Genomic DNA, 55,888 nt, shown 5'->3' on the forward strand with positions numbered 1-55,888 from the left:
GTCGCCGTTCGCCAGCGGATCGCGCTGCTCGTCGGCGCGATCCGCGGCGTCGTCGTCGTGGGCGAAGCGGAAGACGGCCAGGACGCGTGGACGCATATCCGCAGCAGTCGCGCGGACGTGGTGATCGTCGACGTGCGGCTCGCGGACGGCAGCGGCCTCGACCTGATCGGGATGCTGTCGAAGGCCACGCCGCGCATCGTCACGATCGTGCTGACGAATCACTCGGCGCCGGCATTCAGGGAGGCATGCGCGACGGCGGGAGCCGACTATTTCTTCGACAAGACGGTCGAATTCGACGCCGCGTGCCGTGTCATCGAATCCCTGGTGCACGCTCGCGTGCACCGCCCCTGACGAGCCGGAGCGACTCATGTCCACCGCCACCGCCTGCGCCGCCGACGTGTCCGTCGTATCCCGGCCCACGATTGCCCTGCGCCCGGCCGCACGCGCCGACGCCATCAAGCATCCGGCCGCCCGCTGCTCGGCGTGCGCGATGCGCTCGATGTGCCTGCCGCCGCACCTGACGGCCGCCGAATACGGCCGCCTCGACGCGATCATCTGCACGACGCGACAGGTTCGCCAGGGCGACGCGCTGTTTCGCACCGACGATCCGTTCCAGAGCATCTATGCGGTGCGCGCGGGTTCGTTCAAGACGGTGATGATGCATCGCGACGGCCGCGAGCACGTGACGGGCTTCCAGATCGCCGGCGAAACGCTCGGGATGGACGGCATCGGCGGCGGCCAGCACTGCTGCGACGCGATCGCATTGGAAGACAGCGTGGTGTGCATCATTCCGTTCGGCGCGCTCGAAGCCGCGTGCCGCGAAATGAAGCCGATGCAGCACTTCCTCTACCAGATGCTGAGCAGCGAAATCGTCCGCGAATCGAGCCAGATGCTGCTGCTCGGCACGATGTCGGCCGAGCAGCGCGTCGCGCATTTCCTGCTGAACCTGTCGTCGCGGTTCGAGGCGCGCGGCTATTCGGCGACGGAATTCAACCTGCGGATGACGCGCGAGGAAATCGGCTGCTATCTCGGGATGAAGCTCGAAACCGTCAGCCGGATGTTCTCGCGGTTCCATCGCGAAGCGCTCGTCGAAACGCGCGGCAAGCGCGTGCGCATCATCGACGCGCAAGCGCTCGCGCAGGTCTGACGTACGGCGCACGACCGCCGGCGCGGCATTACCGCATCGTGTCGCCCGTTGCCGCGTCGCGCAGCGCCGCCGTTGCGGCGCCCGCCTGCCACGCGATCAACGCCTGCTCGGCCTGCGCGAACGCGCGGCGCAGCGCATCGTCCACGTCGGCGCCGACGCACGGCGGCAGCGATCGGAGCGTCGCGCCGTGCATCGTCAGGTCTAGCCGCACGTCGTACAGACGCACGCCATCGGCCACCATGCGCGATTCGATCGCGAGTTGGCAGCCATCGATCAACGCGCGAAACCGTTCGAGCCGCACCAGTTGCGCGCCGGCTTCGGCTTCGATCGCTTCCGAACCCGTGAATCCGAGACAGGCGATCTGCATGCCCACGCCCATGTCGCCCTCCTGACGGGGCCGCCTGCTCGTCGACCGCCTTGCATGTGCCGGCCGCCTCACGATGGCGCAGCACGTGTTTCCCGTGGCGCGGCGCGCATGTTTCGATCGCGGCCGGCCGATGGCCTGCCCGCGCGTCGCCGGCGCGGAACCGTTCATACGTTGAAGGTCTGCGATGCCTTCATCTCGATCCACGTCATGCCGGCCCGCAACCCTTCGATCATCGCCTCGCGCTCGGTCGGATACGCGTGGCTGTGCTCGAACGTATGATGAAACCGCGCGGCGCCGGCGCCGTGCTCGACCGACACGCGGCAGCGGAACTCGCCCGATTCGCACGGGCGCGTCTCCACTTCGACCGACCAGTCGCGTTCGTGAATGTTGCCCTGCAGTGTCATGCGCCCTCCTGCGGTATCAGCCTTCGAGCCGAAAGTGCCCGCTGTGCAGCAGCACCGGCCGGCCGCCGATTTCCTCGAGCATTCGTCGTGCCATCGCCTCGATGGCCGGCCGGTGCGCGTCGAATGCGCTCAGCAGATCGCGTTCGAGCAGCGACCGCGCGCCGAAATGGTCTTCCAGCGCCTCGGCGGTGACCGCGCACTGGACGCAACGCCCGTCGACCAGCGCGGAAAACGCGACGACCAGGTCGCGCGCGCAGTATTCCGGCGGCTCGGGCGGGAAAGTGATGTGCATCTGTCGGCCTGTCATCGTCGCGATGGCTCCATGACGAGAGCATAGTGGTGCGCGCGACCGCGCGCTTGACCCACGTCAACCGGTTCGCTGCACCGCACGATCGCGGTGCGGCCGCCCGACGCCGCTTCAGCCCGCGTCGGGCTCGATCGCCGCGCCGCGCTCCGCGAGCAGCTCGCGCAGCACGCTGCGGTGGCAACGGCGCTCGTCGTCGCAGTAGCAGCCGATCGAGAGCGCGGTGGTCGCCGACAGCGCGGCCAGCAGGTCCAGCACCTTCGCCGGATCGCCGTGCGCCATCTCCGCGCGGAAGTGGCGCTTGAACGCCTTCCATTCGGCGTCGGTTTCGGCGGCCTGCGCCTGCGCGACGAGCTCGGGGCTCGGCGACAGCGTCGGCAACCATACATCATAGTAGTTGCGCGACGCGAATTCCGCCTTCGGCACGCCGCGCGGCGGCCGCCGCACCGTGCCGATCCGCAGGCCTTCGCCGGCCGCGCGCGGCGTGCCGAGCTGGATGATCCGGATGCCCATGTCGCTCCTCTGCTCCCCTGTCTTGCATACGATCCCGTGATCGTACCGCCGCGTCTGCCCGCGCGTCAGCCGGGCACCGCACATGACGGCCGCCCAACAAAAAACCGGCTGCTCCCGCGACGGGATACAGCCGGTTCCGCATCGTGCGTGGCGCGCCGCCGCGCCGCGTTCAGACGCCGCTCTTCAGCACCTTGCCGATCGCATCCGCGACGATGCCGACGTTCGAGTCGTTCAGGCCCGCGACGCACATCCGGCCCGAGCGCAGGATGTACACGCCGTGCACCTCGCGCAGCGCGTCGACCTGCGATTCGGTCAGGCCCGTATACGTGAACATCCCGCGCTGCTTCACGTAGCGCGTGAGCGCTTCGCCGCTCACGTGGTCGCGCAGGCCGTCGTGGATCGACTGGCGCATCCGCGCGATACGGCGGCACATCGCCGACAGTTCCTCTTCCCACTGCTTGCGCAGCGCCGGCGTGCCGAGCACGGCCGCGACGACCTTCGCGCCGTAGGTTTGCGGGTTACTGTAGTTCGAGCGCACGGCGCCGGCCAGTTGGCCGAGCACGCGGTCGGCCGCGGCCGCGTCTTCGCAGACGACGCTCAGGCCGCCCACGCGCTCGCCGTACAGCGAGAAATTCTTCGAGAACGAATTCGCGACGAGCGTCGGCACGCCGCGGCGGGCCAGCTCGCGCACCGCGAACGCGTCCGCGTCGAGGCCCGCGCCGAAGCCCTGGTACGCCATGTCGACGAACGGCAGCAGCCCGCGCGCCTCGATCACGTCGATCAGCTTCTCCCACTGGCCTTCGTCGAGATCGACGCCGGTCGGGTTATGGCAGCACGCGTGCAGCAGCACGATGCTGCGCGCCGGCAACGCGTCGATCGCCGCGAGCATCGCGTCGAACTTCAGGCCGCCCGTCGCCTCGTCGTAGTACGGGTACGTATTCACCGTGAAGCCGGCGCGCTCGAAGATGAAGCGGTGGTTTTCCCAGCTCGGATCGCTGAGCCACACCTGCGAATCCGGGAAATAGCGCTTCAGGAAATCGGCGCCGACCTTCAGCGCGCCCGAGCCGCCGAGCGTCTGCAGCGTCGCGATGCGGCCGGCCGCGCGGGCCGGGTGATCGGCGCCGAACACCAGCGATTGCACGGCGTCGCGGTACGCGGCCAGGCCGACCATCGGCAGGTACGGCTTCGGGCCGCTGTCGCGCTGCAGCGCGGTTTCGGCTTCGCGCACGGCGCCCATCACCGGAATCCGGCCTTCGGCGTCGAAATAGATGCCGATGCTCAGGTTGACTTTCCGATCGCGCGGATCTTTCTGGAAGTTCTCGTTGAGCGTCAGGATCGGGTCACCCGGGTACGCGTCGATGTGTTCGAACATGGCTTGAGTCGGTCTCGTTTGGAAGAAGGGTCGGTCGTGGCCTGCGTCAGCGTGCGGAAGCGCCGTCGTGCACCGCAAAGCCCGCATTCTTCTGACGGAAGCGATACCCGATCGCGAGCACCGCGAGCCATACCGGGATCAGGTACACCGACAGGCGGAGATCCGGCGTCAGGTACATCACGACGAGAATGCCGGCCATGAATGCCAGGCACAGGTAATTCGTGAAAGGATAGCCCAGACTGCGGAAGGAAGTCTCCTTTCCCGCAGCACGCTTGGCCTGGCGGAACTTCAGGTGGATCAGGCTGATCATCGCCCAGTTGATGATCAGCGCCGACACGACGAGGCCCATCAGCACCTCGAACGCCTTGCCCGGCATGAAGTAGTTGACCAGCACGCACACGCCGGTCGCGAGCGCCGACGCGCCGAGCGCCGCGAGCGGGATGCCGCGCTTGTTCACCGAGCACAGCACCTTCGGCGCGTTGCCCTGCTGCGCGAGGCCGAACAGCATCCGGCTATTGCAGTACACGCCGCTGTTGTAGACCGACAGCGCGGCCGTCAGCACGACGACGTTCAGCACGTTCGCGACCAGGTTGCTGCTCAGCGCGTGGAAGATCAGCACGAACGGGCTGCCGCCGCTGACGACCTTCTCCCACGGATACAGCGACAGCAGCACGGCCAGTGCGCCGATGTAGAAAATCAGGATCCGATAGATGACCTGGTTGGTCGCGCGCGGGATGCTGCGCTTCGGATCGTCGGCCTCGGCCGCGGTGATGCCGACCAGCTCGAGCCCGCCGAACGAGAACATGATCGCGGCCATCGACATCACGAGGCCCGACACGCCGTTCGGGAAGAAGCCGCCGTGCTGCCACAGGTTCCGGACGGTTGCCTCCGGCCCTGCGTGACCGCTCACGAGCAGCCAGCCGCCGAAGCCGATCATCCCGACGATCGCGGCAACCTTGACGATCGAGAACCAGAATTCCGTCTCGCCGTACGACTTCACGCTGGTCAGGTTGATCAGGTTGATCGCGACGAAGAACACGAGCGCCGACACCCAGGTCGGCACGCCCGGCCACCAGTACTGCACGTAGATCCCGACGGCCGACAGTTCGGCCATGCTGACGAGGATGTACAGCACCCAGTAATTCCAGCCGGACAGGAAGCCGGTGAAGTGGCCGAAGTACTTGTTCGCGAAATAGCTGAACGACCCCGCGACGGGCTCGTCGACCACCATCTCGCCGAGCTGGCGCATGATGAAGAACGCAACGATGCCGGCCACCGCATAGCCGAGCAGCACGGACGGGCCGGCCATCTTGATCGTCTGCGCGATGCCGAGGAACAGCCCCGTGCCGAGCGCGCCGCCGAGCGCAATCAGCTGGATGTGCCGGTTCTTCAGCCCGCGCTTCAGGCCGTCGCTCTCGTTTCCAGAAACCATGTCTTCTCCACTCTGTCCGCCCCCGCCTGACGCGGTGCGGCGCGCCTCGGTGTGCCGGGCGCTGTTTTGCTGTGCCGGCGGCCGTTCGTGGAGCCGCCGAGTTGGGGGACTGCAATCCTCGCGCGGGGCGTCCGATTCGCGTCGGCGGGCGGCCAGATCGACCGCCGACTCGTTGCCCGCGCCGCATTGCTGCGGCCGCACACGAAAATCCGGCGTCAGTTTAGCGTTGCGACGGCGAAATCGGGTTGCGTAACCCGCTCATGCAAACCCTACATTATGAGATAAGATTGCATCCAGGAGACAGATGAGGAAACAAAAATGCCTGAACCGGTCCTCGATCGCATCGATCGCCATTTGCTGTCGGTGTTGCAGGAGAATGGCCGCGCGTCGAACCTCGACCTGGCGAAGGCGGTCGGCCTGTCGCCCGCGCAGACCTTGCGACGCCACCGCCGGCTGGAGGAGATCGGCGCGATCCGCCGTTACGAAACGCGGCTGTGCCCCGATACGCTCGGGTTCGGCGTCACCGCGTTCGTGCACGTGACGATGGAGCGCGGCCATATCCGCGATTTGTCGAAGTTCCAGAAACTCGTGTCGGACCTCGCGCAGATTCAGGAATGCTTCTCGGTGACGGGCGACATCGACTATGTGCTGAAGGTCGTCGCGCACGATCTGAAAGGGCTATCGCGCTTCCTGCTCGAAACGCTGATGCGCATTCCCGGCGTGAGCGGCGTGCATTCGAGCGTGTGCCTCGACGAGATCAAGTGCACGAGCGCGATGCCGGTGGAAGGCTGACACGCCCGGCGCGCGGGGCCGATGCGTTCAGCTCGCCGCCTCGAACGCACCGATCAGCAACGCTCCCGCTGCAATCACCGCGCAACCGGCCGCCCGGCGCGGCGTCAGCCGCTCGCCGAGATAGACGCGCGCGATCAGCGCCGCGAACACCACGCTCGTCTCCCGCAGCGCCGATACCGGCCCCATCGGCGCGCGATCCATCGCCCAGATCACGATGCCGTAGGCGAGCGCCGCGAACACGCCGCCGCATGCGGCCTTCGCCGTCTCGCCGACCTCCTGCGTCAACCGCAGCGGCCCCGCCCGCAGCCGGTAGTACGCGGCCATCAGCGCGCCCGTCAGCACGAACATCCACGCGGTATAGCCGACCGTGCTGCCGCTCTCGCGCACCCCGATCCCGTCGACCACGCTGTACGCCGCGATCGACACGCCGGTCGCGAACGCGGTCGGCAGCACCTGCATCATCCGGTGTTGCGCGCCGCGCCGGCGTTCCAGCCCGATCGCCATGATCCCTGCGCAGATCAGCACGAGCCCGCATTGCGCGCCGATGTTCAGGCGCTCGCCCGCAAACGCCGCCGCGCCGAGCGTGACGAGCAGCGGCGCCGTGCCGCGCGCGACGGGATACGCGACGCTCAGGTCGCCGTGTTCGTACGCACGAACGAGCAGCAGCGTATAGACGACGTGGATCACGGCCGATGCGACGACGCAGAGCCAACTCGCCGGCGCGATCGGCACGGCAGCCGGCAGGAACAGCAGCGCGAACAGCCCGATCGCGATCTGCAGCACCGTGGCCGAACGCAGCCGGTCGCCGCTGCTGCGCACCAGCGCATTCCATGACGCGTGCAGGAACGCCGCACACAGAACGGCGAACAGAACGGGGATCGGCACGCTGAACACTCCCTGACGGTCGAAGGCGCGCGATGCGCGGCAGGCGTTCATCGTATGAATGCGTCACCGGATTGTCAAAAAAGCGACCGACGGCCCGCCGTAAAGGATTCGGCTGCCTGCCCCGGTCGCCCGCCCTGCAACGCGTGCGCCGCACGCGACCCCATGTGACGCGGCGGTTGCCGGCGATCCACCCCTTTCCGTTCTCTTTCGCCTCGCACCGCGGCGTAATGGAATCGATACCACAGCGCAACCGTCGCGAAAACACTCCGTCCCCATATCTTCATACGCAGCTGTTCCAATGCGCGTGCTCCCTCACGAGCTTCGCGCCGAACCGACACGGCGACGGGGCCGTTCTCCACCATCGAAGACCTTACCCTGGAGTTTCCCGATGTTCCGTCAAGCCTTGCTCGTCACTGCCTGCGCAGCCGCAGCGCTGGCGCTGTTCGCCTGCGGCGGCAGCGACGATTCCACGCCGACGCCCGCCGTGTCGTCGCAGGATGCGCTGCAGACCGCCACGCCGATCAAGCACGTCGTCGTGATCTACGGCGAAAACATCTCGTTCGACCACTACTTCGGCACCTATCCGAACGCGACGAACCCGTCGGGCGAACCGGCGTTCACCGCGAAACCCGGCACGCCGACGCCGAACGGCCTGACGGGCACGCTGCTCACCGCGAACCCGAACTTCACGAACACGGCCAACGGCACCGATGCGGCGAACCCGTTCCGCCTCGACCGCACGCAGGCCGCGACGGCGGACCAGAACCACGCCTACACCGCCGAACAGCAGGCCGAAGACAACGGCCTCGCGGACCTGTTCCCGAAATACACGGGCAAGGGCTCGTCCGGCGGCGCCGGCGCGTTCGGCACGAAGGGCCAGGTGATGGGCTACTTCGACGGCAACACGGTGACCGCGCTGTGGAACTACGCGCAGCGCTTCGCGATGAGCGACAACACGTACACGACGGTCTACGGTCCGTCGACGCCGGGCGCACTGAACGTCGTGGCGGGTCAGACCAACGGGATGCAGATCGTCAAGACGTCGAAGCAGCCGTCGACGCTCGCCGCCAGCTCGTACTACATCAACGACGGCCAGGGCGGCTTCACGATGATCAACGACGTCGACCCGGGCTTCGACGTGTGTTCGAGCACGACCGACCAGGCGATGATGACCGGCAAGAACATCGGCGACCTGCTGAACGCCGCGAAGATCACGTGGGGCGGCTTCATGGGCGGCTTCAACCTGTCGACGACGAACGGCAACGGCACGACGGGCTGCGCGCGCAGCACGGTCGCCACCGCCGTAAACGCCGCGACGGCCGACTACATTCCGCACCACAACTGGTTCCAGTACTACGCGTCGACCGCGAACCCGCAGCACACGCGCCCGAGCTCGATCGCGGCGATCGGTTCGAGCGTCGAGACCGACGGCAAGACCCCCGAACCGGCGAACCATCAGTACGACACGGACGACTTCTTCGCCGCCGTGAAGGCCGGCAACTTCCCGTCGGTCAGCTACCTGAAGGCGCCGGCCGCGCAGGACGGGCATGCGGGCTATTCGGATCCGCTCGACGAGCAGGCGTTCGTGACGAAGGTCGTCAACTTCCTGCAGCAGCAACCGGACTGGCAGAACACGGCCGTGATCGTCACCTATGACGACTCGGACGGCTGGTACGACCACGTGTACACGTCGCCCACGCATGCGTCGTCGGACCCGGTCGATCAGCTCAACGGCGCCGGCAAGTGCGGCACGGGCGGCACCACCGGCGTGAACGGCGCGACCGTGAACGGCCGCTGCGGCCCGGGCGTGCGCATTCCGCTGGTCGTGATCTCGCCGTATGCGAAGCAGAACTACGTCGATCACACGATGCTCGACCAGTCGTCCGTCGTGCGCTTCATCGAGGACAACTGGCTCGGCGGCCAGCGTATCGGCGGCGGCTCGTTCGATGCGACGGCGGGCGACCTGCGCAACCTGTTCGACTTCACGTCGAAGCCGAACACGACGCCGCTCTATCTCGACCCGACGCTCGGTACCGTATTGAGCGCCGCACCGTCGATCTGACCGTCGCGGCCTGACCGCATGGCCGGCGCATGCAGATGCGCCGGCCGTTTCCATTTCAACGCGCCGCGTTGCGCGACACCCGTTTTTCGACCGACAGCATGACAGCTCGCCCCGCGTTTCCGTCTCCCGATGCCGCCGGCACGCCCGCGCCGCGTGCCCCTTCCCGCCTGCTGCGCCGCGCCGCATTCGTGCTCGGCACGGCCGCGATCGGCTATGGCGCGTTCGCTATCGCGTTTCCCGCGCGGGTACCCGCGGCGATCGGCGCCGTGGTCGCCGACTGGACCGGCGCGAACCCGCACCCGGTCGTGCTGCAACGGCCCGCCGTGCAGCCGCTGTCGGCGGTCGCCCAGCTCGGGCGCGCGCTGTTCCACGATCCGTCGCTGTCGGCGTCGGGCAAGCAGTCGTGTGCGTCGTGTCACAGCCCCGATCATGCGTACGGCCCGCCGAATGCGCTCGACGTGCAGCCGGGCGGCCTCGCGATGACGCAGCAGGGCTATCGTCCGCCGCCGTCGCTGATGTATCTGTACCGCCAGCCGAATTTCAGCATCGGCCCCGATGCCGGGGAAAACGACGCCGCGCCGAGCGTCGCGCAGCAGGCCACGGCGGCGGCCGGTGTCGTCAAGGCGCAGAAGGTGGCCGGCACGTCGGCCGCGCCTCAGCTCGTGCCGCAGGGCGGGCTGTTCTGGGACGGCCGCGCCGATACGCTGCAGCAACAGGCGTTCGGCCCGCTGCTGAATCCGGTCGAAATGGCGAACGCGAGCATCGACGACGTCGCGCACAAGCTCGCGCAGTCGTCGCATCGCGCGCAACTGGAACAATTGTTCGGCGCGCGCGTATTCGACAGCCCGCAGCTCGCGGTGTCGGAGGCGATGTTCGCGATCGCGCGCTATCAGGTCGAGGATCCGTCCTTCCATCCGTACGACAGCAAGTACGACCGCTGGCTCGAAGGCCGCGCGCGTCTCACGCAGGCCGAACTGCGCGGGCTGCGCCTGTTCAACGATCCGGACAAGGCGAATTGCGCCGGCTGTCATTTGTCGAAACCCGGCAAGGACGGGCTGCCGCCGATGTTTACCGACTACCAGTACGAGGCGCTCGGCGCGCCGCGCAACCGCGCGCTCGCGCAGAACCGCAACCCCGCGTTCTACGATCTCGGCGTGTGCGGGCCGTTCCGCGACGACCTGAAGGACCAGACCCAGTACTGCGGGATGTTCCTGACGCCGACGCTGCGCAATTCGGCGACGCGCCACGTGTTCTTCCACAACGGCGTGTTCCACACGCTCGACGAGGTGATGGCGTTCTACAACGAGCGCAGCATCTCGCCGCAGAAGTTTTATTCGCGCGGCGCGGACGGCAAGGTCGACGAATACGACGACATTCCGCCGAAATATCGTGCGAACGTCGACGTGACCGATGCGCCTTTCGATCGCAAGCCCGGCGACAAGCCCGCGATGACGGCGCAGGACATCAAGGATATCGAAGCGTTTCTCGGCACGCTGACGGACGCGCCGGCGCAGCACTGAGCGCTTGCCGGGGGGGGGCGTGCCGCGTCAGCGGCGCGCGCGAATGCACAGGAAGGCCGGCGCCAGCGACAACTCCGCATGGAGCCGTTCGGATACGGCTTTCATCTCCGGCAGCGGCGTCGGTTCGACGAAGCGGTCGAGCCGCCAGCCGCTGTCGGCGACCGCGTTCAGGATGTCGGCGAGCGGCCGCCGCCACGCTTCGACGTACGGCTTCGGCTCGCCGAACCCCGACCAGTGGAAGCCGAAGCGCGACGTGTCGAAGTAGGTGCCGTCGCCGCGTGTGCGTTCGTCCATCCAGTCGCGCATCGGATGCGCCATCGAGAACACGAGCGTTCCGCCCGGACGCGCGACGCGCCGGAATTCGCGCAGCGTCGGCGCGAGGTCGCGCACGTAGTCGAGCGCGAGCGAGCACAGCACCTTGTCGACCGACGCGTCGGGCAGCCACGCGAGCGGCGCTTCGAGGTCGCCTTCCGTGACGTCGACCGCCAGCCCCGCGCAACACGTTCGCGCCAGCGCGACCATCTCCGGCGTCACGTCGAATGCGTGCACGGTCGCGCCGCGACCGGCGAGATGCGCGCTGCAGATGCCGGGCCCGCAGCCGGCGTCGAGCACCGTCAGGCCATCGACGTCGCCGAGCAGCGCCATCGTTGCCGGACGCTCGTAGAGCGCGTTGTGCGCCTTCGTCGGCGCGATGTCCGCGTAGCGTTGCGCGAAGCTCGCGTACGCGCGGCGGCCGGTCGATTCGTTCGGTTCGGTCATGCGGCATCCGTCGGTCGAAACTGGGCAGGCCGATTCTGCCCGATCGGACGACGGATGGCGACTGCCGTTGCGCGTCGTCAGGACAGGCTGTCGAGCAACCGATACCAGGCGACCCCGGCCGCGATATAGAAGCGCTGCAGCCCGTGCAACGGAATCGGCCGGATCGGCGTGACGCGGAGCGGCAGCGGCAGTCGCGCATCGCCCGACACATGCGCGGCCAGATGCTTGCCGAGCGTCGTCGCCATCGCGATGCCGCGGCCGTTGTAGCCGAGCGCGATCGTCACGCCCGGCGCGGGCTCGTGCACGTGCGGCAGGAAATCCGCGGTGATCGCGACGCGCCCCGCCCAGCGGTATTCGAACCGGACGCCCTTCAGTTGCGGATACAACAGCGTCGTCGCACGTTCGAGGTGACGCCAGTCGCTCGGCGCGCGCGGGTCGGCGAACGGGCCGCGGCCGCCCATCAGCAAGCGCCCGGCCGCGTCGCGGCGGAAGTACAGCAGCAGACGCCGCGCATCCGATGCGACTTCGCCACCGGCGAGGATGTCGCGGCCAAGCGCCGGCGCGAGCGGTTGCGTCGCGACGATGAAGCTGTTCGCGGCGATCACCGACTGGCGCAAGCCGGGCCACAGCCCGTCCGTGTAGCCGTTGGTCGCGATCACCACGCGCTCGGCCGACAGCGTCGCACCGCCGGACGTCGCGATCCGCCAGCGGCCGTCGGCACGTGTCAGCCCGACGGCACGGGTCGAGCCGTGCACGACCGCCCCGCTCGCCTGCACGGCGCGCACGAGGCCGCGCGTATAGCTGAGCGGCTGCACGCTGCCCGCGCGGCGATCGATCCAGCCGCCCGCATACGCCCGCGTGCCGAGCCGTCGCGCGACGTCGTCGCGGCCGAGCACGTCGACCGGCGCGCCGCGCGCGGCCCACTGCTGCGCACGGCGTGCGACCGTGTCGAGCATCGCGGCGGTCGGTGCCGGCTGGATCCAGCCGTGACGGCGCGCATCGCAGTCGATTCCGTGGCGCGCGATCAGGTCGAACACGGTATCGGCGGCACCGCCGACGATGCCGGCAAGCTGCTCGCCGGCCTCGTCGCCGAACCGGCGAATGAGTTCGTCCGGGTCGTATTTCAGCCCGGGAATCACTTGCCCGCCGTTACGGCCCGATGCGCCCCAGCCCGGCTGCGCGCCGTCGATCACGCGGACGTTCGCGCCGCGCTCGGCCAGGTGAAGTGCGGTCGACAAACCCGTGAATCCGGCGCCGACGATCGCCACGTCGCACGACGCGGACGCGTCGAGCGCGGGCGTATCGGGCGCCGGGGCGGCAGTCGCCGCCCACAGCGAATCCGGCCACCGTGCGTCGGGCCATCCGGGTGTCGCGTTCGTTGCGCTCATGTTCGATCCGGGTTGTCCGCGCCGTCCGACGCCAGCAGGCGACGCAGGAATTCCTGCGTGCGGGGATGGGTCGGCTGCGTGAGCACCTCGCGCGCCGGTCCGCTTTCGCAGATGGTCCCGTCGTGCAGGAAACACACGCGATCGGCCACCTCGCGCGCGAATGCCATTTCGTGCGTGACGACCACCATGGTCATCCCGTCGCGGGCAAGCCCGCGCATCACGCCGAGCACTTCGCCGACGAGCTCGGGGTCGAGCGCCGACGTCGGTTCGTCGAACAGGATCGCCTGCGGCTCCATCGCGAGCGCGCGTGCGATCGCGACGCGCTGCTGCTGGCCGCCCGACAGTTCCGACGGATACGCGTTCATCCGGTGCGACAGCCCCACCTTGTCGAGCAGCGCGCGGGCCTGTTCGCGCGCCTGCGCGGCCGGCCTCCGTCGGACGTGCACGGGCCCTTCCATCACGTTCTCGAGCGCCGTCCGGTGCGCGAACAGGTTGAAGCGCTGGAATACCATGCCGACCCGCATCCGCAATTCGTGGATCCGTTTCGAATGCGCGTCGACCTTCACGCCGTCGATCGTGATCGACCCTTCGTCGTACGTCTCGAAACCGTTGATACAGCGCAGCACGGTCGACTTGCCGGACCCGGACGGCCCGATCAGGCACACGACTTCGCCCGGCTGCACGTCGAGGCTCACGCCCTTCAGCACCGCGTGCTGCTGAAACCGCTTGTGTATCGAATCGATCCGGATCATGCGCCTCTCCTCAGTGCGAGCCGCTTGCCGAGCCGGTTCACGCCGAACATCAGCGGCAGGCCGAGCGCGAGATACAGCAGCGCGACGAGCGTGTAGACGCTCATGTTCTGGAACGTCGACGACGCGATCAGCTGGCCGGCGCGCGTGATTTCCGCGACCGTGATCGTCGACGCGACAGACGAATCCTTCAGCAGCATCACCAGCGTGTTGCCGTACGGCGGCAGCGCGATGCGAAACGCCTGCGGCAATACCACGCGCCGCATGATCATCGGGCCGCGCATGCCGATCGCGTGCGCGGCTTCGATCTGGCCGCGGTCGATCGCCTCGATGCCCGCGCGGAAATTCTCGGCCTGATACGCCGAATAGGCGATGCCGAGGCCGAGCACGCCGGCCTGGAACGCCGACAGCTGCACGCCGAGATCGGGCAGCACGAAGTACATGTAGAACAGCTGCACGATGATGGGCAGCCCGCGGATCACGTTGACGATCGCGCTGCCGGCCGTCGAGACGGCGCGATTGCGCGACACCTTCAGCAGCGCGAGAATCAGCCCGAGCACCGAGCTGAGCACGAACGCGCATGCGGTGATCTCGATCGTGACCACCGCACCCTTCAACAGGATCGGCAGGAAATCGATCGCGTTCTGAAAAAACATGAGGTCTCCTATGCGATGGCCGGACGCTCCGTCGCCGCGGATTCCCGCGACGCGCCGGCAACGCCGGTCGGGAATCGGATGCCGACGCTCAGCTCATGTGCCACTTCTGCAGGATCTGCTGCAGCGTGCCATCGCTCTTCATCTTGCGGATCGCGCCGTTGAGCTGTTCGAGCGTCGCGGTGTCGCCCTTGCGCACGATGAAGCAGACCTGCCCCTTCACGACGCTCTGGTATTCGGGCACGAGCCGCACCTGGCGATTGACGCCGTGCTCGATCTGGTACGCGACGATCGGCTGATCGGCGAAGCCGGCCTTGATGCGCCCGAGCGCGACGTCGCGCATGATGTCGGCAATCGAATCGTAGGTCCGGACTTCCTTGAAGATGCCCTTCTTGTTGAGCGCATCGACGAACGCCGTGCCGACCTGCGCGCCGACCACCTGGCCCTTGAAATTGTCCATCGACGTATAGCGGCCCGGATCGTCGGCCTTCACGATCAGGCCTTCGCCGAACGAGTAGACGGTGTCGGAGAAATCGACGACCTGCTGGCGCGCCGGCGTCTTCAGCATCGCGGCCGAGATGACGTCGATCTTCTGCGTGGTGAGCGACGGGATCAGCGCCGAGAACACGGTCTGCTGCACGTCGATGCGAAACCCGGCCGACTTCCCGGCCGCGGTGATCGCATCGACCATCATCCCCTGGATCGAATTGCTCTTGACGTCGAGAAACGTGAACGGCACGCCGGTGGCCGTCGCGCCGACCTTCAGCGTGGGCTCGGCCGCCACGGCGCTCGCCGATGCCGTGGACAGTGCGATGCAGGTGGCGAAACCGGCGGCCAATGCGCCGAACCGCTTGATGAACGGAACCATGGTGACTCCTTCTCGAATAATCCGGGGCGCCGGCCGGTCGCTGATCGACACTGCGACGATGGTTTGATCTTAAAACGAATCAAAAACATCGCAAATAGATTTTTGCGTATCGATATTCGATACGCTATGATGCGATATCGAATCGATCCCGCCCCGCCGCCATGGAAACGTCGTCCGACCAAGCAAACGATCTGCTGTTCAACCAGTCGCTGGAAAAAGGGCTGAACGTGCTGCGCGCGTTCAGCGCGAAGCGGCGCACGATGACGCTGGCGGAAGTAGCCGACGCGGCGGGGATGACGAAAAGCTCCGCGCAGCGGATGGTCTATACGCTCGAGAAGCTCGGCTACATCCGCAAGCATCCGCTCACCCGGCGCTACCAGCTCACGCCGCACGTGATGCGGATCGGCTTCAACTATCTCGCGGCCGATACGTTGATCGATGTCGCGAATCCGTTCCTGTCCGAGCTCACGAACCTGACCGGCGAAACCACCAACCTCACCGAGCCGGACGAGGATGAAATGGTGTACGTCGCGCGTTTCGTGTCGACGAAGTTCGTGCCGATCCACATGCCGATCGGCAGCCGTATCCCGATGTACTGCACCGGCTCCGGCCGCGCGTTCCTGAGTGCGTTGCCGCCGGAAGAAGCACGTGTGCGGCTGGACGGCATGGCGCGCACGCCGCATACGCCGCGCACGGTCACGGCGCTCGACGATCTCGTCGCGCTGCTCGACGGCGCGCGGCGCGAAGGCTACGCGACCAACCAGGAAGAACTGTTCATCGGCGACATGTCGATCGCGGCGCCCGTGCTCGGCAGCCAGGGGCAGCCGGTCGCGGCCGTGCACGTGGTCGCGCCGACGAGCCGCTGGACGTTCGACGACGCGCGCCGCAAGCTCGCGCCGGCGGTAATCGACTGCGCGCGCGGAATCAGCAATTCGATCCGGACGCTTGAATAGCGTCGACGAAACGGCCATATAACTCATCCTCACCGCGCATGTGTTGCTCCATCGCTCTGTCGAATTCGGACTGTTGACGTTCTTCTCGACGTATCCACCTATCACTTTCGCGACGCGTTCACCGGAATTTGCCGGGTCGTAGATTCGCTGGGATGCCGCCCACGCAACGGCAAATGATGGTCGTTTCACTTTGGCTCCTTGTCGTTGAAATGAATCCGACTCGAGGAACGCATCGAAAACTCGCGACAGCTCTCCGAGTACCTTCGAGTCCTCGAATCAGGGGGCATGATGCGCGATTGAAATACTTTTGTAAGGATGGCGACTTTCCAGGTGCCGATCCTTCTTCTGCTTCACCCCCTCGTTTTCCCCGATCCCGTTCGACTTGACTCCTGCGCACCGATCGACAAAACTTCGCCCATCGCCAGTGTGATCACAGATCGCAGATCAAACCCAGGAGAACCCCGCCTTGCCGCCTCGTATCGTCCCGCCCGCACTGAAAGCCATCGAACAGGAAACGATGGCCGACAAGGTCTACCAGCAATTGCGCGAAGCGCTGATGAGCGGCCGCTTCGCGCCTGGCCAGGCGCTGAGCCTGCGCAGCGTCGCGGAGGCGGTCGGCTCGTCGACGATGCCCGTGCGCGCCGCACTCACGCGGCTGCGCGCCGAACGCGCATTGGTCGACGGCCCGAACCGCGCGCTCGTCGTCCCGCCGATGACGCTCGACACGCTCGACGAGCTGCGCGACGTGCGGATCGCGCTCGAAGGCTGCATCGCCGAGCGCGCGTGCGCACGGATGACCGATACGCAGATCGCGGCCGTGCGCAAGACCTGCGAGACGATGCAGGCGCACGTCGAGGCCGGCCGCTCGCGCGCCTACCTGCAAAGCAATTTTGCGTTCCACAGCGCGATCTACGCGCACGGCGCCAGCGAAAACACGCTCGCGATCGTCGAGAACCTGTGGATGCGCGTCGGCCCGTTCCTCAACATGGTCGCGCTCGACATCCCGCACATGCGGCGCTCAATGGACGCGCACCGCGCGATCGTCGATGCGCTCGAACGGCGCGACGGCGCCGGCGTGCGAGCCGGCATCGCGCTAGACATCGGCGGGGCCGCACACGATCTCGCCGAGACGCTGCGGGCCGAACAGACGCCGCGAACCGCGAACGCGAAGCCGTAGCGGCCGCTTGCCACGGCCGGCCTTTGCACGAGCGGCCGGCCACCCCTACTAGATCAACGATGGAGACAACCCGGCATGACAGCTTCCGACCTGCTGAAACCCTATGACGGCCTGCGCGTCCTCGTGACGGGCGGCGCGTCGGGCATCGGTCTCGAAATCGCCCGCGCGTTCGCCGAATGCGGCGCGCGCGTGCACGTGTGCGATGCGTCGCAAGCCGCGATCGCGGCGCTCGCCGATCGGCCGCCGCACGCCGCGACGAGCGCGATCAGCGCAACGTTGGCCGACGTATCCGATCCGGCGGCGGTCGACCGTGTGTTCGCCGACATATCGGCCACGCTCGGCGGCCTCGACGTGCTCGTCAACAACGCGGGCATCGCCGGCCCGACCGGCGGTATCGACGAAATCGACCCCGCTCAATGGGAACAAACGGTCGCGATCAACCTGAATGCGCAATTCCAGTTCGCGCGCCGTGCGGTGCCGCTGCTGCGCGAATCGAAACACGGCGGCGCGATCATTGCGCTGTCGTCGGTTGCCGGCCGGCTCGGCTACGCGTTCCGCACGCCGTATGCGGCCACCAAATGGGCGGTAGTCGGCCTCGTGAAGAGCCTCGCGATCGAACTCGGGCCGCTCGGCATCCGCGTGAACGCGATCCAGCCCGGCATCGTGCGCGGCCCGCGGATGCGCCGCGTGATCGAGGCGCGTGCACAGCAGCTCGGCATCGGCTACGACGAGATGGAGAAGCGCTATCTCGAGAAGATCTCGCTGCGGCGCATGACCGATCCGGCCGAGATCGCCGCGACCGCGCTGTTCCTGTGCTCGCCGGGCGGACACGGGATCACCGGGCAGGCGATCTCCGTCTGCGGCAACGTCGAAGTGCTCTGACGCCTCCTGCATCGCTCGTCGAAAGGAATCCATCCATGGCAAACGCTCGCAAAGTCATCATCACCTGTGCGCCAACCGGCGCGATCCACACGCCGTCGATGTCGCCGTACCTGCCCGTGACGCCGCACGAAATCGAAACGGCCGCGGTCGCGGCCGCGCAGGCCGGCGCGGCGATCCTCCACTTGCACGCACGCAACCCGTCCGACGGCAAACCGACGCAGGATCCGGCCGTGTTCGCCGAATTCCTGCCGCGCATCAAGGCGCAGACCGACGCGGTGATCAACCTCACGTCGGGCGGCAGCCCGCACATGACGGTCGACGAACGGCTGCAGCCCGCGCTGCATTTCCAACCCGAGGTCGCGTCGTTGAACATGGGTTCGATGAACTTCGGGCTGTACCCGATGCTCGAGCGCTTCCGCGAGCTGAAGCATCCGTGGGAGCGCGAACATCTCGAGAAAAGCCGCGATCTCGTGTTCAAGAACACGTTCGCCGACATCGAGACGATCCTCACGCGCTGCGGCGCGAACGGCACGCGTTTCGAATTCGAGTGCTACGACATCTCGCATCTGTACAACCTCGCGCACTTCGTCGATCGCGGGCTGGCGAAGCCGCCGTTCTTCGTGCAAAGCGTGTTCGGCCTGCTGGGCGGGATCGGCGCGCATCCGGAGGACCTGATGCACATGCGCCGGACGGCCGACCGTCTGTTCGGCAGCGATTACGTGTGGTCGATCCTCGGCGCCGGGCGCAACCAGATTCCGCTCGCGACGATCGGCGCGGCGCAGGGTGCGAACGTACGCGTCGGGCTCGAGGATTCGCTGTGGATCGCGCCGGGCAAGCTCGCGGAATCGAGCGCCGCGCAAGTCCTGAAAATGCGTCAGGTGCTCGAAGGCCTGTCGCTCGAGATCGCGACGCCGGCCGAGGCGCGCGCGATGCTCGCACTCAAGGGCGGCGACGCGGTGAATTTCTGAATTTCTCAGCGCCGGCTCGCGCCCGCAACACCCGTATCCGCAAGCGCAGTGACGAGGCGCCGGCCCGAGCCGGCCGGCGCCAGGACGCCCTTCATCGCCCCGCTCCGTTCGAGCGCCGCCGGCGCGGCTCCGTCGTCTGCCCATTCGCTGCCTGCACCGCAGCGGCATCTGCCGAACGCGGCGCGCCGTGCTTGCCGTGCGCGCCGGTTCGCCCTTACCGGAGTCGTCCGCATGTCCACTCATCACGCTCAGGCCCTGTCGTCCGCCGCCGGCGACGCGAACGCGTCGCTGAACCGGCTGCTGTTCCGCAAACTCATGCCGCTGCTGATCGCCGCGTATGTGATCAGTTTTCTCGACCGCACCAATATCGCGTTCGCCAAACATTCGATGGGCGTCGATCTCGGCATTTCATCGGCCGCGTATGGGCTCGGCGCGGGGCTGTTCTTTCTCACCTACGCGCTCTTCGAAATCCCGAGCAACCTGATCATGCATCGCGTCGGCGCGCGCTTCTGGATCACGCGGATCATGATCACGTGGGGCGCGCTGTCGGTCGCGATGGCGTTCGTCGGCGGCGAGACGTCGTTCTACGTGATGCGCCTGCTGCTCGGCGTGGCCGAAGCCGGCCTGTTTCCCGGCGTGATGTTGTATTTGACGTACTGGTTCGGCCGCGAGGAGCGTGCACGCGCCACCGGCTATTTCCTGCTCGGCGTGTGCATCGCTAACATCGTCGGCGGGCCGCTGGCCGGCGCGCTGATCGAGCTCGACGGCACGCTCGGTTTCCACGGCTGGCAATGGCTGTTCGTCGTCGAAGGCATTCCGGCGATCCTGCTCGCGTTCGTCGTCTGGACGCGCTTGCCGGATCGGCCGAGCGCCGCGCCGTGGCTCGCCCCGGAAACCGGCCGCGCGCTCGAGCGCAGGCTGGCCGCCGAACAGGACGCGGGCATCGCCGCGCACGGCGGCCACGCGTTCGGCGCCGCACTGCGCGATCCGCAGATCTGGCTCGCGATTTTCGTGTACTTCTGCCACCAGTTGACCATCTATACGGTGATCTTCTTCCTGCCCGGCATCATCGGCGCATCGGGGCGCCTCTCGCCGGTCGCGGTCGGGTTGCTGACGTCGCTGCCCTGGCTCGCCGCCGCGCTCGGGGCCGGGACGCTGCCGCGCTTCGCACGCGAGTCGCACCACTCGCGCCGCATGCTGTGTGCGGGGCTGGTGGTCATGGCGGCCGGGATGATCGGCGCCGCGCATGCGTCGCCGTTGGCGGGACTGCTCTGCGTGTGCGTGGCCGCGTCCATGTTCTTCGTCGTGCAGTCGATCGTGTTCACGTTTCCGGCTTCGCGGCTCGCCGGCAGCGCGCTGGCCGGCGGGCTCGGGCTCGTGAATACGTGCGGGTTGCTCGGCGGCTTCGTCGGGCCGACCGTCATCGGCGCGATCGAGCAGGCGACCGGCAATGCGAAGAACGGGCTGACGCTGCTGGCGGCTGCACTCGTCGTCGCGGCATGTGCGAGCCTCGCGTTGCGTCACGGGCACGAGCGCGCCGACGTGCGCTCGCGCGACTGAAGGCGGACGAAACTCGAGCCGGCGGGATGCGGGCACGTCGCCGCCGGCATCCCGCCTCGCTTCGTCAGAACAGATACATCCCCGCGACGAACACCACACCCGAGAACAACAGCGTCGTCACGCAATAGCCCATGATGTCGCGCACGCCGAGCCCCGCGATCGCCAGCGCGGGCAGCGCCCAGAACGGCTGCGCCATGTTGGTCCACGCCTCGCCGTACGCGATCGCCATGGCCGCCTTGCCGAGATCGGCGCCGAGCGCCTGCGCGGCCGGCATCACGAACGGCCCCTGCACGACCCAGTGGCCGCCGCCCGACGGCACCGCGAAATTGATCACGGCCGAACTCAGGAACGCGAGCAGTGGGAACGTGTGGACGTTCGCGATATCGACGAACCATTTCGTGATCACGCCCGCGAGCCCGGAGTGATCCATCAACGCCTGGATGCCCGCGTAGAACGGGAACTGGATCATGATCCCGGACGCGCCGCGCGCCGCGCCGGCCACCGCGCGCGCATAGGCCATCGGCGTCCGGTGCAGCAGGATGCCGGCCGCGAGGAACGCGAGGTTCACCGTGTCGATGTCGAGCGCGAAGCCCTTCTGCGCGAAACGCAGCACGAGGAACGCCGCGCACAGCGCCGCGACGACGATCGACAGCACGCGGCTCTCCTCCATCCGTTCCGCGAACGTCGCGTCGGGCGCGAGCTTGCGCTCGACGCTCGGCGGCTCGGCAAGCAACGCCGGATCGACGCTGACGACCTCGCCCGGCTTCGGCATCATCATCCGTGCGAGAAACGGCAGCATCACGATCAACCCGATCGTGATGAACGCGTTGTAGCCGGTGAAGATCGTGTCGGACACCGGAATCAAGCCGATGGTCTTTTCCATCGGATTGCCTTTCGTGGCCGCGACGAGCGGGACCGAACCCGACAGCCCGCCGTGCCAGCTCAGGAAGCCCATGTAGGCGGATGCGACGAGCAGCCGGTAGTCGCTGCCGGCCACGCGGCGCGCCACTTCGCGCGCCAGCATCGCGCCGAGCACGAGGCCGAAGCCCCAGTTGATCGCACAGGCCAGCGCGCCGACGAACGCGACGAGCATCACGCCCTGCCCGGGCGTGCGCGCGGCGCTGGCGAGCGCGACGAGCAGGCGCCGCACGGGCGGCGAACTCGCGAGCGCGTGCCCCGTCACGAGGATCATGACCATCTGCATCGAAAACGCGAGCAGGTTCCAGAAGCCCGAACCCCACATCGTCGTGAGTTGCACGGGCGTGTTCGGTGTGAGCCCGAACGCGAGCGCGAACGTGACGATCGTCAACAGGATCGCGAAAATCAACGGGTCGGGCAACACGCGGTGAACCACCTGCGTGAAGAAGCGGGAAATGCGCTGGATCAACTTGAGCTCCTCGTTTCCTGATAGGGACATCCGCGCGTATCGTTGTTGGTTGAGGCGCGGAAACGCGCGGATTCTTGCACAGAACCGTATTGCTTGCGTCGATGCCCCTGTCGGGAATCGGGTCGGTCGACTTCGGCAGGCTATCGAATTCGTTACATGGCCGCGACCGGCTCCGAAGCCGGGGCAGCCGAGTGACGAACGCCAATGGCGCGTATCGCTGCAGACTGGAATTCATGAAGGACGTGCGCATGCAAAAGCGCCCGCCTGACTGCGGATCAGGCGGGCGCTTCATGCGGCGATATTCGTCTCGTCGTGTGTCTCGCGAATCTCGACGGGTCAGCGAATCAAGGCTCCCAACGCCCGCGCTCCATCGCTTCCTCCATCATTCCGAGTGTCAGTGACCGCCCCCCCAGCGTCTCTCTCGCCTCTGGGCTGAACGGGGATTTGACGACCGTCGTGAGAAACGAACCGAGGCCGAGCTTCGCGGACGGATAGTAATAATGGAGGTCGAACGCGGACAAATCGACGCCGAACGTCGCACCCCATTGCCGAATGATTCTGTCGATGTCGTTCGGTTCGAGGTCGAGATCGTGATAAAGATCCGTGTCTCGCGACAGTTCGATGCGATCGATCCGGAGCCTTGCGACGTCAGTCGCGATGAACGCTTCGAGGCGTTTCCATGTGTCAGCCATATAAGCGATCCTCGGGCTTCACCATGCTGTTGTACGTGCCGATCGTACGATAAGTGATCAACGCGACGTCCGTCGCCAGGATCGCCCAACCGACTCCGGGAACCGCCCGCCCGACGAATGCGCCGATATTCTGCGTCAACTTGATGCGCAACATGATCAGGCTTCTGAATGAGGTAACGATCGGCAAAATCCGGTGCTTCAATTCGTATGGCAGCAGCCGACGCGAAACGACGGACGCGATGGACGTGCCCTTGACCGCGTTCGCGAACTTGCCTCGCGTCGGGATAAAGCGCTGACCCAACAGTACCATCGCGACGCCGACCGCATCATTTACCCCCAACGCCTTGCCAGTCTCTTCGATAAAGATCAGGAAGAACAATGCTTCGCGGCTCAAACCCTCGTGAATGCCGTATCCGTACGTGCTCGCCATTTTTTCTCTGATAGCTTGAATTTGAACGAGCAGAAAAGGCTAGCGTGAGTGGCGAAGGCGAAACAACGGACTCACCGGTAGATTGCCGCGACAAGCGTCTGTCCGGATGTGATTGGCGGATCTCGTGCAGATCCTGTGAAGTACCGCGTGGCTTGCGCTTCCGACTGCCGCAGCCTCGTCGTTGCGCACGAATGCACCACGGCGGCGACAGGCATTTGAACGGATACAGGGTGTCAATTTTCAGCGGATCGTCCACCTTCAGGCCGCTCATGCATATCAACGCCCCACCGTCGCCGACGTATTCGCGGTCGCAACCATGCGCCCCCGCCGCTCCGCCAGCCGCTGCGCGAACCGGTACGCGACAAGCGACCCCGCCACGGCCAGCAGCATCGGCACGAGGCTGTCGTGATTCGCGCGCGTGAATTCGAGCAGCAGCACGACGGCCGTGATCGGCATCTGCATCGACGCGGCGAGAAACGCGGTCGCGCCGATCAGCGCGTATCCGCCGAGCGATGCGCCGGGCCACACGATGCTCCATAGTCTGCCGAGCACGACACCGAGCAGCGCGCCGTTCGCGAGTCCCGGCGTCAGCAGCCCGCCTTCCGCGCCGGCCCGCAGGCTGCCGGCCTCGATCAGCACCTTCAGCACGAGCAGCGCCGCCGCGAGACCGATCGTCAGCGTGCCGTCGAAACTGAGCGACGCCGGGCCCTTGCCGTTGCCGAGCAGTTGCGGAAACCTCGTCGCGAGCACGCCGACCGCCGCGAAGTTGAGCAGCGCGAACACCGGCAGCCGCCAGTCCTTCGGCGCGTTCGCCCGCGCGCGGGTGGTGAGCCGCACGAAACCGTACGCGGCGACGCCGAACAGCGGCCCGCAGACGATCGACCATGCGACGAGCGGCGTGCTCGGCACGAACGCCGGCACCGTGTACTGGTGTTCGTTGCCGAGACCGATCCATGCGACGATCGCCGCGATCGCGGACGTCACGATCGCCACGACCAGCGCACGCCACTCGAACGTGCCGAGCAGCACCTCGAGCACGAAGATCGCGCCGCCGAGCGGCACGTTGTAGACGGCCGCGAGCCCCGCGCCGGCGCCACACGCGACCATCAGCCGGCAGTCGTCGGGCGTGAGCCCCGCCGCATGGGCAAACCGCCCGGCGAGCAGCGCACCGATCTCGCGCGGTGCGACTTCGCGGCCGAGCGGCGAGCCGAGCGCGACGGTGACGATCTGCAGCAGCGCATGGACCGTCGTGCTGACGAACGGCATCCGCGGATCGGCCGCGCGCACCGCGCGGCGGATGCCGACGAGTGGCCGGCCGTATCGGTAAAGCGCCCACCAGCCGCCGCCCGCGACGATCCCGCAGACCACCAGCACCGCGAGCCGGCGCAGCGGCTCGGCCCCGGTCACACCGCTGAGGAAGCTCTTGGACCCGATCGCGTGCGCGACGTCGTAGCCGTACGCGACGTGCTGGATCGCATGCAGCAGCAACGCGAGCAGCATGCCGCCGAGACCCGCGCCGATGCCGGTCAGGATCGTGACGACGGCCATGCGCGCGAATGGGCTGGCGAGCGACGGCGAAGCAGCAGGAGCGGACGGAAGATCGAGGCGCATGGGGTCGGCGAACGGGATCGGAAAGACGGCGCGCACCGTGCACGCCGTCGTCAGGACCGCATCGTAGGCCCGCGCTCATCATGAGACAAACGTATTTTTATAATCAACTCATGCATCGAATGCATGAACACGCCGACGGCCCGCGATGACCGCCTGCCGCGTCAGTCCGGATAGGTCAGGCGCTCCGGCTCGCGCCGCATGATGACCTTCCCGTGGCGCATCGACAGCGTGGCCTTTGCCTGCGTGCGCACGGCTTCGTAGTCGCTGTCCGCGTCGAGCACGACGAGATTCGCCGGACGCCCGACCGCGATGCCGTACCCGTCGCCGAGGTGCATCGCCGTCGCGCTATGGTCGGTCACGAAGTCGAGGCAGCGCTGCAGATCCTGATAACCCATCATGTGGCAGATATGGAGGCCCGCATCGAGCACGCGCAGGATGTTGCCGTTGCCGAGCGGATACCACGGATCCTTGATCGAATCCTGCCCGAAGCACACGTTGAGCCCGGCTCGGTCGAGCTCCGCGACGCGCGTGACGCCGCGCCGCTTCGGAAACGTGTCGAAGCGCCCCTGCAGATGGATGCTCTCGGTCGGGCACGAGATGAAATTCAGCCCCGCCCGCTTCAGCAGCCGGAACAGCTTCGAGCAGTACGCGTTGTCGTACGAACCCATCGCGGTGGTGTGGCTCGCGGTGACGCGTGCGCCCATGCCGCGCACGCGCGCCTCTTCCGCGAGCACTTCGAGAAAGCGCGAATGCGGATCGTCGGTCTCGTCGCAGTGCACGTCGACGAGGCAGCCCGTGCGTTCCGCGAGATCCATCAGGAAGCGGATCGAGCTGACGCCCTGCTCCCGCGTGTTCTCGAAATGCGGAATCCCGCCGACGACGTCCGCGCCGAGCTCGATCGCCTGCGCCATCAGCGCGCGGCCGCCGTCGAACGATTCGATGCCCTCCTGCGGGAACGCGACGATCTGCAGGTCGATCAGCCCGCGCGCCTCGTCCTTCACCTCCAGCATCGCCTTCAGCGCGGCGAGCGTCGGATCGGTCACGTCGACGTGCGTGCGCACGTGCTGGATCCCGTGATCGCGCAGCATGCCGATCGCCGCATGCGCGCGCGCCTTCGTGTCCTCGTGCGTGATCGTCGCCTTGCGCTCGGCCCAGCGCTCGATGCCCTCGAACAGCGTGCCGCTCATGTTCCACGCGGGCTCGCCGGCCGTCAGCACGGCATCGAGGTGGATATGCGGTTCGACGAGCGGCGGAATCGCGAGGCGGCCGCCGCCGTCGATATGGTCCGGGTTCGTCGACGCGATCGGCGCGGTTTGCGCATCGATGCGCGCGATCCTGCCGGCATCGATGCCGATCGTGAACAGGCCGTCGCGGCCGCGCAAGCGTACGTTGAACAGGTTCATGGAGAGGCCTCTTGTCGTATGCGTGAACACGACCGCGCGATCTGCGTCGGCGGCCGTGCGGTCCGGACGACCAGTATGGAGGAAAGCGGCGACGCGCACACGTGCCGCGCATGTTGCATCGACACGACAGCCGGGCCGCGCCGGCCCGAAGCCGCGTGCCGGCCGCCGGCAGGAACCGCCGGCCCGGCGCGCACGCGCGTCGTCGTGTCGGTTTTGTGAACGACTCTTGCGGGATCAGGAACGGTGCGCTCGCGGCCGCTGCGTCCTTGCGCGTGCCGCGCATTCCTATACTTGCGCCGAACTCTGGTTTCCAGTCCCACACGCAGGAGCTTCACGATGAAAAAAAGCCTGATCGCCGGCGCATGCGCCGGCGCCCTGTTCGCGCCGCTCGCCCACGCGCAAAGCTCGGTCACACTGTACGGCCTGATCGACGCCGGCATCGCCTATACCAACAACGTGAACGGCGCGTCGCAATGGCGCATGACGACCGGCACGATCAACGGCAGTCGCTTCGGCCTGCGCGGCGCCGAGGATCTCGGCGGCGGCCTGAAGGCGTTGTTCGTGCTCGAAAACGGCTTCAACGCGAACAACGGCGGGCTCGGCCAGGACGGCAAGCTGTTCGGCCGGCACGCGTACGTCGGCCTGAGCCGCGCCGGCTACGGCACGCTGACGCTCGGCCGCCAGTACGACACGATGGTCGACTTCGTCGCGCCGTTGTCGGCGACGTCGGGCGATTTCGGCGATACGGGCTTCGCGCATCCGTTCGACAACGACAACCTGAACCATTCGCTGCGCATCAACAACGCAATCAAGTACACAAGCGACACGATCGCGGGCTTCAAGCTCGGCGCGCTGTACGCGTTCTCCAACTCGGCGAACTTCGGCGCGAACCGCGCATACAGCGTGGCCGCGAGCTACACGAACGGCCCGCTGAAGCTGGCCGGCGCCTACCTGCAGATGAACGGCACGAAGGGCTCGACGAGCGCGAGCCCCGGCGCGACCGATTCGGCCGAAGCGAAGAGCTTGAACCAAGGCGGCTGGTCGATCGGCTCGGACCGCATGCGCACCTACGGCGGCGGCGCCAGCTATGTATTCGGCCCGGTGACCGCCGGCTTCGTCTACACGCGCTCGCAGTACGACAACACGGGCTCGTTCGGCTCCAGCGGCCAGATCGCGTTCAACAACTACGACGTGAACGTGCGCTATGCGGTCACGCCGGCCGTCAGCGTCGGCGCGGCCTATGTCTATACGGACGCCAGCGTGTCGAATCCCGACAGCAAGCACGGAACCGATCCGAAATGGCATCAGGTCGATCTGCAGGCCGTGTACAAGCTGTCGCGCCGCACCGACCTGTACGCGGAAGCGATGTTCCAGCATGCGTCGGGCCGCGGCTATCAGGCGTTCATCAATACGGCGGGTGGCGCATCGAGCACGGCGAACCAGGTGGTCGGCACGATCGGCATGCGCACGCGGTTCTGATCGGCGTCGCGCGACGTCGTCCCTCTGCACGGCGCCCGTGTGCACGGCGCCCGTGTTCGCACACGGGTTCGATCGCCGCGGGCGACGCCGTCAATGTTGTTCCTTCTGGAACGCAGCCCTCCTGGAATCAGGGTGTTTGCGCGTGGCAGCGCTGCGTAGACTGACGTCGAAGGTCGAAGCCGCGCGGCGCGCGCGGCGCCGGCCGCCTACCCCGTACCAGGAGAATCTCGTGAAATCGCTCGTCGTTACCGCCGCCGCTGCCGTCCTGCTTGCCGCACCGGCCCTGTCGTTCGCCCAGCAGGCAAAGTCGCCCGTCACGCGCGCGCAGGTACTGCAGGAGCTGATCGATCTCGAATCGGTCGGCTACAACCCGGCGCGCGGCGAAGTCGGCAACTATCCGGACGACATCCTCGCGGCGCAGGAGCGACTGCAGGCGAGGCGTCTCGCCGAGCGGAAAGCGACGCAGGCCGCGTACGGCCCGGCCGGCGAGCCGGCCACCGAATCGGGCGCGGCGGCCAGGACCGCGCCGTGACGGCGCGCGTCGCTCGCATCGCGCATGCATTGCGAACCGACGCGTAGTCGGCATTGGCGTGAAACGACCCGCCGCGCGCCGATGCGCGCACGGCGTTCAGGCGGCCTGCGTTCAGGCGGCCTGCGGTTCGCGGTCGATCGCGTTCAGCATCTCGACGTCGCGCGCGATCATCGCCGGCACCTGGGCGCGCAGCATCTCGACCCAGGTCCGCACCTTCGCATCGACGAAGCGGCGCGACGGGTACAGCGCATGCACGTTCATCTTCTGCAGGATATGCGCGGGCAGCACACGGACGAGCGTGCCGTCGCGCAAGGCGTCGATCGCCGAATACAGCGGCAGCATGCCGATTCCGATGCCGTCGCGGATGGCGAGTGCGAGCGATTCGGCGGTATTGGTCTGCACCGGCCCGGCGACGTGAATATGCTCGACGCCTTCGGGGCCTTCGAGCACCCATTCATGCGTCGGGAATGCCGGCGTACACAGCGTCAGGCACGCGTGCGCGGCGAGATCCTGCGGGCGGGCCGGCACGCCGTGCCGTTTCACGTAATCGGGCGATGCACACAGAATGCTGAACGTCGAGCCAAGCAGGTGCGACACGAGTTCCGAATCGGGCAGCGACGACGCGGTGACGACGGCCATGTCGCTCGTGCCGTCGAACAGGTCGGGCATGCGCTGCGACAGCGACAGCTCGATCGATACGTCCGGGAACTGCGCGTGATAGCGCGTCAGCGCGGGCAAGACGTAGTGGTGACCGACGCTCGCGAAGCTGTGCATGCGCAGGACGCCGGCCGGGCGCTCGTGCGCGCAGCTCGCCTCCTCTTCTGCGCGGTCCACGTCGGCGAGGATCTGGCGGCAGCGCCGCAGATAGCTTTCGCCGGCCGACGTGAGCGCGAGACGGCGCGTCGAGCGATTCATCAGACGGGTGCGCAGGCGCGCCTCGAGCTCCGACACCGCGCGCGACATCGCGCCCGTCGTCGAATTCAGCGATTGCGCGGCGGCGGTGAAGCTGCCCGTCTCGACGACGCGCGAAAACACCCGCATGTTTTGTAGGGTATCCATTCCTGTGAGCAACCTGTAGCGGAGCCGCCATTTTCCTCCACGGGATGCGACAGATTGTTACTTCGGCTGCAACTATCGTTTCCCCGCAACGGCGTTAATGCGCGCGCGCCGCCCTCCTACAATCGGCGCCTCCCCAGTCGAACGGGCCGTTCGGACGCGCCGCGGCACCGCGCCGGCCCCCTCTTTTCATGAAGCCACAACCTGCGATCGAGCGACCTTCCATCGAACCGGCACGATGGAGCGCATGGCTCGACCCGCTCGGCAATGCGGCGCGCGACTGGGCCGCGACCGATGGGCTGATCTGGCTGCACCTCGCGAAAACCGTGCTCGCGGCGCTGCTGGCGATGGGCATCGCGATGCGTCTGGAGATGTCGCAGCCACGCACCGCGATGACCACCGTGTTCGTGCTGATGCAGCCGCTATCGGGCATGGTGTTCGCGAAGAGTTTCTATCGCGTGCTCGGCACGGCGGCCGGCCTCGTCGGCGCGCTCGCGCTCGGCGGGCTGTTCGCGCAGCAGCCCGAGCTGTACATGGCCGGCATCACGCTGTGGATCGGCGGCTGCATCGCACTCGCGGTGCGCAACCGCCATTTCCGCTGGTACGGCTTCGTCCTCGCCGGCTACACGGCCGCGCTGATCGGCCTGCCGGCCGTGATGACGCCGCAGACGCTGTTCCAGTCCGCGCTCACGCGTGCCGCGGAAGTCGCACTCGGCATCGCATGCTCGGGCGCGGTCAGCGCGCTGATCCTGCCGTTGAGCTCCGCGAAGGCGCTGATGCGTTCGTTGAGCGCGCGCCATGCGACATTTGCCGCGTTCGCGGCCGGCGCGCTGTCAGGCGACGTCGCGCGCGGCGATTTCGAGCGACGCTTCGCCGATTTCGTCGACGACATCGTCGGCTTCGAAGCCAACCGCGCGTTCGCGTCGTTCGAGGATCCGCACATTCGCGCGCGCAGCCGCCGGCTTGCGCGGCTGAACAGCGAGTTCATGAACGCGTGCACGCGGCTGCATGCGCTGCATCAGCTCGTCAAACGGCTGCGCGCGAATCGCTCGGACGCGGTGCTCGATGCACTGGCGCCGCACGTCGACGCGCTCGCGTCGCGCTTCGCCGCGTTGCGAGACGAACGCCGGCGCGGCCTCGCATCGGCGACCGGCGCATTGCTCGAACTGCGCCGCTTTCACGGTGCGTTGCCGAAGGCCGCGCGTGCGTCGCGGCGGGTGATCGAAGACCATGCGGCGGGCGGCCTGCTCGACTTCGATACCGCGATCGAGCTGCTGTACCGGTTCGTCGGCGAATACCTCGGCTACGTCGACACGTACGCGTCGCTCGACCAGGACGATCACGCGTTCGAGCGCTCGGTCACCCATTACGCGGTGAAAACCAACGTGTTCTTCGTCGGTTTCGCGTTCCTGCGCACGGTGGTCGCCGTCGGTGCGATGAGCGCGTTCTGGATCGCGTCCGAATGGCCGAGCGGCTCGCTCGCGGTGATCGCCACCGCGATCGCATGCGCGCTCAGCTCGACCTCGCCGCGCGCGCCGAAGTTCGTCGCGCAGATGGGGATCGGTGCAGCGTGCGCGACCGCGGTCGGTTACCTGTTCCTGTGCTACGTCTATCCGAATATCGACGGCTTTCCGCTGCTGTGCGCGGCGCTTGCGCCGGTGCTGGGCCTCGGCGCGTTTCTCGCGATGCGGCCCGGGCTGTCCGGCTATGGAATCGGCTTCGCGGTGTTCTTCTGCCTGCTCGCAGGCCCCGACAACGCGATCGCGTATACGCCTGAAGTGCTGATCAACAACGGGCTGGCGATCGTCGTCGCGATGCTCGCGTGCGCGCTCGTGTTCGCCGTCGTGTTCCCGACGCACATGCCCTGGCTCACCGGCCGGATCGCGCATGACTTGCGCCGCCAGGTCACGCTGGCGTGCGAAGGCGCACCGGACGGCCTCGCGCAACGCTTCCAGTCGAGCACGCACGACCTGATGGCGCAACTGCGTACGCTGCTGGTGCGCCGCACGCGGCAGCATCGCGATGCGCTGCGCTGGATGCTGTCGACGCTCGAGGTCGGCCACGCGGTCATCGACCTGCGCGACGAACTGCACGCGTTCCGTGCATCGAAACCGCCGCAGACGCTGCGCTGGACCGGTTCGATCGATGCGGTGCTGGTCGAACTCCCGCGCTTCTTCGACGATCCGACGCCCGCTCGCCATGCACGCACGCTGAAATCCGTGAATCTCGCGATCCGCGCGGCGCAGCATGCGCTGCAGGCGTGGTACGCAGTGCCCGACGCGCGTCGCAACATGCAGCGAATCGTCGGCTGCCTGCACTTCATGCGCAGCGCGCTGCTCGACAAGGACGCGCCGTTCAATCGGCATCGCCGTTGAAGCTCGATGCGCGCGCAACGGGATCGTTGTTCCGGATGGAAATAAGCTCTCCAGCCGCGGCGATTAATCTTCAAGCAGTGCGAGCCTATAGTTTCCTCACTGCCAGCGAGACTGGCACTCACCCAGGAGAAACAAAATGAAGCCGCTGCACCTCGCCCTCGTTGCCCTGTCGCTCACCGCTGCCGTCGCCCATGCGCAGCCGGCGCCGGCAGACGCCGCACCGCAACAAGCGAACCGCGCCGAGGCGATCAAGGCCGCCGGCCGCGTCGATCGCGCGCAATCGAAGCAGGAAGACCCGAACGCCTGCGTCGGCCCCGTCAGCTTCTGCAACATCTACTTCGGCAGCTGAGCGTGACGCCGCGTCGTCACGGCCAGGCCCGCATCGCCCGCACCGCACGCATGACGTGCGCGGGCCGACGGCGGCCGGGCCGATCGCCGCATCGCCGCCCTGCTCCCCGCCGCTTCGATTGAAGCGGCGCTTGCCGTTTCAGGCGCCGCGCCCCGGCCGCCAGCCCACTTCGCGCAACGCATCCAGCAAGCGCGCCTGCCCGATCCCTTCGACCCGCGCCCCGCGCGACTCGACGTCGCCGCCCGCGACCAGCGCATTCACGATCGCCTCCTCCACCGCTTCCGCGGCCGCGACGAACAGCGCGGAAATATGATCGTTGTTGACCATCCGCACGTCTGCGGTCGGCGTGCCCTTGCTGCCGTAGTTCGCGGCCGGCAAGCCGTCGTTACCGGTTGCGAATGCAACGAAGATGTCGCCGCTCGAATCCTCGGTGCCGCCGCCCACGCGGGCGAGCCCGACGCTCGCGCGCTGCGCGAGACGCGTGCATTGATGCGGCAGCAACGGTGCGTCGGTCGCGATCGTGACGACGATCGAACCCATGCCGGCTTCGCCCTTCGCCTCTGCGTCGCGGAACGGCGAATGCACGTGTCGCAGCACTTCGCCGACCGGGTAGCCGGCCACGCGCAGCATCTCGCGCACGCCGTAGTTCGCCTGCACGAGCGCGCCGACGGTCCAGCCGCCCGCGTCGCGCGCCAGCACGCGCGACGCGGTGCCGATGCCGCCCTTGAACTCGTGGCAGATCATGCCCGTGCCGCCGCCCACGCCGCCTTCGGCAACCGGCCCCGTCTGGGCGGCGGCCAGCGCGCGCCGGACGTGCGCGGCGTTCACGTGCTGCCCCCAGATGTCGTTCAGCAGTCCGTCGTAGGTTTCCATCACGACCGGCATGCACCAGTACACGCGGCCGGCCGCCGCTTCGCGTTCGTTCGCGACGAGCGCGTCGCGCACGGTACCGACGCTGTGCGTGTTCGTGTAGGCGATCGGCGTCGTCAGCAGGCCCGCTTCGCGGATCCATTCGAGCCCGGTCGCGTCGCCGTTGCCGTTCAGCACGTGCACGCCCGCGAAGCACGGCGAATCGTGCGCGGCGCCCGCGCGCGGCTCGATGACGGTGACGCCGGTGCGGACCGACGCGTCGCCGTTCTCGACGCTCAGCGTGCAATGTCCGACCCGCACGCCCGGCACGTCCGTGATCGCGTTGAAGCGGCCCGGCGTGCCGAGTCCGATACGGATGCCGAGATCCCTCGTGCGCATGATGCGATTCCTCCCGTCTTTCAATGGTTCGGTGTGTCGATGGTACAAGGTGTCGATCCGGTGCTCAGAGCGCGCGGAACGCTTCGCTGTGGCGCGCCCAGGCCACGTACATCACGAGCGCCGCGACCAGCAGCCCCGCGATGATGATCAGGTCGGTGGGCTTCGTCGCCGTCGCCAACGTCGTGACCAGCGTATACGCGGCGCCCGCCACCGCGACGAGCGGCGTCGCGGGCCACAGCGGCATCCGGTAGTGATGCTCGACGTCGCGACGCACGAACCGGCTCGCGAGTGCGGCCAGCCCGACGACGAGATAGATCAGCAGCAGCAAGTCGACCGTGAACGCGGTCAACTCGTCGAGGCTCGACACGAACACGAGCCCGGCCGACGGTATCGCGAGCGCGATCGTCGCGAGCCACGGCGATTCGAGGCGCGGATGAATCGTCGAGAACGCGCGGTTACAGGTGCGCGACCAGAGCGCATGCCGGCCGCTGCTGTACAGCAGGCGGCCCATCGTGATCACGATCGCGATGATCGCGTTGAACACCGACAGGAAGATCCCGCCGCTGACCACGCGCGACACGGCCGGATTGCTCAGCGAGCGCACGACGTAGCCGATCGGATCGGCGCTCTTCGTCAGTTCGGTCAGCGACGGCGCACCCAGCACGATCGCGGTGAGCGGAACCAGTTCGACGGCGAGGATCACGAGCAGTGAATAGATCACCGCTTTCGCGACGTTGCGGTTGCCGCCACGCAGGTCTTCCGCGAGATAGGCTGCCGAACCGAAGCCGTTGTAGCAGAAGATCGCGGTGCCGATCGCGGGCACGATGGCCGCGAGCGTCGCCGGCACGAGCGCGTTGCCGCTCGCGACGACCGGTGCGATCAGCACGTCGGCGCCGCGGTGCGGCGACCCGAACCCGAGCCCCGCGATCAGCATCAGCACGCCGATTTCGACGACCAGGAACGCACCGGTGATCCATGCGTTCGTCTTGATGTTCAGCATGCCGAGCAGATAGCTGAGCAGCACGATCGTCAGCGCGACCGACTGGTTGCCGAAGTGCGTGCCGAGCGCGTTGTTCAGGTACGGCGCGGCGCCGCTCGCGAGCACGGCCGGGATGAACACGCTGACGGACAGCACCGTGATGAAGGTCAGGTAGCCGGGCAGCGTGCCGAACACGCGCTTGGCCATCACGTATTCACCGCCCGCGCTGCGGTGCGCGGCGCTGAGTTCCGCATAGCAGAGCGCGAACGCGAGCGCGAGCACGCCGCCGAGCACGAACGACAGCACCGCGCCGCTGCCGGCCTGCTGGATCGCGAACGGCGCGATCACGAAGATCGAGCTGGCCGGCGTCACGCCCGACACGGTGATCATCACCGCGTCGCGCACACTGAGCGTCTGCGACAACGCGCGCGGCGCGTCTTCCGTTGCAGGCGCCGCTTGCAGGCTGCCCGTCGATTCCGACATCATCGCCATTTCGTTCTCCTGTCGCTCCTATCCTGCGTATTTTTGAACACCCATACTCGGGCCCGATTGATTGCGTGGCAGTCTAGGAAGCCAATTTCAGGACCGCTATTCCCCCTTCGTGTTACGCCCTTCCGGTGGTGGTATGGATCGTCTCTTTTCCGAAATCGCGATGCATCAGGCGCTTGGCCGCGCAATCGATCATCTCGGCCAGCCGCGCTTCTGGCGGTTCCTCGTGCTGCTGCTCAACGAAATGACGCCGTTCGACAACGCGCTCGCGACCGCGATCGGCCGCGACGGCGTGCCGCTCGTGCTCGACGAATACGACACGGGCGGCACCGACGCCGCGTCGCCGGTGCCGCTTTACCTGAATGGGTTATATCTGCTCGATCCGTTCCTGCAGGCCGCGCACGACGGGCTCGCCGACGGTTGCTACCGGCTCGAGGAAGTCGCACCCGACCTGTTCCGGCAGAGCGAGTATTTCCTGAGCTATTTCCGCGACGCGGTCGGCGACGACGAGATTCAGATTCTCGTGCGGCCGAATGCCGACACGCTGCTGTCGCTGTCGCTCGGTGCATCCACGCGCTTCGACGTCGAGCCGCTCGGCAAGCTGACGGCCGCGATGCCGTGGGTGATCGCGGCGATCCGGCAGCATTGGCGACTGGTGGGCGACGTCGCACGCGCGACGCCCGACGCGGGCCTCGGCGTGCGCGTCGAGCAAGCGCTCGCCCGCTTCGGCGCGGGGGTGCTGACCGATCGCGAGATGGCGATCGCACGCATGGTGCTGCGCGGCAATTCGTCGAAGGCGATCGCCGAGCGGCTCGCGATCTCACCCGAAACGGTGAAGGTGCATCGGCGGCACCTTTACGCGAAGCTCGGGATCGCGTCGCAGCCGGAGCTGTTTTCGCGGTTCATCCAGGCGCTGGGCGAGGACGACGCAGCCGGTTGAGCGGAACGCACGCCGGCACACGCCATACGTCGCCGCCGACGGCCTAGTGGCCGAGCAGCTTGGCGCCGACGAAATTGGCGACACGCTGCTGTGCGTCCGCGCGTGCGGCCGGCTCCGTGCCTGTAATCGGCACGACGCCGGCGCGCGTCGTGAACGACGCGATCGCGTGCACCGGCATGTTCGGCCAGTCGAAATCGTGATACGCACCCGGATACGCATGGAAAGTCGCGTCCGTGCCCGGCGCGACCGAATCGAACAGCGTTTTGCAGGCGGCGTACGGCGTCCACACGTCGCCCTCGCCGATCAGTACGAGCAGCGGCACGGGGCTCTGCCAGGCGGGCCCCTGCGCGGTCGTGTTGCAACTGGCCGGATAGAACGCGACGGCCGCGCGGAAGTCGCCGTCCGGCAGCGATGCCGGCCGGGCCGGGCTGGACGCCCGGATCGCGTTCAGCACCGTGCCGCCGCCCTGCGACCAGCCGAGTACGCCGATCCGGTCGGGTTGCACGGTGTCGAGCGTCTGCAGATACCGCAGCGCGCCATACGCGTCGAACGGCCGCGCCCGATAGATGTCGCCGACGAAATGCGCGGGCGCGCACATCTCGCCGTGACCGCGCGGCGTGAAGCTGTCGACTTCGAGCACGGTGACGCCGGCCGCGTTGAAGCGTTCGGCCCAGTCGCGATCGCGCGCGTAGATCTTGCCGGACTTGGCGAACATCCCCCCGCAGCCGTGCAGAAACACGAGCGCCGGATGGCGGCCGGGGCCGGGCGCAGGAAACAGATAGCCGTCGAGCATCGTCGTCGGGCCGTCGGTCGACGGGAAGTGGACGACGGTCTGCGCACCGGCGATCGCGGAGGCACAACCCAGTAACATCGCCGTCAGCAACTTGCGCATCGATCGCTCCCGCGTGGTTGGATGACACGACAACGGCAACGGGATGGCCGCGGTTGACACACCCCGGCGGGCGGCCCTTCGCGGGCGGCGCGCGACGGCAAAACGTCAGCTTCGCGCCGCGCGACTGCGTTCACCTGCCCGATTCGATGAATCCGCCATCCGGCGCCGGATGCGGCACGTACCAGCCGAAATACACTTCGGCCTCGATGATCCGGCCATCGCGCATGCGCAACCGTTCGGCGTTGCGGAACCGCCTGCCGGCGGTCGTGACGGCTTCGTACACGACGAACACGTATTCGCCGTGCACGGCGACGTCGACGAATTCGAAACCGGCGAGCATCGCGCTGTTCGGCCAGCAGCGTGCGAGATACGCATCGCGGTCGAGCCGGTTGTCGAGCGGGCTCGTGAAATGGAAATCCGGCGCGATCAGCGCTTCGATCGCGCCGCGGTCCTTGTCGACATACGCGCGATAGCTGGCGCGCGCAACATTGCCTGGCTCCTGAAGCATCGTCGTTACCTCCCGGAAGGCTCGGCGCGAGCCCGGCTCGCGCTGACGAAGATATTCCGGCGGAATGCGCGCGATGTCATCCACGCAAACCCGTATCGGGGTCGTTGCCCCCGCAACGCACGCGGGGCGCGGGCTCGGGGACGGATGCCGAATACCCCGGCACCTCGACGATCGTCGCGCCGTCGCGCGAGGCCTGCGTGCCGCCGATATGCCCCCCGATCTTCTCGCAGCGCCGCCAAAAACCGCCTATCGTGAATAAGGCGCCCCGTTTGTCGCCATTCGCCCCGGCATCGCTCGCGCAGGCGGGCGATCGGCGACGGCGCCGTGCTCCGGCACCATTCATCGCGATTCCGGCGCACGCTCGCCCGTGCGCGATCGCGGCCGCCCACCGGACCATCAGGAGGCACTCATGAAAGCCGCGCTGCTCGTCAGCTCCGCCCTGCTCGCCATTGCGTCAGCTTCGGCCACGGCCCAGGGATCCATCACGAAGGAAGAAAACGGCGCGCTCGTCGCCGCCAACGGGATGACCGTCTACACGTTCGACAAAGACAAGCCCAACGCCGGCACCAGCGCCTGTACGGGCCCATGCGAAACCCTCTGGCCGCCGTACAAGGCCAGCGCGACCGACGTGCCGGTCGGGCCCTACACGATCGTCAAGCGCGACGACGGCAGCCCGCAATGGGCGTACAAGGGCAAGCCGCTGTACTTCTTCTCGAAAGACATGAAACAGGGCGAGCGCAACGGCGACAACTTCAAGAACGTGTGGCACGTGGTCGCGCCGTAAGCCTTCTTTCGCCGCGTTCCGCGCATATCGCCCGGACGTAAAAAAAGCCCGCCCCGATCGTCGATCGAGGCGGGCCTCGGCGGCCTGGCACGCCGCGCCGGCTGCATGCAACCGGGCGCGCGTCGCGTCAGCGATTCGACGGGAAGCTGAACACCGTCCCTTCGCGCACGCCGGCCGACGGCCAGCGCTGCGTGATCGTCTTGCGCTTCGTATAGAACCGCACGGCATCCGGGCCGTATGCATGCAGGTCGCCGAACAGCGAACGCTTCCAGCCGCCGAACGAGTGGTACGCGACCGGCACCGGCAGCGGCACGTTGATGCCGACCATGCCGATCTGGATGTTGTCGCTGAAATACCGTGCGGCCTCGCCGTCGCGCGTGAACAGGCACGTGCCGTTGCCGTATTCGTGCGCGTCGATCAGCGCCATGGCCTCGTCGAGCGACTTCAGCCGGATCACGCCGAGCACCGGCCCGAAGATCTCGTGCTGGTAGATCGGCATGCCGGGCTTCACGTTGTCGAACAGGCACGGGCCGAGGTAGTAGCCGCCATCATGGCCGTCGACCTTCACGCCGCGACCGTCGACCACGAGCGTCGCGCCCGCCGCCACGCCCGCTTCGACGAAACCCGTCACCTTCTCGAAATGCTGCTGCGTGACGAGCGGCCCCATGTCGACGCCCGCGCCGTTGCCCGGCCCGACCTTCATCTTCTCGATCTCGGCCTTCAGCCCCGCGACAACCTTGTCGCCCGTTTCGTCGCCGATCGCGACGACCAGCGGAATCGCCATGCAGCGCTCGCCGCACGAGCCGTACGCCGCGCCCATCAGCGCATTCACCGCGTTGCCGATGTCGGCATCCGGCATCACGACCGCGAAGTTCTTCGCGCCGCCGAGCGCCTGCACGCGCTTGCCGTGCGCGCAGCCGGTCGAATAGATGTATTCGGCGATCGGCGTCGAGCCGACGAAGCTCACGGCCTTCACGCGCGGATCGGTCAGGATCGTGTCGACCGCTTCCTTGTCGCCGTTCACGACGTTCAGCACGCCCGGCGGCAGGCCGGCTTCGAGCGCGAGCTCGGCCATGCGCAGCGTCGACGACGGCGTACGCTCGGACGGCTTCAGCACGAACGTGTTGCCGCACGCGACGGCCATCGGCCACATCCACAGCGGCACCATCACCGGGAAGTTGAACGGCGTGATGCCGGCCGCGACGCCGAGCGCCTGGAACTCGCTCCACGAATCGATCGCGGGGCCGACGTTCTTGCTGTGCTCGCCCTTCAGCAGTTCGGGCACGTAGGTCGCGTATTCGACGTTCTCGATCCCGCGCTGCAGCTCGCCCATCGCGTCGGCGAGCACCTTGCCGTGCTCGGCCGTGATCAGCGCGCAGAGTTCTTCCGCGTGCTCCTCGAGCAGCGTCTTGAAGCGGCTCATCACGCGGGCGCGCTTCAGCGGCGGCGTGTTGCGCCATGCCGGGAACGCGGCCTGCGCGGACGCGATCGCGGCTTCGACGGTCAGCTTGTCGGCGAGCGCGACGCTCTTGTGCGATTCGCCGGTCGCCGGGTCGAACACCGGCTGGACGCGGCTGCCGCCGTCGACGCGCTTGCCGTCGATCAGGTGGCCGACGGTGGAGGTCACATTGCTGTCGTGTTTCATCGTTCAGGCTCTTTCGTGAATTCGGTTGTCGCTTGGAACGAGCGTGGGCTCAGTCCACTTCGTTCAGTGCGTCGGACAGCGCGTTGACCAGGTTGTCGATCTCGCGCTTCTCGGCGATGAACGGCGGCGCGAGCTGGATCGTGTCGCCGCCGTAGCGCACGTAGAAGCCCTTCGCCCAGCAGCGCATCGCGATCTCGTACGGGCGCCGTGCCGGCTCGCCCGGCAACGCGGCGATCGTCAGGCCGGCGGCCAGCCCGTAGTTGCGGATGTCCGCGACGTGGCGCTGGCCCTTCAGCCCGTGCACGGCCGCCTCGAAATGCGGCGCGAGATCGCGCACGCGTGCCACCGCGTCTTCCTTCACCAGCAGGTCGAGCGCCGCGACGCCGGCCGCGCATGCGACCGGATGCGCCGAATACGTGTAGCCGTGCGGGAACTCGAGCATGTACTCGGGGCCGCCCGCGGCCATGAACGTGTCGTAGATCTCCTTCGTCGCGATCACGCCGCCGAGCGGCTGCGCGCCGTTCGTCACCTGCTTCGCGAAGTTCATGATGTCCGGCACCACGCCGAATGCGTCGGCGCCCGTCATCGCGCCGGCGCGGCCGAAGCCCGTGATGACCTCGTCGAAGATCAGCAGGATGTCGTGCGCGGTACAGATCTCGCGCAGGCGCTTCAGATAGCCCTTCGGCGGCACGACCACGCCCGCCGAACCCGAGAACGGCTCGACGATCACGGCCGCGATGTTCGATGCGTCGTGCAGCGCGATCAGCTCGAGCAGCCGGTCGGCCAGCTCGGCGCCGTGCTCGGGCATGCCGCGCGAAAACTTGTTCTCGGCCAGTTGCGTATGCGGCAGGAAATCGGCGTCGATGCCCTGACCGAACAGCTTGCGGTTCGGCCCGATCCCGCCGACCGAGATGCCGCCGAAATTCACGCCGTGGTAACCCTTCTCGCGGCCGATCAGGCGCGTTTTCGTGCCCTTGCCCTTCGCGCGCCAGTACGCGCGGGCCAGCTTCAGCGACGTGTCGGCCGCTTCCGAGCCCGAGCCCGTGAAGAACACGTAGTCGAGGCCGGCCGGCGTCAGTTCCTTGATCTTGTTGGCGAGCTCGAACGATTTCGGATGGCCGAACTGGAACGCCGGCGCGTAGTCGAGCTGCGCGACCTGGCGGCTCACGGCTTCGACGATTTCCGTGCGGCCGTGACCGAGGCCCGTGCACCAGAGCCCCGACAGGCCGTCGAAGATCTTGCGGCCTTCGCCGTCGGTGTAATACGCGCCCTTGCCGGACACGATCATGCGCGGATCGGCCTTGAACTGGCGGTTGGCCGTGAACGGCATCCAGTGCGCATCGAGCCACGCGGCGTCGGTGCGGAGATTCGTGTCGTCGTGCTGGACGGTGGTGATGTCGGTCATGTCGGTCGGCGCGGCGCGCCCCTCCTCCTCGTGATGATGTTGCACATTGTCGGGACGACAATTAGTCTTTTGAATATCGCAATATCAATGTTCACTTGCTCGATCATGCAAGCAAAGAAACCGAAGAGCCGCGCGCTGCTCGGGCAGCTCAGCGACATGGATCTGCGCCTGCTGCGGGTCTTCAAGGGCGTCGTGCAGTGCGGCGGGATGGCGGCCGCCGAACTGGAACTGAATATCGGCATCTCGACGATCAGCCGGCACGTGAAGGATCTGGAAACGCGGCTTGGCCTCGTGCTGTGCCGGCGCGGCCGCGCGGGCTTCACGCTGACGCCCGAGGGCCAGACGGTGTACGAGGAGACGCTGCGGCTGCTCGCTTCGATGGAAGCTTTTCGCAGCAGGATCGACGGCATTCACGACAAGATGGGCGGAGAACTCCACATCGCGGTGTTCGACAAGACGGCCACCAACGCGAATGCCCGGCTCGGCGACGCGATCCGCCAGTTCGCCGACGAAGCGCCCGACGTCGCGCTGAACCTGCACGTCGCGTCGATCAACGAGGTCGAGCGCGGGGTGATCGACGGCAGCTATCAGATCGGGATCATTCCCGTGCACCGCAACTCGGGCAGCCTCGTCTATTCGGCGCTGTTCGACGAACGGATGCTGCTGTACTGCGGCCGCCAGCATCCGCTCTTCGATGCGCCGCACGGCAAGCTCACGTGGACGACGATCCGCAACCATGCGTTCGCGGGGCTCGGCTTCCATTCGCCGAACATGGAGCTGAGCCATCGCGCGAAGCTCACGCGCAGCGCGACCGCGTCGGATCAGGAGTCGATCGCGACGCTGATCCTGTCCGGCCGCTATCTCGGCTTCCTGCCCGATCACTACGCGGAAAGTTTCGAAAGCAAGGGGCTGATGCAGCCGATCGCGCCGCACCGGTTCAATTACCGGTGCCGGTTCGTGAGCTTGCTGCGACGCTCGCCGCAGCCGTCGCGGGCCGCGCTGCTGTTCCAGTCGTGCCTCGACGCCGCGCATGCGGCAACGCGGCCGGCGGCATAGCGGCGGCGTTCGTTTCGATCAGGCCGCGCCGTCGCCCGCCCGCGGCGGCGCCCGCTTGCGTGCGACGAAATGGGTCGCGACGAGCGCCGCCGCGAAACCGGACGCCGCACCGACCCCGAGCGCCCAGCGCGGGCCGAGATGGTTCGCGACCCAGCCGGCCACCGGCGCGCCGATCGGCGTGCCGCCGAGCGCGACCGCGAGGCGCAGCGCCATCACGCGGCCGCGCATCGCCGGCTCGGTGGACAACTGCATCAGGCTGTTGGTCGAATTCATGAAGGTGATCGCGGCGATCCCGGTCAGCACCAGCGCGGCGGCGAACGACCAGTAACCGGGCGCCAGCGCGGCGAACGTGCAGCCGAGCCCGAACAGCGCCGCGCCGATCCACAGATGGCGGAACCGCGGCTGCTCGCGGCGCGCGGCGAGCAGCGCGCCCGAGATCGTGCCCACCGCCATCATCGACGACAGGAAACCGAACCCGCGCGCATCGACGTGGAACACGCTGGCGGCCATCGTCGAAATGTACAGCTGGAAATTGAGCCCGAACGTGCCGATCAGGAACAGCATCGCGAGAATCGCCGTCAGGTCCGGCCGGCGCCACACGTAACGGAACCCGTCGAGCAGGCTGCTGCGAGAGCGGTTTGCCCGCACGGTCGCGCGCAGCTCGTCTTCCCGAAGCCGCGACAGCGACGCCAGTACCGCGAAGAAACTGAGCCCGTTCGCGAGAAACGCCCAGCCGGTGCCGACCGATGCGATCAGGAAGCCCGCCGCCGCCGGACCGACCATCCGCGCGGCGTTGAACGACGTCGAATTGAGCGCCACCGCATTCGCGAGTTCGCGGTCGCCGACCAGTTCGGCGACGAAGGTCTGCCGCACCGGCGCGTCGAACGCCGATGCGCAGCCGAACAGGAACGCGAACACGTACACGTGCTCGAGCCGCACCGCGCCGGTAACCGTCAGCACGCCGAGCACGAGCGCCAGTGCGCCCATCAGCGCCTGCGTCGCCATCAGCAACTTGCGCTGGTCGTAGCGGTCGGCCGCGTAGCCGGTCCACGGCAACAGCAGCAGCTGCGGCCCGAACTGCAGCGCCATCACCGTGCCGACCGCCGACGCGTCGTGATGCGTGAGCTGCGTGAGGACGAGCCAGTCCTGCGCGGTACGCTGGATCCACGTGCCGATGTTCGACACCAGCGAGCCGATCGCCCACACGCGATAGTTGAAGCTGCGAAGCGAGCGGAACACGCCCGCGGCCGGCACGCTCATCGCCGCTCCCGGTCAGGCGCGTTGCCGCCGTGCAATGCGCCGAAGTGCCGCGCGAGAATCAGCCCCAGCACCAGGATGCCGAGCCCGAACGCCGCCGCGTCGGCCGTGACCTTCAGGTCGAAATCGCCGACCCGACACACCAGCGCATAAGCAATGACGAGGTTCACGACGCCCCACACCACGTTCACGGTGGACGACGACAGCCCCCGCCCGGGCGGATGCGCGAACGGCGTCTGGAACGGCTCGCCGCGCAGCCCGCTGACGAGATGCGGCACGGCGTTCGCGAGAAACGCGCCGCCGAAGAAGTACGACACGAGATGCAGGAGGTTCATGGACGGGCCATCCTTTCGGCGAGCGGGCCGATACGGTTCACGGACGCGCCGGGTCCTGGAATTCGGCGAGCCGCTGCAACAGCTTCACGGCCGCCGCCAGCTCGGCCTGTTCCGCCGCCGACAGTTGCGCGTGCAGCGCGCGAAACAGCCAGTCGTCCTTGGCCGCGCGATTCGCTTGCAGCACCTTACGGAAACCGGGCGTGAGCGCGATCAGCGTCTGCCGGCCGTCGCGGGGATCGGGCGCGCCGGCGACCGCGCCGAGCGCCTCGAGCGTCGCGACCGTCACGCGCATCGACTGCGGGCGCACGCTTTCGGCACGCGCGAGCGCCGACACGGTCGCCGGGCCGTCGCGATCGAGCCGCAGCAACACCGATTTCTGCGAGGACGTGAGGTCGTTCGGATGGGTCTGCTCGCGCATCCGCCGCATCAGCTTGCCGACCGAGATACGGAGTTCGCCGGCGAGACCGGCCAGCGGGAGCGTGTCGGGAGGGGACGATGGCGGGTTCATGAATTCAAGATAGCATGTCGACAGTCAAACTGTACAGTTTGACTGTATATTTCAGCGCGTAAGGATCGGCCCGTCGCGCACGTGTTCAGCGCGGCGCCGCATCCGTTCGGCCGCGCGATCCGGCTCTGCGATAATGCGGGCTTCCCGTTTTCGCTCCGCCTTCCGCCATGACGCAGCCGTCCGCCCCGCTCTCCACCGACCTGCCGCCGATCTCGTGCCTGCCCGGCGACGCGCTGCCGTGGTTGCCGATGAGCGCCGACCTGCCGGGGCTCGCGATCAAGTACCTGCACATCAATGCGGCCGAGGATACGCTGACCGCACTGCTGAAGATGCCGGCCGGCGGCACGCTGCCGCGCCACCGTCACGACGGCGAGGTGTTCGTCCATACGTTGCAGGGTGCGTGGCGCTACCGCGAATACGACTGGATCGCGCACGCCGGTTCGACGGTGCTCGAACCGGCCGGCTCGGTACACACGCCGGAAACGCTCGGCGCGCCGGGCGAGGACGTGATCACGCTGAACGTGATGCGCGGCGATCTCGTGCTGCTCGACGACGACGGCCGCGAAACGGCGCGCGAGAATTGCCGCGTTGCGCTGCTGCGCCAGCGCAAGCATGCGCGTACGGCGCCGGATGCCGCCACGGCGTTCGTTACGCGGTAAGCCAGGCGGCGCGATCCGCATCGGCCGCTCCCGTCCCGCGTGAGCGAGGTCCGGTGCAGGTTTGCGCCCGCCGGCTTGCCTCCCGTTACCGGAAGCGCCTGAAAAACCGCCGAATATCGTCGGCCAGCAAGTCCGGCTCCTCCATCGCCGCGAAGTGGCCGCCGCTCGGCATGTCGGTCCACTGCACCACGTCGAATACGCGTTCGAGCCAACTGCGCGGCGGCCGGCTGATCTCCTTCGGAAAGCGCGCGAACGCGACCGGCACCGCCACGCGCTGCCCGGGCGCGAAGCGCATCGGCTGCAGCCGGTTCTCCCAATACATCTGCATCGACGAGCCGATGCAGCCGGTGAACCAGTAGAGCGATATGCCGGTCAGCAGCGTGTCGTGCGAAAAACGGCGCGCGACGTCGCCGTCGCAATCGCTCCACGCACGGAATTTCTCGGCGATCCACGCGGCCAGCCCGAGCGGCGAATCGTTGAGCGCGACCGCCAGCGTCTGCGGTTTCGTCATGTGGACGTGCGCGTATCCGCCTTCGAGCGCCGCCCAATCGCCGCGCTGCTTCAGGAACGCCTGCTCGTCGTCGGTCGGCGGCAGCGCCGCATCGATCGGCGGGTCGTAGTTGCCCGGCAGGTAGTTCAGATGGATGCCGTCGACCACGCCCTCGTGCCGCGCACCGAGCGCGATCGACACGCCTGCGCCCAGATCGCCGCCCTGCGCGCCGAACCGGCGGTAACCGAGGCCGGCCATCAATTCCGCCCAGCAGTCGGCGACCTGAAGCGCGGACGTGCCGGGCGCCGCCGGTGCGGGAGAGAACAGGAAGCCGGGTAGCGACGGCGCGACGATGTCGAACGCGTCGTCCGGATCGCCGCCGAACGCGGCCGGATCGCACAGGCGATCGATCAGCGCGTGGAATTCGAATGCGGAACCCGGCCAGCCGTGCGTGACGACGATCGGATAGGGTTTCGGCCCCGTACCGCGCCGATGCACGAAATGCACACGCCGCCCGCCGACGTCCGCGACGAACTGCGGCAGCCGGTTCAGCGCGCGTTCCGCCGCGCGCCAATCGAAGCCGTCGGCCCAGTACGCGGCCAATTCGCGCAGCCACGCGCCGTCGATGCCCTGCTGCCACGGCTCGGCGGGCGTCAGGTTCGGCGGGCGGGTGTCGCGCACGCGCCGACGCAAATCGTCGAGCGCGGGCTCGGGGATCGCAATGTCGAACGGTACAGCGTGCATGGTGTCTCCTCGCGACGAACGTCGATGGAGATTCTGCGCGATTTTGCCGGCACGCGTCGAACGGCGCCTGCCGCCCCGCCGGCTCGTCAGCCCGCTGCCGGCGCGTCCGCCCGCGCATCGCGCCGCAACGCCTGCGGCGGCACGCCGAACCCGCGCACGAACGCGTCGCGCATGTGCCGGCGGTCGCGAAAACCGTTTTCCTTCGCGATCACGTCGAGCGGATGACGGCTCTGTTCGATCATCAGCCGCGCCGATTCGAGCCGCAGCCGCTCGATCGCCTTCGCGGGCGACTGCCCGGTTTCTAGCGTAAACACGCGGCTGAACTGGCGCGGGCTCAGATGGACGGCTTCGGCCAGCACCTCGACGGTCAGCGCGCGACCGAGATTCCGGCGTGCGTAGTCGAGCGCGTTCTGGATCCGGTCGGATTTCGGCGCGAGATCGAGCATTTCCGAATGCTGCGACTGGCCGCCGGCCCGGCGCTGATGCATCACCAGCTTGTGCGCGACCGACCGCGCGGCGTCGGCGCCGAGGTCCTTTTCCACCATCGCGAGCGCGAGATCGAGCCCGGCCGTCATCCCGGCCGACGTCCAGATCGGGCCGTCGACGATGAAGATCCGATCGTCCTCGACGCGAATCTCCGGGTAGTGCCGCTGCATGTCGCGACCGAACGCCCAGTGCGTGGTCGCGCGACGCTGCGCGAGCAGCCCGGCCTCGGCCAGCACGAATGCGCCCGTGCAGATGCCGGCAATCCGCCGCGCATGCGCGCTCGCGCGGCGCAGGTAAGCGACGACGCCGGCCGGCGCCGGCGCGGCGAGCGGATCGTTGACGCCCGCGACGATCCACGTATCGACGCCGAGCCGGCCGCGCAACGCGCGCGTGGCGACCGGCAGCCCGAGCGACGAGCGGACGTCGCCGCCGTCGACCGAGTAGTTGCCCATCGCATAGAACGGCGTGTCCAGCCCCATGTTCGCGTACTCGAACACCGACTGCGCGGCGAGCGCCATGATCTGAAAGCCGTCGCTGATCAAGAAGCCGATTCGGTGCATGTGCGTTCTCCGGTCGCGTGTCGATTGGCCCGATGTCCGGAATCATACCCATCTACGTCATTTGCGTCGCAACGCTTCGAGGCCAGAATGCGTTCACGCCATCCGGCCATCCTCAGCGAAACGGAGTACATCATGACGCAAGCACATCGCGGTACCGCCCTCATTACCGGCGCATCGTCGGGCATCGGCGCCGTCTACGCGGATCGCCTCGCGCGCCGCGGCTACGACCTGATCCTCGTCGCGCGCAGCCGCGACCGGCTCGGCGCCCTCGCCGACCGCATCACGAACGACACGCAGCGCAGCATCGAGATCGTCGACGCGGACCTCAACGACCGCACGGCGCTCGCCGCTGTCGAAGCGAAGCTGAAACAGGACGCGAGCATCACGCTGCTCGTGAACAACGCCGGCATCGGCACGCATGCGCCGCTGCTCGACAGCGACGTTGATGCGATGACGCGGATGATCGACCTGAACGTGACCGCGCTCACGCGCCTGACCTATGCGGCCGTGCCCGGTTTCGTCGCACGCGGCCACGGCGCGGTGATCAACATTTCGTCGATCGTCGCGATCTCGCCGGAAACGCTGAACGGCGTGTACGGCGGCAGCAAGGCGTTCGTGCTCGCATTCAGCCAGTCGCTGCACCACGAGCTCGCCGGCCAGGGCGTGCAGGTACAGGCCGTGCTGCCCGGCGCGACGGCCACCGATTTCTGGCAGACGGGCGGCCTGCCGCTCGAGCACCTGCCCAAAGAGATCGTGATGAGGGCGACGGACCTGGTCGATGCGGCGCTGGTCGGATTCGATCGCGGCGAACTCGTGACGATCCCGTCGCTGCACGCGGGCGACGAATGGGAGGCGTACGAGGCTGCGCGCCGCACGATGGCGCCGCATTTGTCGGCCGATACGCCCGCGCCGCGCTACGCGCCGGCTCGCTAGGCGCGCTCCGGGACCGCCGGCGGATCGTACGCGCAAGCGCGTCGATCGTCAGCGGGCCCTTGCGCCGCTCGTCGAATGGGGGACCGTCTGCCGCGTGGCGCGTGCGCCTTTCGGCACGCCCAGCAGCATCGCGACCGCGCACGCAGCCAGCAGCGCCGCGATCATCAGCATCGCCGGGTCCATGCTGCCGGTTCGCGTGCGGATCAACCCGACGAGCCAGGGTGTGATCATCCCGCTCGACACGCCGATGCTGCTGATCAGCGCGATCCCGCCCGCCGCGCCGGCGCCCGAGAAATACGCGGACGGGACGGCCCAGAACACCGGATGCGCGGCGAAGATCAGCATGGCCGCGACCGACAGCAGCGCCATCATCGCGACGATGCTCGGCAGGTGCAGCGTCAGCAACGCGAGCGCCAGCGCGCCGCCGAACGCACACGCGGCGAAATGCCGGCGCCGCTCGCACTTGCGATCCGAGCGCCGCGCGATCGCGATCAGGCCAACCGCGCCGATCGCATTCGGCACGACCGACAACAGGCTGATCTGCACGACGTCGTGGATGCCGAATTCGCGAATCATCAGCGGCATCCAGAACAGCAGCATCAGCAGCGCGGTGGTCAGCGAGAAGTAGATGAACGCGAACAGGTATGTACGCGGTTCGGCCAACACCTGCCGCAGCGAATGCGGCGCCTGCGTGCCGGCGCCGATGCGATCGGCGGCCAGGTCGGCCGCGAGCCGCTGCCGGTCGGCGTCGGACAGCCAGCGTGCGTGCTCCGGACGATCGCACAGCCAGAACCACGCGATCACGCCGAGCAGGATCGCGGGCGCGCCTTCGATCGCGAACATCCATTGCCAGCCGTGCAGACCGAGCACGCCGGACATCCCGCGCATGAGCCAGCCCGACAGCAGCCCGCCGACCATCCCGGCCACCGCGACACCCGCGTAGAAAATCGACAGCACCGCCGCGCGTCGCCGCGCCGGATACCAGTACGTCAGGTAGAACACCACGCCCGGAAAGAACCCGGCCTCGAACAGCCCGAGCAGGAAACGCAGCACGTAGAAGTGCTTCGCGCTGTCGACGGCGATCATCGCGACCGACACCGCACCCCACAGGAACATGATCCGCGCGAACGTACGGCGCGCGCCGTAGCGGCGCAGCAGGGCATTGCTCGGCACCTCGAACAGCACGTAGCCCACGAAGAACAGCACCGCGCCGAGGCTGTACATCGCATCGGTCAGGCCGAGGTCCTGCCGCATCTGCAACTGCGCGAAGCCGATGTTGCTGCGATCCAGAATCGACACGATGTAGCAGATGAACAGGAACGGCACGATCCGCGCGCCGATGCGGCGGTACAACGCGTCGTCGGTCGCGCCGTCGCGCGCGACGTGTGCTTGCAGAGGGGCTGACATCGATCGTCTCCTCGACGGATTCCGGTGCGGACGGGGATGAACGCCGGTCGCCGCCGCCCGCGGGCGACGACCGGCCATTGCCCGTTCAACCGCGCCGCGCGCCTTCGCCCTTCACGCCGACCATCAGCGCCACGCCGCTCGCGACCAGCAGCGCGGCGAGCAGATACACGGCCAGATCCATGCTGCCCGTGCGCGTGCGGATCATCCCGATCACCCACGGGCTGACGATGCCGCTCGTGATCCCGATGCTGCTGATCAGCGCGATCCCGGCCGCGGCCGCGTTGCCGGACAGGTAGCGGGTCGGCACGGCCCAGAAGATCGGCAGCGCGGCGAAGATCAGCGTCGCCGCGATCGACAGGCACGCGAGCATCGCCACGAAGCTGTGCAGGTGCAGCGTCAGCGCCGCGAGCGCGAGCCCGCCGCCTATCGTGCAGCACGCGAAGTGCTTGCGGCGCTCGCCGGTGCGATCCGAGCGGCGCGCGATCAGGATCAGCCCGACCGCCCCCACCGCGTTCGGCACGACCGTGTAGAGGCTCACGGCGACGACGTCGGTCACGCCGAAGTCGCGGATCATCAGCGGCATCCAGAAGTTGAGCGTCAGCGACGCGCAAGTCAGCGAGAAATACACGAACGCGAACAGGTACACGCGCGGGTTCGCGAGCGCGGCCATCACGCTGCGCCCGTCGTGCGCGCCGCCGTGTGCGCGGCCTTCGGCGCACAGCGCGGCGACGCGCGCCTTTTCGTCGGACGTGAGCCACGCGGCGTCGCTGGGCCGGTCGACGAGGAACGTGAACGCGGCGAATGCGAGCAGAATCGCCGGCGCGCCCTCGATCGCGAACATCCACTGCCAGCCGTGCAGGCCGAGCACGCCGCTCATGTCGCGCATGATCCAGCCGGACAGCAACCCGCCGAGCACGCCGGCCACCGCGACGCCCGCGAAGAACACGGAGATCGCCGCCGCACGCCGGTTCGCGGGAAACCAGTAGGTCAGGTACAGCACGATGCCGGGGAAGAAGCCGGCCTCGAACACGCCGAGCAGGAAGCGCAGCACGTAGAAATGCGACGGCTGCGACACGAACATCATTCCGGTCGACGCGATGCCCCACAGCAGCATGATCCGCGTGAACGTGCGGCGCGCGCCGAACCGCGCGAGCAGCATGTTGCTCGGCACTTCGCAGAACACGTAGCCGACGTAGAACACCGCGGCGCCGAGCCCGTACATCGCATCGCTGAAGCCGAGATCGTGCTTCATCTGCAACTGCGCGAAGCCGATGTTGATGCGGTCGAGAAACGACACGACGTAGCACAGAAACAGGAACGGGACGATCCGCCACGCGATCTTGCGGAACAGCAGCGCATCGCTCGATGCGGATGCGGATGCGGCAGTCGACGCCGAAGCGCTCGCGTGCGCGAGCGTCGCTTCGGCGGGAAGCGATTGAGGCATGTCTCTCTCCAAACGGGCCGCGCGCCGTCGAGCGCGCAGCAGTCTCCGAGGGCGTGCATGCGCCCTGCTTTGTTGTGAGACCGGAAACGGATGCCGGCACCGCGGCGCGATGCCGCCGCGAATGCCGCCACCTTCAGAAAAACGGCGATGCGGTCATGCGAACGCCACCCCGCCGCCGTGCGCCGCTCAATCCTGCAGCGCGGCCCACATTTCCTTGTCGCGCTGCGCGGTCCAGATGCGCGGATGCGTGATGCCGCTCGCTTCGTCGAACGCGCGCGACACGTCGAACGGCAAACAGTGCTCGTAGATGAACACGTGGCCGAACTTAGGATCCATCGCTTCGCGCGTGAGCGCCATCGCCGCCTTCAGGTCGAGATTGCGCTCGACCGCCTTGCGGCCCTGCGCGAGCAGCGTCGTGACGAAATCCTTCGTGTAGTCGAGGCCCTTGTCGACCTCGGCCGGATTCAGCAGCGCGGGGCCGCGGCCCGGCACGAGCTTCTCCGCGCCGAGCGCGCGCAGCGCCTCGAGCGTGGCCGGCCACTGTTCGAGCTGGGCGTCGCCGCAATAGCACGCGGCGTCGTATTCGACGAGGTCGCCCGAGAACAGCACCTTCTGCGACGGCAGCCACACGATCGTGTCGCCCTTCGTGTGGCCCGAGCCGACGTGCATGATCTTCACTTCGAGCTTGCCGAGGAACAGCGTGATCTCGCGCTCGAACACGAGCGTCGGCCAGGTCAGGCCCGGCACCGTCTCGACGCCGGCGAACAGGCGCGGAAAGCGCTCGATCTCCGACTTCATGTCGGCCTCGCCGCGCTCGACGATCATCTCGTACGTGCCGCGGCTCGCGATCACGTGCTGCGCGCCTTCGTCGAAATACGCGGACGCGCCGAGCACGCGCACCGCGTGGTAGTGCGACAGCACCACGTGCTTGATCGGCTTGTCGGTCACGCTGCGGATCTTCGCGATCAGGTCCTGCGCCATCGCGGGCGTCGCGGTCGTATCGACGATCAGCACGCTGTCGTCGCCGACGATCACGCCCGAATTCGGGTCGCCTTCGGCCGTGTACGCGTACGCGTTCTCGGACAATTGCGTCCAGGTGACTTTCTTCTCTTCCAGATCGGCTTGGGAGGCGAATGCTTTGGCCATTGTGCGTTCCGTGGCTGCGAGCCATGTGTTGAGGGGAATGAGCGGATCATCTGCCTGCACCGAATATTTGTCAATGACAAACACGCTTGTTATTGTCTAATACGGGTAAACCTGCGGGCTGGCGCGAGAAATGGCGTCGGATACCATGCGGGGTTTCGTCAACGGAAGAATCATCGCGTGCAGAACCACGAAGTCAGCGCGGACGATGCGCCGCCCAAGGCGCAGCGCGGTATCCAGAGTGTCGAGGTCGGCGGCAGGCTGCTCGACGCGCTCGCGCGCCGGCGCAAGCCGCTCGGGCTGTCGGAGCTGGCCGCGGCGGCCGATCTTTCCACCGCGCAGGCGCACACCTATCTCGTGAGCCTGACGCGGCTCGCGCTCGTCAAGCGCGATGCGATCACCGGCAACTACGAGCCCGGCCCGCTGTCGCTGCGGCTCGGGCTGATGTCGATCGAGCGCCAGCCGGCCTACCGCGCGACGCTGCCGCACGCGGCGCGGCTTGCGGAAACGGTCGGGCTGAGCGTCGCGCTGTCGGTGCCGGGCGTGCTCGGCCCGACGATCGTGCGCATCGAGCGCGGCGGCTATCCGCTGCACATGAACCTGCACGTCGGTTCGGTGATGTCGCTCGACACGACGGCGACCGGCCGGGTGTTCCGCGCGTTCGGCGACGCCGCGCAACTCGACGCGATGGCGGCCAGCCAGGCCGGCGCGGGCGATACGCTCGCCGGCGCCGACAGCGCGTCGGGCGCGCCACACGGCGATGCGCAACACGTCGAACTCGACACGATTCGTACGCGCGGCATCGAACGCAGCATCGACCGGCCGAGCCCGGGCGTCAGCGGGATGTGCGTGCCCGTTTTCGATGCGCACGGGCGCCTGCAACTCGCGTTGACGGTAATCGGTTCGACGGGATCGATCGATGTCGACTGGGACGGCCCGATCGCGGCGGCCTTGCGCGATGCGGCGCGGCAGGCCACTGCGTCGCTCGGCGCCGCGCGTGCGGAACCGGCGCCCGCGCCGGCGCCGGGCGCCGCGCGCGTCCCGCCCGCGCTGGCCGACGACGCAAAAGCGCAGCGCGGAATCAATGCGCTCGACAGCACCGGCGAGTTGCTGCTCGCGCTGGTGTCGGCCGGCTGCGCGCTGCCGCTGCGCGATCTCGCGACGGCGGCCGGCATGCCGGCCGCGAAGGCGTTTCCGCATCTCGTGAGCCTGCAGAAGATCGGCTTGCTGAGCCGCGACGACGCCGGCTACTTCGATGGCGGCCCGCTCGCGCAGGCGCTCGGCCTGATCGCGATGCAGCGCGTATCGCCGACGCGCGACGCGGAAGCCGAGATCGTCGCGCTCGCCGCCGCGACCGACATGAGCGTGGCCGCCGCGACGCTCGGGCCGCTCGGGCCGACCGTGATCCGGCTCGAGGAATCGGCGCGGCCGCAGCACGTGAGCCTGCAGGTCGGCACCGTGATGTCGCTCGTCAATACGGCGATCGGCAGGGTTTTCGCGTCCGGCATGTCCGACGACGTGCTGGCCGACCTGCTCGTCAACGAGCCCGTGCGCCTCGCCGGCGCGCCCGTCGCACCGGACGACGCGACCTTCCGCGCCCGGCTCGCGACGATCCGCGCGGACGAACTCGATTTCGCGTTCGACGCGCCGGTGCCGGGCATCGGGACGATTGCCGCGCCCGTGTTCGATCACACCGGCAGCATCCGGCTCGTGATCGCGATCATCGGCTCGTCGCGCGGCTTTCCGCGCGGGCCGGACAGCGAGCTGGCGCAGACGCTGCGGGCCGCGACGCGGCGATTGTCATGGCGCTTCGGATGGATCGGCCGGTAATCGCGCCCGTTCCGTACGCTCGAATTCCTTTTTCCTCCACGCGCAGCCGTGCCGGCACGGCCGCGTCGCGCCTGTCCGGCACGCCGGCGCAGCCGACGTTCATGTTGCGTGGCAGCGACAGGAATTGTCAGTAATTCTCATATAACGAAATCGCATTTCACAAGACGGCAGCCCTTCGCTATGATTAGGGTTATCCCTAACTCGCCACCTACATGGGGCTTCGTCATGCAAACGTCTAATGTCTCCGATCGTTCCGCCCAATCCACTGGCTGGCTCGCACGCGTGGGCGAGCTGCTGGCAGAAGCCTGGGCACTGCATCTCGCGAACTGCGAAGTCATCGCCGAAGCACACGCGCGCCTGCCGCGCTGAGCCGACTGCCGGCCGCTTGATTCGCTTGCGGTAACGCACGCCGACAGCGGCTGTTGCACCGGGCAACCGACGGTCGCGCCGGTCAGATAGCAAATGGTCGGGCTCATCCCGGCCGAATACGCTCGCCGGCGGCGAGCGTTTCAAGATCGTCTCGAGGCCGTGTTTCAGGCCGTGTGCAGCCCGAGATCGGCGCCGACGGATACGGATCGATGTGGATTGCCGGCAGCCGCGTGCCTCAAGCCGGAAGCCATTCCCCACCAGCCCGCGATCGTGCCCGGCCATCGCGGGCGGAAGATTCTTCCGTTTTTGCGGGTCCGCCGGCCGCCCCTGGCGAGCCTCGGCCGTTCGCCGGTTTCGTCCGCGCCAGCGCCTCGCCGCCTACGCCCCTCGTTGCAACGACGGCCGCGCGCCCGCCTCCGCTCCGTCACACTTGAATCGAAGGCACGTCCTTCATGCATCGCAGCGCGAACATGGAACGGCTGTGCCGGATGCTCGAAATCCGGTACAGCTTTTCGCGCAGGAAGCGTTCGTAGCCCGCCGTGCCGTCCACCGCCACCTTGATCCAGTAGTCGTACTCCCCCGACACCAGATACGCCTCGAGCACCTCCGGCAGCGCCGCCAGTTCGGCGCCGAAGCGCGCCAGCGCGTCGTCCTCGTGGCGATCGAGCGTGACTTCGAGGATCACGATGTCCGCGTAGCCGAGCTTGCGCTGGTTGACCAGCGCGACATAGCCGTCGATGTAGCCGTCGAGTTCGAGTTGCCGCGTACGATTCCAGCAGGCGGTGGTCGACATGCCGATCTGTTCGGCCAGTTCGGCGTTCGACAGACGCGCATTTTTCTGCAATGCACTCAGGATCTTGCGGTCCTGATTGTCGAGCGTTTTCGGCGTGCGTTCGCGAGTAGCCATGACGAGAAGAATCTTCTACTGAAAATCGGCATTCTATCTGAACAGGATTCCGGTTACAGGTGCGTTTTGCCAGAAAACAGGAAGCCTTTTAACCGGGCCGCTTGATACATTTTCTCCATGCCTGCTGGCCGGCACGCTCCCCGCGACACCCCTCGCAGCGGGACGCACGGCCGCAATCACGAGTTGCGGTGCCGGCCCGCAGGCATGCGATTCCCCGCCGCCCGCACGCCTATCCGACCGCGTGCGGGGCCGGTGCCTGCCTCCCCGTTCCTGCCTGCCCGTCCGTCATGTCGTTCAAGCTTTATCTGTCGTTCCTCGCCGCTTCCGTCGTCCTCATCTATGCGCCCGGCCCCGTCAACCTGCTCACGATGAACCAGGCGTTGCGCAGCGGCTGGCGCCGCGCGCTGCCGTGCGTCTGGGGCGGCACGCTCGCCGTGCTGCTGCAACTCGCATTGACCGCGCTGTGCCTGAATTCGCTGGTCCACCTCGACGAACACGCGCTGACCGTGCTTCGCTGGGCCGGCGCCGCGTATCTCGTATGGCTCGGCGGCAAGCAATGGCTGAGCCGCGCGCCGGGCGGCGCAGCCGCGGCACCGGCCGACGCCGGCGCCGGAACGGCAAGCGCCGCGCCGAATACCGACACCGGGCGCGCGCTGTTCTGGCGCGGCGTCGCGACTTCCGGGCTGAATCCGAAGACGCTGCTGTTCTTTCCGTCGTTCTTTCCGCAGTTCATCAGCCCGAATGCCGACTGGAGCCTGAACCTTCAATACCTGCTGCTCGCCGCGACGTTCGCGCTGCTGT

At 67.6% G+C, this 55,888-nt stretch carries 55 protein-coding genes (2 of these 55 running past the window's edge); 22 read left to right on the plus strand and 33 right to left on the minus strand.

Translation table 11 applies throughout. From position 1 onward, the window contains the following. Together WT24_RS24650 and WT24_RS24655 are read left to right on the plus strand one after the other, a co-directional pair. Window positions 1–351: the 3' portion of a response regulator transcription factor gene (locus tag WT24_RS24650; protein WP_059789468.1), read on the plus strand. Its footprint begins 54 nt before the window's first position; 351 of the gene's 405 nt are visible here — the last part of the coding sequence; the start codon falls outside the window, past its left edge; it ends in the stop codon at window positions 349–351. Between the two features lie 16 nt (window positions 352–367). After that, window positions 368–1,147, plus strand: coding sequence for a helix-turn-helix domain-containing protein (locus WT24_RS24655; protein ID WP_059505209.1), 780 nt, complete (start codon window positions 368–370; stop codon window positions 1,145–1,147). Window positions 1,148–1,175: 28 nt separating this feature from the next. On the opposite strand, the gene WT24_RS24660 is transcribed toward WT24_RS24655, so the two are convergent. The 6 genes from WT24_RS24660 to WT24_RS24685 form a co-directional block, all read right to left on the minus strand. After that, window positions 1,176–1,526 (minus strand): hypothetical protein, encoded by a 351-nt coding sequence (locus tag WT24_RS24660; RefSeq protein ID WP_060036124.1) that lies wholly within the window; start codon window positions 1,524–1,526, stop codon window positions 1,176–1,178. 152 nt (window positions 1,527–1,678) lie between these two features. Beyond that, window positions 1,679–1,918, minus strand: a complete 240-nt coding sequence (locus WT24_RS24665; RefSeq protein ID WP_006479066.1) for a hypothetical protein — start codon at window positions 1,916–1,918, stop codon at window positions 1,679–1,681. A gap of 16 nt (window positions 1,919–1,934) precedes the next feature. Then, on the minus strand, window positions 1,935–2,225 hold the full coding sequence (locus WT24_RS24670) for a DUF1488 domain-containing protein (protein WP_034204866.1): 291 nt from the start codon (window positions 2,223–2,225) through the stop codon (window positions 1,935–1,937). Window positions 2,226–2,336: 111 nt separating this feature from the next. Further along, window positions 2,337–2,735, minus strand: a complete 399-nt coding sequence (locus WT24_RS24675; RefSeq protein WP_059505205.1) for a DUF488 domain-containing protein — start codon at window positions 2,733–2,735, stop codon at window positions 2,337–2,339. A 169-nt stretch (window positions 2,736–2,904) separates the two neighbouring features. Continuing rightward, complete coding sequence (locus tag WT24_RS24680; RefSeq protein ID WP_059505203.1) at window positions 2,905–4,107, minus strand: amino acid aminotransferase; 1,203 nt, start codon at window positions 4,105–4,107, stop codon at window positions 2,905–2,907. 46 nt (window positions 4,108–4,153) lie between these two features. Beyond that, window positions 4,154–5,539 carry an amino acid permease gene (locus tag WT24_RS24685; RefSeq protein ID WP_060036125.1) on the minus strand — a complete coding sequence of 462 codons (1,386 nt, stop codon included), beginning with the start codon at window positions 5,537–5,539 and terminating at the stop codon, window positions 4,154–4,156. Between the two features lie 318 nt (window positions 5,540–5,857). Here WT24_RS24685 and WT24_RS24690 point away from each other — a divergent pair, with 318 nt between their 5' ends. Next, complete coding sequence (locus tag WT24_RS24690; protein ID WP_059505199.1) at window positions 5,858–6,331, plus strand: Lrp/AsnC family transcriptional regulator; 474 nt, start codon at window positions 5,858–5,860, stop codon at window positions 6,329–6,331. A 27-nt stretch (window positions 6,332–6,358) separates the two neighbouring features. On the opposite strand, the gene WT24_RS24695 is transcribed toward WT24_RS24690, so the two are convergent. Beyond that, window positions 6,359–7,267 carry an EamA family transporter gene (locus WT24_RS24695; protein WP_059505197.1) on the minus strand — a complete coding sequence of 303 codons (909 nt, stop codon included), beginning with the start codon at window positions 7,265–7,267 and terminating at the stop codon, window positions 6,359–6,361. Between the two features lie 337 nt (window positions 7,268–7,604). On the opposite strand from WT24_RS24695, the gene WT24_RS24700 reads away from it, so the two are divergent. Both WT24_RS24700 and WT24_RS24705 read left to right on the plus strand, forming a co-directional pair. After that, window positions 7,605–9,278: a phospholipase C gene (locus tag WT24_RS24700; RefSeq protein ID WP_059505195.1), complete on the plus strand. Its 1,674-nt coding sequence runs from the start codon at window positions 7,605–7,607 to the stop codon at window positions 9,276–9,278. Window positions 9,279–9,376: 98 nt separating this feature from the next. Further along, window positions 9,377–10,798 carry a cytochrome-c peroxidase gene (locus WT24_RS24705; protein ID WP_060036217.1) on the plus strand — a complete coding sequence of 474 codons (1,422 nt, stop codon included), beginning with the start codon at window positions 9,377–9,379 and terminating at the stop codon, window positions 10,796–10,798. A 27-nt stretch (window positions 10,799–10,825) separates the two neighbouring features. On the opposite strand, the gene WT24_RS24710 is transcribed toward WT24_RS24705, so the two are convergent. From WT24_RS24710 to WT24_RS24730, 5 genes are all read right to left on the minus strand, one after another. Next, window positions 10,826–11,557 carry a class I SAM-dependent methyltransferase gene (locus WT24_RS24710; protein WP_060036126.1) on the minus strand — a complete coding sequence of 244 codons (732 nt, stop codon included), beginning with the start codon at window positions 11,555–11,557 and terminating at the stop codon, window positions 10,826–10,828. Window positions 11,558–11,634: 77 nt separating this feature from the next. Then, entirely contained in the window at window positions 11,635–12,945 is a 1,311-nt protein-coding gene (locus tag WT24_RS24715) for an FAD-binding oxidoreductase (RefSeq protein ID WP_060036127.1), read from the minus strand. Continuing rightward, on the minus strand, window positions 12,942–13,697 hold the full coding sequence (locus WT24_RS24720) for an amino acid ABC transporter ATP-binding protein (protein ID WP_060036128.1): 756 nt from the start codon (window positions 13,695–13,697) through the stop codon (window positions 12,942–12,944). The genes WT24_RS24715 and WT24_RS24720 overlap by 4 nt, the downstream gene beginning before the upstream one ends. Continuing rightward, a complete protein-coding gene (locus WT24_RS24725; RefSeq protein ID WP_060036129.1) occupies window positions 13,694–14,350 on the minus strand; it encodes an amino acid ABC transporter permease in 657 nt (218 codons plus the stop codon). Before WT24_RS24725 ends, WT24_RS24720 begins: the two co-directional genes overlap by 4 nt. Window positions 14,351–14,438: 88 nt before the next feature. After that, window positions 14,439–15,215, minus strand: a complete 777-nt coding sequence (locus tag WT24_RS24730) for an ABC transporter substrate-binding protein (RefSeq protein WP_060036130.1) — start codon at window positions 15,213–15,215, stop codon at window positions 14,439–14,441. A 161-nt stretch (window positions 15,216–15,376) separates the two neighbouring features. On the opposite strand from WT24_RS24730, the gene WT24_RS24735 reads away from it, so the two are divergent. From WT24_RS24735 to WT24_RS24755, 5 genes are all read left to right on the plus strand, one after another. Beyond that, window positions 15,377–16,168 (plus strand): IclR family transcriptional regulator, encoded by a 792-nt coding sequence (locus WT24_RS24735; protein WP_060036131.1) that lies wholly within the window; start codon window positions 15,377–15,379, stop codon window positions 16,166–16,168. A 466-nt stretch (window positions 16,169–16,634) separates the two neighbouring features. Beyond that, complete coding sequence (locus WT24_RS24740) at window positions 16,635–17,345, plus strand: GntR family transcriptional regulator (RefSeq protein WP_059789462.1); 711 nt, start codon at window positions 16,635–16,637, stop codon at window positions 17,343–17,345. Window positions 17,346–17,420: 75 nt separating this feature from the next. Continuing rightward, complete coding sequence (locus WT24_RS24745; protein WP_060036132.1) at window positions 17,421–18,227, plus strand: SDR family oxidoreductase; 807 nt, start codon at window positions 17,421–17,423, stop codon at window positions 18,225–18,227. 35 nt (window positions 18,228–18,262) lie between these two features. After that, a complete protein-coding gene (locus WT24_RS24750) occupies window positions 18,263–19,195 on the plus strand; it encodes a 3-keto-5-aminohexanoate cleavage protein (RefSeq protein WP_006482842.1) in 933 nt (310 codons plus the stop codon). 231 nt (window positions 19,196–19,426) lie between these two features. Next, window positions 19,427–20,755: an MFS transporter gene (locus WT24_RS24755; protein ID WP_059789460.1), complete on the plus strand. Its 1,329-nt coding sequence runs from the start codon at window positions 19,427–19,429 to the stop codon at window positions 20,753–20,755. A 64-nt stretch (window positions 20,756–20,819) separates the two neighbouring features. Here the strand turns inward: WT24_RS24755 and WT24_RS24760 are convergent, their stop codons facing one another. From WT24_RS24760 to codA, 5 genes are all read right to left on the minus strand, one after another. Beyond that, window positions 20,820–22,142, minus strand: a complete 1,323-nt coding sequence (locus tag WT24_RS24760) for a TIGR00366 family protein (RefSeq protein ID WP_059789459.1) — start codon at window positions 22,140–22,142, stop codon at window positions 20,820–20,822. 344 nt (window positions 22,143–22,486) lie between these two features. Further along, a complete protein-coding gene (locus WT24_RS24765; RefSeq protein ID WP_060036133.1) occupies window positions 22,487–22,834 on the minus strand; it encodes a DUF1493 family protein in 348 nt (115 codons plus the stop codon). Further along, window positions 22,827–23,264, minus strand: a complete 438-nt coding sequence (locus tag WT24_RS24770) for an STM2901 family protein (RefSeq protein ID WP_060036134.1) — start codon at window positions 23,262–23,264, stop codon at window positions 22,827–22,829. Before WT24_RS24770 ends, WT24_RS24765 begins: the two co-directional genes overlap by 8 nt. A 276-nt stretch (window positions 23,265–23,540) precedes the next feature. After that, window positions 23,541–24,875: a chloride channel protein gene (locus WT24_RS24775; protein WP_060036135.1), complete on the minus strand. Its 1,335-nt coding sequence runs from the start codon at window positions 24,873–24,875 to the stop codon at window positions 23,541–23,543. A gap of 161 nt (window positions 24,876–25,036) precedes the next feature. Continuing rightward, entirely contained in the window at window positions 25,037–26,278 is a 1,242-nt protein-coding gene (codA, locus tag WT24_RS24780) for a cytosine deaminase (protein WP_059505181.1), read from the minus strand. 336 nt (window positions 26,279–26,614) lie between these two features. Between codA and WT24_RS24790 the strand changes: the two genes are divergently transcribed. Together WT24_RS24790 and WT24_RS24795 are read left to right on the plus strand one after the other, a co-directional pair. Next, window positions 26,615–27,757, plus strand: coding sequence for a porin (locus WT24_RS24790; protein ID WP_060036137.1), 1,143 nt, complete (start codon window positions 26,615–26,617; stop codon window positions 27,755–27,757). Window positions 27,758–27,986: 229 nt separating this feature from the next. Further along, window positions 27,987–28,289, plus strand: coding sequence for a DUF4148 domain-containing protein (locus tag WT24_RS24795; protein WP_060036218.1), 303 nt, complete (start codon window positions 27,987–27,989; stop codon window positions 28,287–28,289). 111 nt (window positions 28,290–28,400) lie between these two features. On the opposite strand, the gene WT24_RS24800 is transcribed toward WT24_RS24795, so the two are convergent. Then, window positions 28,401–29,348, minus strand: a complete 948-nt coding sequence (locus tag WT24_RS24800; protein ID WP_059789453.1) for a LysR family transcriptional regulator — start codon at window positions 29,346–29,348, stop codon at window positions 28,401–28,403. 188 nt (window positions 29,349–29,536) lie between these two features. Here WT24_RS24800 and WT24_RS24805 point away from each other — a divergent pair, with 188 nt between their 5' ends. Then, the gene (locus WT24_RS24805; RefSeq protein WP_060036138.1) at window positions 29,537–31,720 is read left to right on the plus strand and encodes an FUSC family protein; all 2,184 of its coding nucleotides are present in this window, start codon (window positions 29,537–29,539) and stop codon (window positions 31,718–31,720) included. Window positions 31,721–31,856: 136 nt separating this feature from the next. Continuing rightward, window positions 31,857–32,069, plus strand: a complete 213-nt coding sequence (locus WT24_RS24810) for a hypothetical protein (protein ID WP_034204888.1) — start codon at window positions 31,857–31,859, stop codon at window positions 32,067–32,069. Window positions 32,070–32,207: 138 nt separating this feature from the next. Here the strand turns inward: WT24_RS24810 and WT24_RS24815 are convergent, their stop codons facing one another. Together WT24_RS24815 and WT24_RS24820 are read right to left on the minus strand one after the other, a co-directional pair. Then, window positions 32,208–33,317 (minus strand): P1 family peptidase, encoded by a 1,110-nt coding sequence (locus tag WT24_RS24815; protein ID WP_060036139.1) that lies wholly within the window; start codon window positions 33,315–33,317, stop codon window positions 32,208–32,210. Window positions 33,318–33,381: 64 nt separating this feature from the next. After that, a complete protein-coding gene (locus WT24_RS24820) occupies window positions 33,382–34,788 on the minus strand; it encodes an APC family permease (protein ID WP_060036140.1) in 1,407 nt (468 codons plus the stop codon). Between the two features lie 133 nt (window positions 34,789–34,921). Between WT24_RS24820 and WT24_RS24825 the strand changes: the two genes are divergently transcribed. After that, window positions 34,922–35,725, plus strand: coding sequence for a helix-turn-helix transcriptional regulator (locus WT24_RS24825; protein ID WP_060036141.1), 804 nt, complete (start codon window positions 34,922–34,924; stop codon window positions 35,723–35,725). A 43-nt stretch (window positions 35,726–35,768) separates the two neighbouring features. Here the strand turns inward: WT24_RS24825 and WT24_RS24830 are convergent, their stop codons facing one another. Together WT24_RS24830 and WT24_RS24835 are read right to left on the minus strand one after the other, a co-directional pair. Continuing rightward, window positions 35,769–36,617 (minus strand): dienelactone hydrolase family protein, encoded by an 849-nt coding sequence (locus tag WT24_RS24830; RefSeq protein WP_060036142.1) that lies wholly within the window; start codon window positions 36,615–36,617, stop codon window positions 35,769–35,771. A 130-nt stretch (window positions 36,618–36,747) separates the two neighbouring features. Then, complete coding sequence (locus WT24_RS24835) at window positions 36,748–37,125, minus strand: nuclear transport factor 2 family protein (RefSeq protein ID WP_059505161.1); 378 nt, start codon at window positions 37,123–37,125, stop codon at window positions 36,748–36,750. 409 nt (window positions 37,126–37,534) lie between these two features. Here WT24_RS24835 and WT24_RS24840 point away from each other — a divergent pair, with 409 nt between their 5' ends. Beyond that, on the plus strand, window positions 37,535–37,909 hold the full coding sequence (locus WT24_RS24840; protein ID WP_027782957.1) for a hypothetical protein: 375 nt from the start codon (window positions 37,535–37,537) through the stop codon (window positions 37,907–37,909). Between the two features lie 127 nt (window positions 37,910–38,036). Here the strand turns inward: WT24_RS24840 and WT24_RS24845 are convergent, their stop codons facing one another. Both WT24_RS24845 and WT24_RS24850 read right to left on the minus strand, forming a co-directional pair. After that, complete coding sequence (locus tag WT24_RS24845) at window positions 38,037–39,554, minus strand: CoA-acylating methylmalonate-semialdehyde dehydrogenase (RefSeq protein ID WP_060036143.1); 1,518 nt, start codon at window positions 39,552–39,554, stop codon at window positions 38,037–38,039. Between the two features lie 49 nt (window positions 39,555–39,603). Then, complete coding sequence (locus WT24_RS24850; protein WP_060036219.1) at window positions 39,604–40,959, minus strand: aspartate aminotransferase family protein; 1,356 nt, start codon at window positions 40,957–40,959, stop codon at window positions 39,604–39,606. 105 nt (window positions 40,960–41,064) lie between these two features. Between WT24_RS24850 and WT24_RS24855 the strand changes: the two genes are divergently transcribed. Beyond that, complete coding sequence (locus WT24_RS24855) at window positions 41,065–42,015, plus strand: LysR family transcriptional regulator (RefSeq protein WP_059505491.1); 951 nt, start codon at window positions 41,065–41,067, stop codon at window positions 42,013–42,015. An 18-nt stretch (window positions 42,016–42,033) separates the two neighbouring features. Here WT24_RS24855 and WT24_RS24860 read toward each other — a convergent pair whose 3' ends face one another. From WT24_RS24860 to WT24_RS24870, 3 genes are read right to left on the minus strand one after another with little or no spacing between them, the layout of a single operon-like run. Then, window positions 42,034–43,275 carry an MFS transporter gene (locus WT24_RS24860; RefSeq protein ID WP_060036144.1) on the minus strand — a complete coding sequence of 414 codons (1,242 nt, stop codon included), beginning with the start codon at window positions 43,273–43,275 and terminating at the stop codon, window positions 42,034–42,036. Continuing rightward, on the minus strand, window positions 43,272–43,607 hold the full coding sequence (locus WT24_RS24865; protein WP_059789447.1) for a hypothetical protein: 336 nt from the start codon (window positions 43,605–43,607) through the stop codon (window positions 43,272–43,274). Before WT24_RS24865 ends, WT24_RS24860 begins: the two co-directional genes overlap by 4 nt. Before the next feature lie 37 nt (window positions 43,608–43,644). After that, window positions 43,645–44,115 carry a MarR family winged helix-turn-helix transcriptional regulator gene (locus WT24_RS24870; RefSeq protein ID WP_059505153.1) on the minus strand — a complete coding sequence of 157 codons (471 nt, stop codon included), beginning with the start codon at window positions 44,113–44,115 and terminating at the stop codon, window positions 43,645–43,647. A 167-nt stretch (window positions 44,116–44,282) separates the two neighbouring features. On the opposite strand from WT24_RS24870, the gene WT24_RS24875 reads away from it, so the two are divergent. Continuing rightward, window positions 44,283–44,774, plus strand: coding sequence for a 2,4'-dihydroxyacetophenone dioxygenase family protein (locus tag WT24_RS24875; RefSeq protein ID WP_034202382.1), 492 nt, complete (start codon window positions 44,283–44,285; stop codon window positions 44,772–44,774). Between the two features lie 85 nt (window positions 44,775–44,859). On the opposite strand, the gene WT24_RS24880 is transcribed toward WT24_RS24875, so the two are convergent. Both WT24_RS24880 and WT24_RS24885 read right to left on the minus strand, forming a co-directional pair. Then, window positions 44,860–46,008: an epoxide hydrolase family protein gene (locus WT24_RS24880; protein WP_060036145.1), complete on the minus strand. Its 1,149-nt coding sequence runs from the start codon at window positions 46,006–46,008 to the stop codon at window positions 44,860–44,862. Window positions 46,009–46,094: 86 nt separating this feature from the next. Continuing rightward, on the minus strand, window positions 46,095–47,054 hold the full coding sequence (locus tag WT24_RS24885; RefSeq protein WP_060036146.1) for a GlxA family transcriptional regulator: 960 nt from the start codon (window positions 47,052–47,054) through the stop codon (window positions 46,095–46,097). Between the two features lie 132 nt (window positions 47,055–47,186). Between WT24_RS24885 and WT24_RS24890 the strand changes: the two genes are divergently transcribed. After that, window positions 47,187–47,987 carry an SDR family oxidoreductase gene (locus tag WT24_RS24890; protein ID WP_060036220.1) on the plus strand — a complete coding sequence of 267 codons (801 nt, stop codon included), beginning with the start codon at window positions 47,187–47,189 and terminating at the stop codon, window positions 47,985–47,987. Window positions 47,988–48,035: 48 nt separating this feature from the next. On the opposite strand, the gene WT24_RS24895 is transcribed toward WT24_RS24890, so the two are convergent. The 3 genes from WT24_RS24895 to WT24_RS24905 all read right to left on the minus strand — a co-directional run bounded on the left by WT24_RS24895 (window position 48,036) and on the right by WT24_RS24905 (window position 51,984). Further along, window positions 48,036–49,394, minus strand: a complete 1,359-nt coding sequence (locus WT24_RS24895; protein WP_059505146.1) for an MFS transporter — start codon at window positions 49,392–49,394, stop codon at window positions 48,036–48,038. Between the two features lie 85 nt (window positions 49,395–49,479). Next, on the minus strand, window positions 49,480–50,838 hold the full coding sequence (locus WT24_RS24900; protein ID WP_060036147.1) for an MFS transporter: 1,359 nt from the start codon (window positions 50,836–50,838) through the stop codon (window positions 49,480–49,482). A gap of 186 nt (window positions 50,839–51,024) precedes the next feature. Further along, window positions 51,025–51,984 carry an MBL fold metallo-hydrolase gene (locus tag WT24_RS24905; protein WP_034204902.1) on the minus strand — a complete coding sequence of 320 codons (960 nt, stop codon included), beginning with the start codon at window positions 51,982–51,984 and terminating at the stop codon, window positions 51,025–51,027. Between the two features lie 177 nt (window positions 51,985–52,161). Between WT24_RS24905 and WT24_RS24910 the strand changes: the two genes are divergently transcribed. Together WT24_RS24910 and WT24_RS24915 are read left to right on the plus strand one after the other, a co-directional pair. Next, entirely contained in the window at window positions 52,162–53,811 is a 1,650-nt protein-coding gene (locus WT24_RS24910; RefSeq protein WP_060036148.1) for an IclR family transcriptional regulator, read from the plus strand. A 225-nt stretch (window positions 53,812–54,036) separates the two neighbouring features. Further along, the gene (locus WT24_RS24915; RefSeq protein ID WP_257127371.1) at window positions 54,037–54,180 is read left to right on the plus strand and encodes a hypothetical protein; all 144 of its coding nucleotides are present in this window, start codon (window positions 54,037–54,039) and stop codon (window positions 54,178–54,180) included. Window positions 54,181–54,604: 424 nt separating this feature from the next. Here WT24_RS24915 and WT24_RS24920 read toward each other — a convergent pair whose 3' ends face one another. Continuing rightward, entirely contained in the window at window positions 54,605–55,087 is a 483-nt protein-coding gene (locus WT24_RS24920) for an Lrp/AsnC family transcriptional regulator (protein WP_059505137.1), read from the minus strand. Between the two features lie 287 nt (window positions 55,088–55,374). On the opposite strand from WT24_RS24920, the gene WT24_RS24925 reads away from it, so the two are divergent. Further along, window positions 55,375–55,888 carry the 5' portion of a LysE family translocator gene (locus tag WT24_RS24925; protein ID WP_060036149.1) on the plus strand. Its footprint extends 143 nt past the window's final position, so 514 of the gene's 657 nt are visible here — the first part of the coding sequence; it begins with the start codon at window positions 55,375–55,377; the stop codon falls past the right edge of the window.

Source organism: Burkholderia sp. MSMB1078WGS (assembly GCF_001528895.1).
Lineage (GTDB): Bacteria > Pseudomonadota > Gammaproteobacteria > Burkholderiales > Burkholderiaceae > Burkholderia.

Bases quoted from the DNA above. Each gene is read 5' to 3' on its own strand.
- WT24_RS24655 (WP_059505209.1), top strand. From the start codon at position 368: ATGTCCACCGCCACCGCCTGCGCCGCCGACGTGTCCGTCGTATCCCGG.
- WT24_RS24660 (WP_060036124.1), bottom strand. From the start codon at position 1,526: ATGGGCGTGGGCATGCAGATCGCCTGTCTCGGATTCACGGGTTCGGAA.
- WT24_RS24665 (WP_006479066.1), bottom strand. From the start codon at position 1,918: ATGACACTGCAGGGCAACATTCACGAACGCGACTGGTCGGTCGAAGTG.
- WT24_RS24670 (WP_034204866.1), bottom strand. From the start codon at position 2,225: ATGACAGGCCGACAGATGCACATCACTTTCCCGCCCGAGCCGCCGGAA.
- WT24_RS24675 (WP_059505205.1), bottom strand. From the start codon at position 2,735: ATGGGCATCCGGATCATCCAGCTCGGCACGCCGCGCGCGGCCGGCGAA.
- WT24_RS24680 (WP_059505203.1), bottom strand. From the start codon at position 4,107: ATGTTCGAACACATCGACGCGTACCCGGGTGACCCGATCCTGACGCTC.
- WT24_RS24685 (WP_060036125.1), bottom strand. From the start codon at position 5,539: ATGGTTTCTGGAAACGAGAGCGACGGCCTGAAGCGCGGGCTGAAGAAC.
- WT24_RS24690 (WP_059505199.1), top strand. From the start codon at position 5,858: ATGCCTGAACCGGTCCTCGATCGCATCGATCGCCATTTGCTGTCGGTG.
- WT24_RS24695 (WP_059505197.1), bottom strand. From the start codon at position 7,267: ATGAACGCCTGCCGCGCATCGCGCGCCTTCGACCGTCAGGGAGTGTTC.
- WT24_RS24700 (WP_059505195.1), top strand. From the start codon at position 7,605: ATGTTCCGTCAAGCCTTGCTCGTCACTGCCTGCGCAGCCGCAGCGCTG.
- WT24_RS24705 (WP_060036217.1), top strand. From the start codon at position 9,377: ATGACAGCTCGCCCCGCGTTTCCGTCTCCCGATGCCGCCGGCACGCCC.
- WT24_RS24710 (WP_060036126.1), bottom strand. From the start codon at position 11,557: ATGACCGAACCGAACGAATCGACCGGCCGCCGCGCGTACGCGAGCTTC.
- WT24_RS24715 (WP_060036127.1), bottom strand. From the start codon at position 12,945: ATGAGCGCAACGAACGCGACACCCGGATGGCCCGACGCACGGTGGCCG.
- WT24_RS24720 (WP_060036128.1), bottom strand. From the start codon at position 13,697: ATGATCCGGATCGATTCGATACACAAGCGGTTTCAGCAGCACGCGGTG.
- WT24_RS24725 (WP_060036129.1), bottom strand. From the start codon at position 14,350: ATGTTTTTTCAGAACGCGATCGATTTCCTGCCGATCCTGTTGAAGGGT.
- WT24_RS24730 (WP_060036130.1), bottom strand. From the start codon at position 15,215: ATGGTTCCGTTCATCAAGCGGTTCGGCGCATTGGCCGCCGGTTTCGCC.
- WT24_RS24735 (WP_060036131.1), top strand. From the start codon at position 15,377: ATGGAAACGTCGTCCGACCAAGCAAACGATCTGCTGTTCAACCAGTCG.
- WT24_RS24745 (WP_060036132.1), top strand. From the start codon at position 17,421: ATGACAGCTTCCGACCTGCTGAAACCCTATGACGGCCTGCGCGTCCTC.
- WT24_RS24750 (WP_006482842.1), top strand. From the start codon at position 18,263: ATGGCAAACGCTCGCAAAGTCATCATCACCTGTGCGCCAACCGGCGCG.
- WT24_RS24755 (WP_059789460.1), top strand. From the start codon at position 19,427: ATGTCCACTCATCACGCTCAGGCCCTGTCGTCCGCCGCCGGCGACGCG.
- WT24_RS24765 (WP_060036133.1), bottom strand. From the start codon at position 22,834: ATGGCTGACACATGGAAACGCCTCGAAGCGTTCATCGCGACTGACGTC.
- WT24_RS24770 (WP_060036134.1), bottom strand. From the start codon at position 23,264: ATGGCGAGCACGTACGGATACGGCATTCACGAGGGTTTGAGCCGCGAA.
- WT24_RS24775 (WP_060036135.1), bottom strand. From the start codon at position 24,875: ATGCGCCTCGATCTTCCGTCCGCTCCTGCTGCTTCGCCGTCGCTCGCC.
- codA (WP_059505181.1), bottom strand. From the start codon at position 26,278: ATGAACCTGTTCAACGTACGCTTGCGCGGCCGCGACGGCCTGTTCACG.
- WT24_RS24790 (WP_060036137.1), top strand. From the start codon at position 26,615: ATGAAAAAAAGCCTGATCGCCGGCGCATGCGCCGGCGCCCTGTTCGCG.
- WT24_RS24800 (WP_059789453.1), bottom strand. From the start codon at position 29,348: ATGGATACCCTACAAAACATGCGGGTGTTTTCGCGCGTCGTCGAGACG.
- WT24_RS24805 (WP_060036138.1), top strand. From the start codon at position 29,537: ATGAAGCCACAACCTGCGATCGAGCGACCTTCCATCGAACCGGCACGA.
- WT24_RS24810 (WP_034204888.1), top strand. From the start codon at position 31,857: ATGAAGCCGCTGCACCTCGCCCTCGTTGCCCTGTCGCTCACCGCTGCC.
- WT24_RS24815 (WP_060036139.1), bottom strand. From the start codon at position 33,317: ATGCGCACGAGGGATCTCGGCATCCGTATCGGACTCGGCACGCCGGGC.
- WT24_RS24820 (WP_060036140.1), bottom strand. From the start codon at position 34,788: ATGGCGATGATGTCGGAATCGACGGGCAGCCTGCAAGCGGCGCCTGCA.
- WT24_RS24825 (WP_060036141.1), top strand. From the start codon at position 34,922: ATGGATCGTCTCTTTTCCGAAATCGCGATGCATCAGGCGCTTGGCCGC.
- WT24_RS24830 (WP_060036142.1), bottom strand. From the start codon at position 36,617: ATGCGCAAGTTGCTGACGGCGATGTTACTGGGTTGTGCCTCCGCGATC.
- WT24_RS24835 (WP_059505161.1), bottom strand. From the start codon at position 37,125: ATGCTTCAGGAGCCAGGCAATGTTGCGCGCGCCAGCTATCGCGCGTAT.
- WT24_RS24840 (WP_027782957.1), top strand. From the start codon at position 37,535: ATGAAAGCCGCGCTGCTCGTCAGCTCCGCCCTGCTCGCCATTGCGTCA.
- WT24_RS24845 (WP_060036143.1), bottom strand. From the start codon at position 39,554: ATGAAACACGACAGCAATGTGACCTCCACCGTCGGCCACCTGATCGAC.
- WT24_RS24850 (WP_060036219.1), bottom strand. From the start codon at position 40,959: ATGACCGACATCACCACCGTCCAGCACGACGACACGAATCTCCGCACC.
- WT24_RS24855 (WP_059505491.1), top strand. From the start codon at position 41,065: ATGCAAGCAAAGAAACCGAAGAGCCGCGCGCTGCTCGGGCAGCTCAGC.
- WT24_RS24860 (WP_060036144.1), bottom strand. From the start codon at position 43,275: ATGAGCGTGCCGGCCGCGGGCGTGTTCCGCTCGCTTCGCAGCTTCAAC.
- WT24_RS24865 (WP_059789447.1), bottom strand. From the start codon at position 43,607: ATGAACCTCCTGCATCTCGTGTCGTACTTCTTCGGCGGCGCGTTTCTC.
- WT24_RS24870 (WP_059505153.1), bottom strand. From the start codon at position 44,115: ATGAACCCGCCATCGTCCCCTCCCGACACGCTCCCGCTGGCCGGTCTC.
- WT24_RS24875 (WP_034202382.1), top strand. From the start codon at position 44,283: ATGACGCAGCCGTCCGCCCCGCTCTCCACCGACCTGCCGCCGATCTCG.
- WT24_RS24880 (WP_060036145.1), bottom strand. From the start codon at position 46,008: ATGCACGCTGTACCGTTCGACATTGCGATCCCCGAGCCCGCGCTCGAC.
- WT24_RS24885 (WP_060036146.1), bottom strand. From the start codon at position 47,054: ATGCACCGAATCGGCTTCTTGATCAGCGACGGCTTTCAGATCATGGCG.
- WT24_RS24890 (WP_060036220.1), top strand. From the start codon at position 47,187: ATGACGCAAGCACATCGCGGTACCGCCCTCATTACCGGCGCATCGTCG.
- WT24_RS24895 (WP_059505146.1), bottom strand. From the start codon at position 49,394: ATGTCAGCCCCTCTGCAAGCACACGTCGCGCGCGACGGCGCGACCGAC.
- WT24_RS24900 (WP_060036147.1), bottom strand. From the start codon at position 50,838: ATGCCTCAATCGCTTCCCGCCGAAGCGACGCTCGCGCACGCGAGCGCT.
- WT24_RS24905 (WP_034204902.1), bottom strand. From the start codon at position 51,984: ATGGCCAAAGCATTCGCCTCCCAAGCCGATCTGGAAGAGAAGAAAGTC.
- WT24_RS24915 (WP_257127371.1), top strand. From the start codon at position 54,037: ATGCAAACGTCTAATGTCTCCGATCGTTCCGCCCAATCCACTGGCTGG.
- WT24_RS24920 (WP_059505137.1), bottom strand. From the start codon at position 55,087: ATGGCTACTCGCGAACGCACGCCGAAAACGCTCGACAATCAGGACCGC.